At 52.4% G+C, this 55,414-nt stretch carries 43 protein-coding genes and 1 riboswitch (1 of these 44 only partly in view); of the genes, 22 read left to right on the top strand and 21 right to left on the bottom strand.

What is annotated here, in order from left to right:
• From PCH05_RS15915 to PCH05_RS15925, 3 genes are all read right to left on the bottom strand, one after another.
• Positions 1-800: the 5' end (the start) of a FecR domain-containing protein gene (locus PCH05_RS15915; protein ID WP_127603608.1), read on the bottom strand. Its footprint begins 1,372 nt before the window's first position; only the first 800 of its 2,172 coding nucleotides appear in the window; the start codon lies at positions 798-800; its stop codon lies off the left edge, out of view.
• 15 nt (positions 801-815) lie between these two features.
• A complete protein-coding gene (locus tag PCH05_RS15920; protein WP_127603610.1) occupies positions 816-2,333 on the bottom strand; it encodes a stalk domain-containing protein in 1,518 nt (505 codons plus the stop codon).
• Between the two features lie 246 nt (positions 2,334-2,579).
• Entirely contained in the window at positions 2,580-4,010 is a 1,431-nt protein-coding gene (locus PCH05_RS15925) for an NAD(P)/FAD-dependent oxidoreductase (protein ID WP_127603612.1), read from the bottom strand.
• A 66-nt stretch (positions 4,011-4,076) separates the two neighbouring features.
• Positions 4,077-4,176: riboswitch (purine riboswitch) on the bottom strand.
• 280 nt (positions 4,177-4,456) lie between these two features.
• On the opposite strand from PCH05_RS15925, the gene PCH05_RS15930 reads away from it, so the two are divergent.
• Positions 4,457-4,864, top strand: coding sequence for a VOC family protein (locus PCH05_RS15930; protein WP_127603614.1), 408 nt, complete (start codon positions 4,457-4,459; stop codon positions 4,862-4,864).
• Between the two features lie 74 nt (positions 4,865-4,938).
• On the opposite strand, the gene PCH05_RS15935 is transcribed toward PCH05_RS15930, so the two are convergent.
• From PCH05_RS15935 to PCH05_RS15965, 7 genes are all read right to left on the bottom strand, one after another.
• On the bottom strand, positions 4,939-8,043 hold the full coding sequence (locus tag PCH05_RS15935) for a GAP1-N2 domain-containing protein (RefSeq protein ID WP_246049633.1): 3,105 nt from the start codon (positions 8,041-8,043) through the stop codon (positions 4,939-4,941).
• On the bottom strand, positions 8,043-9,305 hold the full coding sequence (locus PCH05_RS15940) for a hypothetical protein (protein ID WP_127603617.1): 1,263 nt from the start codon (positions 9,303-9,305) through the stop codon (positions 8,043-8,045). Before PCH05_RS15940 ends, PCH05_RS15935 begins: the two co-directional genes overlap by 1 nt.
• A gap of 803 nt (positions 9,306-10,108) precedes the next feature.
• Positions 10,109-10,753, bottom strand: a complete 645-nt coding sequence (locus tag PCH05_RS15945) for a beta-mannanase (RefSeq protein WP_127603619.1) — start codon at positions 10,751-10,753, stop codon at positions 10,109-10,111.
• 19 nt (positions 10,754-10,772) lie between these two features.
• Positions 10,773-12,050 carry a vWA domain-containing protein gene (locus tag PCH05_RS15950; RefSeq protein ID WP_127603621.1) on the bottom strand — a complete coding sequence of 426 codons (1,278 nt, stop codon included), beginning with the start codon at positions 12,048-12,050 and terminating at the stop codon, positions 10,773-10,775.
• 41 nt (positions 12,051-12,091) lie between these two features.
• Entirely contained in the window at positions 12,092-14,533 is a 2,442-nt protein-coding gene (locus PCH05_RS15955) for a transcription initiation factor TFIID (RefSeq protein ID WP_127603623.1), read from the bottom strand.
• 1 nt (position 14,534) lies between these two features.
• On the bottom strand, positions 14,535-17,924 hold the full coding sequence (locus PCH05_RS15960) for a tubulin-like doman-containing protein (RefSeq protein ID WP_127603625.1): 3,390 nt from the start codon (positions 17,922-17,924) through the stop codon (positions 14,535-14,537).
• Positions 17,925-18,044: 120 nt separating this feature from the next.
• Positions 18,045-19,823, bottom strand: coding sequence for a vWA domain-containing protein (locus PCH05_RS15965; RefSeq protein WP_127603627.1), 1,779 nt, complete (start codon positions 19,821-19,823; stop codon positions 18,045-18,047).
• A gap of 307 nt (positions 19,824-20,130) precedes the next feature.
• Between PCH05_RS15965 and PCH05_RS27320 the strand changes: the two genes are divergently transcribed.
• From PCH05_RS27320 to PCH05_RS15975, 3 genes are read left to right on the top strand one after another with little or no spacing between them, the layout of a single operon-like run.
• Positions 20,131-20,283: a hypothetical protein gene (locus PCH05_RS27320; protein WP_164766672.1), complete on the top strand. Its 153-nt coding sequence runs from the start codon at positions 20,131-20,133 to the stop codon at positions 20,281-20,283.
• Positions 20,280-21,215, top strand: coding sequence for a hypothetical protein (locus tag PCH05_RS15970; protein ID WP_127603628.1), 936 nt, complete (start codon positions 20,280-20,282; stop codon positions 21,213-21,215). Before PCH05_RS27320 ends, PCH05_RS15970 begins: the two co-directional genes overlap by 4 nt.
• 36 nt (positions 21,216-21,251) lie before the next feature.
• Entirely contained in the window at positions 21,252-23,018 is a 1,767-nt protein-coding gene (locus PCH05_RS15975; protein ID WP_127603630.1) for a type 2 periplasmic-binding domain-containing protein, read from the top strand.
• Between the two features lie 219 nt (positions 23,019-23,237).
• Here PCH05_RS15975 and PCH05_RS15980 read toward each other — a convergent pair whose 3' ends face one another.
• Entirely contained in the window at positions 23,238-25,631 is a 2,394-nt protein-coding gene (locus tag PCH05_RS15980) for an Ig-like domain-containing protein (RefSeq protein WP_127603632.1), read from the bottom strand.
• 245 nt (positions 25,632-25,876) lie between these two features.
• Here PCH05_RS15980 and PCH05_RS15985 point away from each other — a divergent pair, with 245 nt between their 5' ends.
• Positions 25,877-26,932: a serine hydrolase domain-containing protein gene (locus tag PCH05_RS15985; protein ID WP_164766673.1), complete on the top strand. Its 1,056-nt coding sequence runs from the start codon at positions 25,877-25,879 to the stop codon at positions 26,930-26,932.
• 109 nt (positions 26,933-27,041) lie between these two features.
• A complete protein-coding gene (locus tag PCH05_RS15990) occupies positions 27,042-27,776 on the top strand; it encodes a polysaccharide deacetylase family protein (RefSeq protein WP_127603636.1) in 735 nt (244 codons plus the stop codon).
• Positions 27,777-27,950: 174 nt separating this feature from the next.
• On the opposite strand, the gene PCH05_RS15995 is transcribed toward PCH05_RS15990, so the two are convergent.
• The gene (locus PCH05_RS15995; RefSeq protein ID WP_127603638.1) at positions 27,951-28,664 is read right to left on the bottom strand and encodes a DsbA family oxidoreductase; all 714 of its coding nucleotides are present in this window, start codon (positions 28,662-28,664) and stop codon (positions 27,951-27,953) included.
• 196 nt (positions 28,665-28,860) lie between these two features.
• A complete protein-coding gene (locus PCH05_RS16000) occupies positions 28,861-30,270 on the bottom strand; it encodes an MATE family efflux transporter (protein WP_127603640.1) in 1,410 nt (469 codons plus the stop codon).
• 440 nt (positions 30,271-30,710) lie between these two features.
• On the opposite strand from PCH05_RS16000, the gene PCH05_RS16005 reads away from it, so the two are divergent.
• The 6 genes from PCH05_RS16005 to PCH05_RS16030 all read left to right on the top strand — a co-directional run bounded on the left by PCH05_RS16005 (position 30,711) and on the right by PCH05_RS16030 (position 37,540).
• Complete coding sequence (locus tag PCH05_RS16005; RefSeq protein WP_174806272.1) at positions 30,711-31,568, top strand: carbohydrate ABC transporter permease; 858 nt, start codon at positions 30,711-30,713, stop codon at positions 31,566-31,568.
• Positions 31,565-32,449, top strand: a complete 885-nt coding sequence (locus tag PCH05_RS16010) for a carbohydrate ABC transporter permease (RefSeq protein ID WP_127603644.1) — start codon at positions 31,565-31,567, stop codon at positions 32,447-32,449. Before PCH05_RS16005 ends, PCH05_RS16010 begins: the two co-directional genes overlap by 4 nt.
• A gap of 54 nt (positions 32,450-32,503) precedes the next feature.
• Positions 32,504-33,895 (top strand): ABC transporter substrate-binding protein, encoded by a 1,392-nt coding sequence (locus PCH05_RS16015; protein ID WP_127603646.1) that lies wholly within the window; start codon positions 32,504-32,506, stop codon positions 33,893-33,895.
• Between the two features lie 131 nt (positions 33,896-34,026).
• Positions 34,027-35,037 carry a LacI family DNA-binding transcriptional regulator gene (locus PCH05_RS16020; RefSeq protein ID WP_127603649.1) on the top strand — a complete coding sequence of 337 codons (1,011 nt, stop codon included), beginning with the start codon at positions 34,027-34,029 and terminating at the stop codon, positions 35,035-35,037.
• A 142-nt stretch (positions 35,038-35,179) separates the two neighbouring features.
• The gene (locus tag PCH05_RS16025) at positions 35,180-36,172 is read left to right on the top strand and encodes an N-acetylglucosamine kinase (protein ID WP_127603651.1); all 993 of its coding nucleotides are present in this window, start codon (positions 35,180-35,182) and stop codon (positions 36,170-36,172) included.
• A 42-nt stretch (positions 36,173-36,214) separates the two neighbouring features.
• On the top strand, positions 36,215-37,540 hold the full coding sequence (locus PCH05_RS16030; RefSeq protein WP_127603653.1) for a 6-phospho-beta-glucosidase: 1,326 nt from the start codon (positions 36,215-36,217) through the stop codon (positions 37,538-37,540).
• A 240-nt stretch (positions 37,541-37,780) separates the two neighbouring features.
• Here the strand turns inward: PCH05_RS16030 and PCH05_RS16035 are convergent, their stop codons facing one another.
• The 8 genes from PCH05_RS16035 to PCH05_RS16070 all read right to left on the bottom strand — a co-directional run bounded on the left by PCH05_RS16035 (position 37,781) and on the right by PCH05_RS16070 (position 46,550).
• Positions 37,781-38,983, bottom strand: a complete 1,203-nt coding sequence (locus PCH05_RS16035) for a multidrug effflux MFS transporter (protein ID WP_127603704.1) — start codon at positions 38,981-38,983, stop codon at positions 37,781-37,783.
• Between the two features lie 101 nt (positions 38,984-39,084).
• Entirely contained in the window at positions 39,085-39,555 is a 471-nt protein-coding gene (locus tag PCH05_RS16040) for a PNPOx family protein (protein ID WP_127603655.1), read from the bottom strand.
• A 162-nt stretch (positions 39,556-39,717) separates the two neighbouring features.
• A complete protein-coding gene (locus PCH05_RS16045; protein WP_127603657.1) occupies positions 39,718-40,131 on the bottom strand; it encodes a YugN family protein in 414 nt (137 codons plus the stop codon).
• A gap of 157 nt (positions 40,132-40,288) precedes the next feature.
• A complete protein-coding gene (locus PCH05_RS16050; RefSeq protein WP_246049620.1) occupies positions 40,289-43,702 on the bottom strand; it encodes a copper amine oxidase N-terminal domain-containing protein in 3,414 nt (1,137 codons plus the stop codon).
• A 156-nt stretch (positions 43,703-43,858) separates the two neighbouring features.
• On the bottom strand, positions 43,859-44,083 hold the full coding sequence (locus PCH05_RS16055) for a hypothetical protein (RefSeq protein ID WP_127603659.1): 225 nt from the start codon (positions 44,081-44,083) through the stop codon (positions 43,859-43,861).
• 199 nt (positions 44,084-44,282) lie between these two features.
• Positions 44,283-45,131 carry a glycosyltransferase family 2 protein gene (locus PCH05_RS16060; RefSeq protein ID WP_127603661.1) on the bottom strand — a complete coding sequence of 283 codons (849 nt, stop codon included), beginning with the start codon at positions 45,129-45,131 and terminating at the stop codon, positions 44,283-44,285.
• A gap of 40 nt (positions 45,132-45,171) precedes the next feature.
• Positions 45,172-45,870 carry a class I SAM-dependent methyltransferase gene (locus PCH05_RS16065; protein ID WP_127603663.1) on the bottom strand — a complete coding sequence of 233 codons (699 nt, stop codon included), beginning with the start codon at positions 45,868-45,870 and terminating at the stop codon, positions 45,172-45,174.
• A gap of 197 nt (positions 45,871-46,067) precedes the next feature.
• A complete protein-coding gene (locus tag PCH05_RS16070) occupies positions 46,068-46,550 on the bottom strand; it encodes an exosporium glycoprotein BclB-related protein (protein ID WP_281278773.1) in 483 nt (160 codons plus the stop codon).
• A 22-nt stretch (positions 46,551-46,572) separates the two neighbouring features.
• On the opposite strand from PCH05_RS16070, the gene PCH05_RS27720 reads away from it, so the two are divergent.
• The 10 genes from PCH05_RS27720 (at position 46,573) to PCH05_RS16115 (ending at position 55,318) form a co-directional block, all read left to right on the top strand.
• Complete coding sequence (locus PCH05_RS27720) at positions 46,573-47,490, top strand: hypothetical protein (protein ID WP_246049628.1); 918 nt, start codon at positions 46,573-46,575, stop codon at positions 47,488-47,490.
• A gap of 275 nt (positions 47,491-47,765) precedes the next feature.
• The gene (locus PCH05_RS16080) at positions 47,766-48,692 is read left to right on the top strand and encodes an ABC transporter ATP-binding protein (protein WP_127603667.1); all 927 of its coding nucleotides are present in this window, start codon (positions 47,766-47,768) and stop codon (positions 48,690-48,692) included.
• Positions 48,689-49,624 (top strand): ABC transporter permease, encoded by a 936-nt coding sequence (locus PCH05_RS16085; RefSeq protein ID WP_127603669.1) that lies wholly within the window; start codon positions 48,689-48,691, stop codon positions 49,622-49,624. Before PCH05_RS16080 ends, PCH05_RS16085 begins: the two co-directional genes overlap by 4 nt.
• 72 nt (positions 49,625-49,696) lie before the next feature.
• Positions 49,697-50,413, top strand: a complete 717-nt coding sequence (locus PCH05_RS16090) for a response regulator transcription factor (protein ID WP_127603671.1) — start codon at positions 49,697-49,699, stop codon at positions 50,411-50,413.
• The gene (locus PCH05_RS16095; RefSeq protein ID WP_127603673.1) at positions 50,410-51,504 is read left to right on the top strand and encodes a sensor histidine kinase; all 1,095 of its coding nucleotides are present in this window, start codon (positions 50,410-50,412) and stop codon (positions 51,502-51,504) included. The genes PCH05_RS16090 and PCH05_RS16095 overlap by 4 nt, the downstream gene beginning before the upstream one ends.
• A gap of 565 nt (positions 51,505-52,069) precedes the next feature.
• Entirely contained in the window at positions 52,070-52,495 is a 426-nt protein-coding gene (locus PCH05_RS16100; RefSeq protein WP_127603675.1) for an RNA polymerase sigma factor, read from the top strand.
• Between the two features lie 442 nt (positions 52,496-52,937).
• Positions 52,938-53,138, top strand: a complete 201-nt coding sequence (locus PCH05_RS16105; RefSeq protein ID WP_127603677.1) for a hypothetical protein — start codon at positions 52,938-52,940, stop codon at positions 53,136-53,138.
• Between the two features lie 142 nt (positions 53,139-53,280).
• Positions 53,281-53,475 carry a DUF6870 family protein gene (locus PCH05_RS16110; protein WP_246049630.1) on the top strand — a complete coding sequence of 65 codons (195 nt, stop codon included), beginning with the start codon at positions 53,281-53,283 and terminating at the stop codon, positions 53,473-53,475.
• Positions 53,466-53,555 (top strand): hypothetical protein, encoded by a 90-nt coding sequence (locus tag PCH05_RS28100; protein ID WP_326068419.1) that lies wholly within the window; start codon positions 53,466-53,468, stop codon positions 53,553-53,555. The genes PCH05_RS16110 and PCH05_RS28100 overlap by 10 nt, the downstream gene beginning before the upstream one ends.
• Positions 53,556-53,638: 83 nt before the next feature.
• Positions 53,639-55,318 (top strand): recombinase family protein, encoded by a 1,680-nt coding sequence (locus PCH05_RS16115; RefSeq protein WP_127603680.1) that lies wholly within the window; start codon positions 53,639-53,641, stop codon positions 55,316-55,318.
• Positions 55,319-55,414 lie beyond the last annotated feature (96 nt).

Here is a 55,414-nt window from a genome sequence, read left to right on the forward strand (position 1 = left end):
AAATCCTCCCGATCCTTCAAGTCCCCTGCAAAATCCGAGCCATTCCCTGTGCCCCCGGCCGTTTGACCGAGTAAATCCTGGATAAACCGGTCATTTTCCTCATCGATGTCAGCCTTGTTTTTGATTATGGCCGCAATAATGTCTGGCGATAAGGTCGATACGATTGAAGCAGGATCGGTGCTGGATACCTGCGGCTGCGGAAGGGAGCCCGGAGACAAAGTGATTTGCTGGCCGGGATACACAAAAGCGCTCCCGGATCCGCCCGCCTGATTCAGCTGCGGTGTCGCCTGAACAACTCCCCCGGCCACCAATACCGTCGACTGCCCCGTCAACGGGTTGATTTGCACGCTAAACTGCGTTCCTTTAATATCCAGCTTTTGATCCGGCGGACTCAGCTCAAACGCATCCTGGGATTTGCTCAGATCATGCACCTCCGCGTATGCCCCTCCCCGGAGCAGCTGCAGCTTCGTCGCCGAATGCCCCCCTTGTTCAGTCAGCACCAGAATGGCAAGCTCGCTGTTGGCCGCAAGCGTGATTTCATCCCCTTCATCGGGGATGGACAACGTAATGCCTCCGCTGCCGCTCATAATCCGGTCGCCGGCTCTCAGTTCCATGCCTTTGTAAGCACGGATTTGCCTGGCTCCTCCATGACTGATATATGCGGTGCCCTTCAATTCGCTGATGATCATCGAACGGCTGCCCGCATCCGAAGCGGAAGCAGCGCCTCCGTAAGCGGACAGTCCGAGCAAAAGCGCGGCTGCCGACCGGGTTATTTTGACGGTCAAACCATTTGTTTTCATTCTAATCCCCCTCCCTTACTTATCCCGAATCCACAGCATCCGCCGCTCGCTCAGCCATTCCACGTCCTTGCCAAGGCTTTCCGCCAACAAGCGAACCGGAACATACAGCTTATTCTCACGGGTAAAGGCGTCATCGGTCCGTTCCACGAAGACATGTCGGTCTCCCTGCTGCAGTTCGATCTTTTCTTTGGTTATCGAGGCAACCGCAAATCCCAAACCGGCGGCCGCATCACGGAGAGGAACCATCGTCTTCCCGTCTTTCATCTCAGGCTGGATAGATAACCAGCTGGATTCATACGCTGCGGCAATCTCGCCGGACGGACGGTCAGCAGGCGGCTGCGCCATGCTCCAGGTACGCGTTCCATTCCCGGTGATCCATCCGCCTGATCCGTCCGGGGAGACACTGATCCCTTCCGGATGATCAAGCTTTGCATTTTTCTCCGTGCCATCCGTTTTGCCGGATTCACCTTGCAGCGACCCGAGCAGCGTATGCACGACGCCGTCCTTGATGACCCGGATAACCCCGTTCAGCGAATCCGCCACATACAGCATCTGCTGGGACGGAACCCAGGCGATGCCTCGGGGAAAACGAAACTCGGCTTGCAGCGCGTTACCATCCGCGTAACCGCCTTCGGCATAAAGCGCTTTGGTGCCGTTCGCATCATCCGGATTGACCCTGCCTGCGACCGTCGAGACCGTGCCCGCTCCAAAATCAATGTACCGGATGGCCTGATTGCCCGTGTCGCTGACATACAAATTGCCCTTCTCATCCAGCGCAAGCCCGGAAGGTTCATTGAACAGCGCTTGGGCCAGCGCCCCGTCCCTGTAGCTTCCAGCCGGGGAAACAACGCCCGGATATACCTCGACGACACGACTCGAGCGTCCGTTCAGCGTGCTGACCTCTCCACTTACGGCAATTTTGCGGATCACATGATTCAGGGTATCCGCCACGTAAATCGTGCCGTCTTGGGCTGCAGCAACGCCTTCTGGCGCATTGAACCGTGCTTCCTTGCCTTTTCCATCTTGAAAGCCTTGAACCCCGTCACCGGCGATCGTCGTTACCTGCCCCTGCGTATCGATTTTGCGGATGGCATGATTGCCCGCATCGGCGACGTAGACATTGCCCTTCCCGTCCGCAGCCAATCCCGCCGGCTTGTTGAAATAAGCGTGATCTGCCGCCCCGTCCAATAGGGCTCCCTTTGGCCGGTCAGCCTCATCATAACCAAGTGGAAGCTCGAGACCGGCGAAAATCGACTTGTTCCCGTTTTTGATTTTCCAAATGACATGATGCACGGCATCTGTCAGCAGGATGCTTCCGTCCGCATTCAGCAGTGAGCGCTCCGTGACTCGCCACTCTTGTGGAATCAAAGCCAGTCCGCTGCCCGTTCCAGGGAGGGATGGCAGATCAGGAAGTGTTTTCACCTCTGCCCATGCGTGATCCTGGCGGCTCCCTTCACCAAAAGCGAACGCTGGTGCACTGAGCGCCATAAGCAATGAAAAAACGGCAGCCCCTATTTTTTGGTATTTTTGCAATCGACATTCCTCCGTTTCCTTATATTCCGATGTATTTAGTCCGATCTAGTTGCTATACAAATCATATATCGGATGCCGAACACTAGAAAGTAAATTATTTCTATATTTGTGCTGCAATGCATTGAAATTTCTACATTTTTTTATTTTTTCGCTCGAACTTCGACAACGGATAGCAAAAAGCCCGCTTGAATACAAGCGGGCCGGCACGAATAGATCATCCATCATTCGTTTCTGTCTATGGATAAATTACAGGGAGTCGACGATGCCGCGGGCAATCCAGACGCCTGCAGCTCCTGCCTGGGCAAGGCCGCGGGTAATGCCGGCACCGTCTCCGCCACAATAGAGTCCGCGGATTTCCGTCTCCAGCGTCTCCGACAGCTTCGGGCGCGCCGAGTAGAATTTCGCCTCCACGCCGTAGAACAGCGTATGCTCGGAAGCAATCCCCGGCGTCACCTGATCAAGCGCCTGCATCATTTCAACCAGGCTCTTCATCGTGTTATACGGAAGCACCAGTCCCAAATCTCCCGGCACGGCCTCCTTCAACGTCGGCTCCAGGAAGCCTTCGCGAATCCGCGCTTCCGTGGAACGTCTGCCGCGCAGAATATCCCCATACTTCTGCACGATTATGCCGCCGTTCGAGAGGTCGTTAGCTCTTTTGCAAATCTCGCGCGCATATTCATTCGGCTTGTCGAAAGGCTCCGTGAACTTATGAGAGACCAGCAGAGCAAAGTTCGTATTATTCGATCCGAGCGCCGGGTCTTTGAAGGAATGGCCATTGGCCGCCATCGCTCCGGTATGATTCTCCACCACGACATGTCCGGATGGATTGCTGCAAAAGGTTCTGACCCTCGTGCCCACCGACGTGTTGAAAATGAATTTCCCCTCGTACAGATGCTCGTTGATTTCCTTCATCACCACATCCGATGTTTCCACGCGGACGCCTACATCCACTTGGTTGTTGTACATCTTCAGGCGGCGCTTCTTGAGAATCGAGGTGAGCCATCCGGAGCCGTCCCGGCCTGGAGCGATCATAACCCGATCCGCTTCGTAGGTCTCTCCGTTTTTCAGAACGATGCCTTGCACCGTATGCGTGCTGCCATACTTGGTCGTAATGATGTCTTCAACTTCGGCCTTGAACGTCATATCGATGCGTGTTTTCAAATATTCATATATGGATTTCAGGATTTCGAGGTTCTGTTCCGTGCCCAAATGCCGCACCTGTGCCCGCAGCAGCTTGAGTCCGGCGGCATAACCGCGCTGCTCGATCCCGCGGATGACATCCGTCGTCGGGTCCGTGATGTTGGTCGTTGCGCCATGCTCCAAATTCAGCGCATCCACGTAGCGGATCAGATCCAGTACCTTGGAAGGCGACAAGTAATCCGTGAGCCAGCCCCCGAATTCGGTCGTAATGTTGAATTTCCCGTCACTGTAAGCGCCTGCGCCGCCAAAACCTGCCGTTATCGAGCATGCAGGCACGCAGCCGGCAAATTCCTTCCGGCCTCCGGCCGGCGGACACAGCTTGATTTTATCCTCCAAAATCGGACAGCTGCGGCGGTAAATATCATGGCCTTTGTCCACCAGCAGCACCTTCAGATGCGGCGCCTTCAGAGCAAATTCATAACAGGCGAAAATACCGGCCGGACCGGCTCCAACGACAATGACATCATATTTGTTCATCGTGAACCTCCTGAAAAAATGAGTAGTTTGCACAAAAAAAATCCCCGGCAAGTGAATAGGTACGTACGCTAAAAGCAGCCTATTCGTAGCCAGAGATTTACGGTCTCTTGTAGAAACCCTCAAACCATATCAATGAGGATATACGAACAATATCTAATATATGATCAACAACAGAGGTAAGTGTACCGAATAAACACGAATGTGTCAACACATTATATTAATATAATTCGTTTTTATATAAAAATATCCGTATAATAGTAAATTCAATATAAAAAAATAACACAAAATCCGAACATTAAGTTATTAAGCTATTACAAACATTTTTAATTCGCAGCTCCGAGCTGTATTTATTGGTATTGAAAAATATTCCAACCTTGATTACGATGTAAGCGTTACCTATTATGCTCAGCGCTTTCCTGCGCGGGAAATCCCAGGAGGTTATCCAAATGATCAAACGAATCGGACATCTGGCATTCGATGTGGCGGATATGGAGCAGTCCCTGAACTTTTACTGCGGCGTTCTCGGCTTTACCAAGGCATTTTCCATTGAAGATGATCAAGGCAATCCCTGGATAGAATACATTAAAGTGGCGGAGGGGCAGTTTATCGAGCTCTTTTACGGCGGTCAAAATAAACCGCAGCAGGCCTTGCGCCCGATCGGGTTTTCGCATCTGTGCCTTGAAGTCGATTCCATTGAAGCCATCGCCTCGCATCTGAAGCAAAGCGGCGTGACGCTCGACGTCGAGCCGAAGCAGGGCAAGGATCACAACTGGCAGTGCTGGGCCAAGGATCCGGATGGGAACCGGATCGAGTTTATGGAGCTCCACCCGGACTCGCCGCAGATGAAAGCCTAAAGTACGGCACCAAAAAAGAGTGCCCTCTCCAATGCCGGAGTCAGGGACACTCTTTTCGCTTGTTCAGACCATCATTAATTACCGCTTCCGGTGGTACCGCTCGTGTCGCCACCCTCCGTACCGGTTTGGTTACCCTCTACCGTTCCACCTTCGGGCGAGGTCTGCGATCCATCCGGCTTGCCGTCTGCCGGAGGCGCTGTCTTGCCTAGCTGGTCCTCAGGAATGATCGTATACGGCACGTTGTCCACGAGCACTTGACCGACTTTGGTCAGGTCGAGCTTCTTAATGAGCTTGAGCGTCACCGTACTGGTGTATGCTTCCGCCCCGTCAGCCTCCCCAGTTGTGCCGTCGGAACCGGTGCCTGCGGCTCCCGAAGCAGCGTCCTGCCCGGCCGCCGCTCCGTCAGATGATGATGTGCTGCCATCTCCTTGACCGGTTCCCGTCGTATCGCCGGTTGCATCCGCACCGCTGCCGTCTTGGCCTGCGGCCGTATCCGTTCCGGCGGATGTTCCACCCTGATCCTTAGCCGGGTCCGCGGCGCATTGATGGTCAAACTTCGGCGTCGGAACCTCCAGAATAATGTTACCGTCTTTGCCCATCACCGTCACTTCGCCAGCCTGGAAATCCCGGCAATCCGCCGGCTTTTTGAAATGGAACACCAGCTGGGTGACACGGGTCTTGTCGGCGTTCTTCAGCGTCTTGCTCGTCAGAACCGGCACTTCCTTCACCACCTCCGGCTCAACCGGCGGCGTGTCGGTTTCGGCCGGCTTCGTGGCCTCCACCGGCTGCTTTTGCGGCGCTTCCTTCTTGAACCCCCCGTTCGCATGGATGATAATCAGCATGCCTCCGATCACGACGATCGCCAGCATCAGCACCGCGCTGAGTCTAAAAACTCTCGGATTCCCCCGCAGGAGCTTAACCAGCGGCGAAGCCAGCTCGTTCCTCGCCTTGGCATACACCGGCTTCAGCACCGGAGGGGCCGTATCGAAGTATTGGCGGACGTTGTCTTTGTTGCGGAATGCCGACGGGTCGTTTTTCGTAAAATAGCTGATGATCGCCGTCGCATAGGCAGGCACAAGGCCGCGTGGACGCACGAAAGCCGGTTCGGATGCCGACCATTTGAAGAAATCGTAGACGACCTCCGCGCTTGGGGCGTGCCTGTGCAGAAAATCGATCAGGCCGTTATAGTCCACCGCTTCGGTATCGACATCGTAGTAAAAGGCCATCGTAATGCTCGGGAACCGCGAGAATTCCACTTCCTTCTTCAGCCAGCCGCGCGCCAGCTGCTGTACCTCGTCCCGCTCCGTAGGAGACAACCCTTTCAGTAGGGACACCTCCGGCTCCGGATTCGAGAACCATTGGTACGCCGCCAGCATCACCTCACCTTTGGAGCGCGTGCGGGAATCAAAGCGGGACACCCAGGAACGGAACTCCTTCGGGATGTTCAGGAACCCGATTTGCAGCAGCTGCTCTTTGCTGAGCTTGTCCAGCTGTATGTCCTTCAGCAAAAATAGATTCGCCGCGTACATCAGCCTGTCCACGAACACCGACCCGCCCTGTACCAGCGCAAAGCCGTGCTGCGGATCCTGATCCAGCTGGTCCAGCTGATCCAGCACCTGATTCACTGCTTTGACGGGATCGGACTCTTTGCGGAGCTTGTCCGTCAGCTGCAGCTCCGCCAGCTTGTTGAACGTGTCGCTCTCGAGAATAACCGGATGATTCACGGCCCAGCGATGCAGCAGCTCCACGACATCGCGCGCTTTCGGCGCTTTTTTCAGGCGATTGTCGATATAAGGCTCAAAGAGCAGCCGCGGCAGACCCGGACTTGCCAGCACCTTGCCAAAAAAGGCCCGGCTCAGCTCGGCATCGCTTTCGATCATCGCATACGCGCCGGACAGGAGATCATTGCGGTTCTTCGAGATGATGTTATTCAAACTCCGGATCAAATACTCCACGATCTTCCGTTCGCTATGCTTCCTGTCGATCCGGTAATAGTCCTTAATGCATTCCATGACCTCCGGCTCCGGGATCTCCCCCTGCTTCACCTGGTCGAATTCGAGATCAAAGCTCGCCAGGCACAAGTCGTTCAGGCTCATCTTCTCGGAAAGGGCTCCGGCAGGGGCCAAATAGTCGAGCATGGCCCGGAGCACGGTCAGCTTACCGCTCTCATACAGCTTGAAATTCCCCTCTTCCATCTGGAAAAGCACGGCAAGCTCATGGTAGCTGACGATAGCAATATGCCGGATCGGTTCCATATCTTTCAGCATCTGTGCCGCAAACTGGTAAAAACGCTCCGCCCGCTCCGGATTACCCAGGTTGTCCCACGCAAAATCAAGATACGGCTGGTCAGCCCAATCGAGATCGGCGTTAAATACCCGTCCTACCGACAGCTCGAACAGGAAGTCCTTCTCGATGCTGCGATCGTTCAGACGCAGGCCGCCCTTTTCGACGAACGTGATCTGGATGCCTTTTTTACTCTGCGGGTCTTTGGCGTACGTGAGGAATCCCAGCTGGCGGCGAATGCCGTACGGCAGACAGCCAAACAGCAGCGCCATCAGCTGTTTCGCCTTCTCGGACAGCTGCTCGATCTCCACGTCCAGCACGATATATACTTTTTTCTTGCCGGCGACGGACGCCATAGCCGCGAACAGCAGCTGCTTGAACGTCTGCTCGTCGATTTTCAGCTCCTGCAGCAGGGCTAACGCTTCATCGCGCGTCAAGCTTGCGCTGCGTCCCTTCGCCGGAATCGCCGCCAGCTCCGGCAGTTCCATCCCCTGCTCAATATCGTAACGTTCCGCAAAGGTGGCGTTCAGCCAGGTCAAATAGTCCGTCTCCGGCGCATCCTTGAATTCAGCCGGAATGACATAATGATGCGTAAAGAAGGCGCTGCGCAGGCCGGTAAAATCCGCAGGCTGAAACACGCTCCGGCCCACGATGGTTTCGCCGGTCTCCGTATGGACGACATGCAGGGCATCCGGGTACTCCTGCCCCTCTTTCTCGGCGCGGGCCATCAGCTCGGCCGGTGCATCGTACTGGCATAACGGATGCAGTACCTTTTTGATGTAGGAAGGATCCAGTCCCGGTGAGCGCGCGATCGTGTCGAAGCCTTCCGTTGAACGGAAAATGCCGCGGCGCTCGCGCGTATACATCTGCTGCTGGACCTTATTCGGGGTCAACATCACGCTTCGTCTCTCCCCTCAATATACTTCAGTTTGTACATCAGCCAGATGAACGGCTCATCCACGCGGATCGGGCTGACGACAGACTGCATTTTCTGGTTGACCGGATTGCTGCCGAGCGCGGATACCGCAAAGTAGGCCGTATTGGAAAAGTACACATCCATCGTGCCTTTGAACGGCCGGTCCACCTTTTCGACGAAGCGGCGGATTTCGCCGTCAATATTTTCAAACTCCGTCAAATTCAGCACCTTGCGGTGCACCATGTTGTTGAACACGTTGCTGTTGGATTTGATGTATTCGCCATCCTCATCCTTCAAGGAGTGAAGCATGTCGCTTTTGGTCAGCACGATGGCGGTCGGGATGTCGGTTTTCCCCTTATCCTCATAAGCGATAAAATCGCCGAACATCGTCAGCACCACATCGCGCGGCTCGTCGTACTGCGACACCCATTCGCCCGGCTCGTCGCCCATTTGAATGCGGATTTTGTCGCGGATCGAGCGGATTTGCAGCGGATCGACCATGAAGAGAATGCCCGCGGAGTTTTTGATATGCTGGCCGTGCAGGCCGAGATAATCCTCGTCGACCATGCCTTCGCCGGCTACATCGAAAAACACCAGCGTCAGCGGCGGCTTCGTCTCATCCTTGAACACGAACTGGAAAATAAACGGCTCCTGCATCCGTTCCTTCTGCGTGGAAGCCAGCAGGTCCCCGCGCTCAAACAGCGGCTCCTCGTACATCGTGCGGAATTTGCGGCTGATCTCCGCGTTCAGCGGCATGCAGGCCGCGTTGAAATGATCCGCCGTCGAATGCTGAAGCGTATGGATCAGCGATGTCATGTACACCGACTTGCCCACCTGGGACGCGCCGATAATGGAAATGATGTTGCTCGGCACCTTGCCGGACGTCACCGGCAGTTCGTTATGGCAGTTCGGACACAGCCGATGGCGCGTAACGACGCCGTAACGGTCATTCAGGCCGACCAGCACATGGTCCGAGTAAATATGATGCTCCTCGGGAATGTCGCCTGGACGCAGGATCGCTTCCATGTCATACACCGAGTCGAGCCCGAAGCGCTCGCGGTAGCGATTCAGCTGTTCATCCTCCTGAAGCGCGTAATCCTCATCATCCTCGCGGCTGTGTGCCGCGCGGAACACGACCTCGTCCGGCGCGAACTTACTGAAGCAGTACGGACACACAATATCGTAAAAAAGCGGCTTAGGCTCGGCGATCGTTTTCTTTTTGAACATATCGAAAATGCCCATCGGTTTCTTTCTTCCCCCTTAGAAGTGGGTTATGCATAGGCGGCGCTGCGGAGACGGATTCACTTTTCGTCCGCTGCGCTGCGGAGCGGAATCGTTCGTTCTTGCGTCCGCTGCGCTGCGGTGACGGATCGTTCTTCCGATCGCTGTTGTCTCCAGATTTCTTGAATAATCCCCTTAGGGGGAGAAATCCGGAGACAAAGGCGACCACTGCGTTTCTTCAGAACGATTCCGCCCCCTCCGCTTCGCTATGCATTTTGGTTGTGGTATCTTTGAAACGAGTCTCAGAACCGACTCGTTACGTTATGAAATAAATGATTGAACTCGCATGGATGAACTTCATGTAAGAATAGAACATTAAGTACGAATTAGGTTTGGACCACCCGCAACTTTTAAAACAAACTCTATCGTTCATCTTCATAACTATCTAATTATACTTACGAAAAGGACAAATCTCTCGCTAAACTCGAATTCTATCGAAGCGAAAGCAGTTAAATAGTAACGCTGATTCAATTTAGAATCAGCTATCTCTAAATACAAACCCCTTAGGAGTAGCGTGCTTCCTTTGAAATCGTGTTATTACCAATATGGGCTTCAGCGGAGGAGGCGGAATCATTCTGAAGAAGCGAAGTGTTCGCCTAAAAGCTTTCCAACGGAAAGCTACATAGGAAGCATAGGCTGCCCTTGGATTCCAACTTTGGTTTCGTTTAATGAAAAAAATCCAAGGGCAACAGCGATCGGAAGAATGATCCGCATCTGGAGCGACGCTCGAATTCCGAATAACGCGATTTCAACAGAAGCATCGCTCACTCCGGCACCAGCTCATACAGCTGACCGTACCTTTTCCCATCGGTGAAAAACAGGCGCACGTAATCGTTTTTGCCGACCTCGATCACCGGCAGCATGTTGCGCCCGGCCGCGAAGTCCGTCACGAAGGGGTACATCGTGCCGTCCTCTTTGCTCGCCGGATAACCGCCTTCCTTTTTTACGTAGCAAAGCGCCTCTTTCGGAATCGGAATCTCCGTTGTCACCTTGATCTGCACCGACTTGTACTTCTGAAATAAGCCGCTCTTCTGGCGGATGGAGAACCACACCTTGGCTTTGCCGGTGCTGAACTCCTTCCGGTTCTGCCCGTCATGCTGGCGGATCAGCGCGGGGCCATCCTCCGTATCCGTCGATGCGTATAGGGTGTAGATCACCCTGCCCACGCCGTCGATTCTGTCGTGATAGCCGTTTGCGGCCTTGTACTCATTGCGCGTATACAGCTTCAGCCGGCTCATATCGGGCCTTTGCGTATCCGACATCGGCTCTTCACCGGCCATGCTGCGCTCGATGTAGACCGCCGAAATATCCTCCGGCCAGCGCCAGCGGAGCGTGCAGCGGTCTCCATCCAGCTGATGGGTCACACCGCGAATGAGCATTGAGCTGATATCCGCATCGATAAACCTCATGTTTCATTCGCCTCCCATGTCAGAATCCTCTGCTGCTGTTATTTTTGGGCCGTCCCGCAAATCCGGTCTGCGAACCGGCCGAACCCGGGCGCTGCAATCCGCTCTCGAGCTTGCCGCTTTCCTTCACCGGAATGACCGCCGTGAACAGGGCCAGCACGCCGGCCAGCACCAGGCAGGACAGCAGCCGGATGACGCTATCGCTCACGCTTCCGCCGGATAATCCAAACTCCAGCAGCAGCCCCGCGAGCAACCCCGAGACCACGCCGCCTGCGCCGAAGCTGCGCGCCAGATAGCGGTTGTCGAAAATAAGTCCCAGCGCAAGGCCAATCGCCGCGCCGATCAACGTCAACGACACCACGCGGAGGATCAGATAGACCATGCTGTTCTGCTGCGGTCCGGTTCGCTCGGTCACGAGCGTGCGCTCCCCGACGTCGTTATAGATTTTCTGGAATACCACCGACAAATCCCCGGCGTTCTGCACATCGTAATATTGTCCGCCCGTTTCCCGGGCGATGGACTTCAGCAATGTGGAGCCGTCTGCCTGTACCAGGCTGAGTCCGATCGTATTCACCTGCACGTTCTTTTGCTTATACAGCGCAAGCGCCGAATTCAGATCCACATCACTGAACCCGTCAGACAGCAGCACAACCATCGTACCTCGGCCGGTATTGCCCTCGGCCTGGATATGCTTCATCGTGTCCGACAGCGCCAAGCTGATATCCGTGCCGCCGTCGGTTGCCTCCAGCCCGTCGATCTCGCTATTGACTTTATCCTTGGCCGCCTGGTTTTTCACCTGCATAAAAGGCTGCAGCAGATTCGTCCGGTCATTGAAAACCATCACGGCCACGCGGTTATCGCTGTCCATACGGTTGATCATATCCTTTGCGGCCGTATAGCGTCCATTATCCGGGTCGGTTTCCTGCATGCTGCCGGAGTTATCGATGACCAGCGCGATGTCTTTTACCGGCTTGGCTCCGCCGGCATTGATCTCATAGGCGAACTCGAGGCCGAGGCCGATAACGAACACCATAACCAGCGTCGCCGGCACAAGCAGCTTCCACGAGGTCCCCGCATAGCGCTGCCTCCAGGAGGGGCCGTTCAGACGCGGCGACACGATTTCGGCTACCAGGCAGCCCAGGCCGATGAACAGGGCCAGGAGGCCGAAATACAGGCCAATGACCACGATCCGGGGCCAGTCTCCTCCCCACTTGTCGAGTATGATCTCTCCGGCCGTATAGCCGATCGCGCCCCCGATCAAGCTAAAGAGCAGCAGGAGCAAATTCAATTTTCGCTGCATTTGACATGCTTCCTTTCCAAAATGGGATGGGAGCCGGCTTCTTACCTGAGCTCCGGCAGCCGCTCGACTTCCATGCCGTGAAATTCATAGCCGTTCCGGACGTACGTTTCATAGTAGACCCTTCCGTTGCGGTAATACATCAAGTCCTCCAAATGGAAACCGCCCATGATGTTCAGCTTCTCGACGCCGCTGCTGCGCTTCTCATGCGCGACGCCCAGCTTGTAGATCCGGGAGGTCTCGTCTGCCCCCAGCGCATACCGGATAAACTCGCTTTCCGCATCGCCGAAAAAATATTTTTCTTCGTAACGGTGCTCCTGCGTGTATTCCAGAAGGCGGACATTGATGACCGCGTTGTCCTCCAGCGTCCGGTACAGCTTCTTGAACAGTTCCTCCTTCGAGAGGATCTGCCTGTTGTTGTAATCCGTCGTAACATTGGCCCGGTTCAGCAGCTCTTCTTCAAAGGTTTGATTAAAGGCGGCCGATTCCAGCAGTTCCTTCCGGCACACCTCGATCAGCCGGGCCAGGATCCGCCCCTGCCCCTCGTCCAGCAGCTCCGTTATGCCGCCCATGTACCGTTCTTCAAAAAAGACATCCGCTCCGCGCCGGGCCTCCAGATCACGCATCAGCTCTTCCGTCACTACCCCGTAATATTCCATGATGTTCTGGCCGATGTAATCGTCGGCGGTGCGGATGCTCGCGCGGGCGGCATCAAGCAGGGTCTCCTGCAGCCGCTTGAGCTCCTGCGCTTTATGCTTGTATTCTTCGTGAATCCGCGCCAGCTCTGCTTCGTAACGGCGGTATAGCTTGAGTTCCGTTTCGAGCTGGAGGAGCCCAAGCTTGCGCTGGTACACAGTTTCGAAAAAGAAACGGATAAAGCTGCGCACATTATGCTTCTCCATCAGCGGACGCTTGGGAAAAGGCTGATCCTCGACACGCGATTCATAATAATCGACAAGCTGCGCCTTTTCCGACTCCAGATGGCCGGCAATGTCCCGGATGCGGCTCTGCAGCGCCATAAGCACGCTGCCTGCCGCATTCTCATCCGTCCACTCCGCGATGCCGAAGACGCCGATGCCCGTCAAGTCGCGCAGTCGGCGGCGGATGTGAGCCTGAAGCTCTTCTCCGGCCTGCAGGCGTCCCAGGCGGTGCAGCGCTTCCTGCACGTAGTTGCTTTCGAAATACGCCTCACAGCCCCCGCCGAACAAGGCCTCTTCCGCTTCGCGCAGCGTCATGCGCTTCAGCGAAGCATAGCTGACGGGATGCGTCATCATGCCGGTCATTTCTGCAATTTTACGGTTGTCCGGCACGAGTCCGGCCGCCTTTTCCGATACCGAAGCGGGATCTAGGCCGAAGAACGAGAGCTTCTCCTTCAAGCTATAGTCCGGCAGATGGTTCATCCGCTTAAGCAGTCCGCCGTAAAAATGGTACAGCACTGCGAGCGCGATCGACTCGTTCGGCCGCTTCACTCGCGAAAAGCCCGCCGAGACGAGCCCTTGCCGTCCCGATTCGGTCATGATGTTGTTTTTGAAGGAGGTATTGTTGTAGCCTCCGGTGTTCATGTCGTAGTGGCTTTCCCTCTGCTTGCGGTTCTTCAGCAAGCTCAGATGGCAAATGATCTCATAGTTGCCCTGCATGCCTCCGGACGCGGAAATGCCGCGTTCGTTTTTATCGGACAACACGTACACGAGATCAAACAGCGGGGCAGACTGATGGGTCACGGGAATGGACAGACCGTCCTCCGTGACATGCAGCTCTGCGGAAAAGCTGTAATCCTGGCTCTGCATCAGCTCCAGCTCCCGCAGGAAGGCAACCCCCGCCGAGCTGCCATATCCGAAAGCCTCCATCTGGTCCCGCTCGCTGATCAGCACATACAGATCCATCTGAACCGACTTGAAGGATTGGCTGAAGATCGACTGTGCCAACAGCGAAATCTCCGGTATGAACACATTAAGCGGGTCGTCGACCCGCGTAATGACTGAGAGATGAATACGGTCGAATGACGAATACAGCCGTCCGTAGTCCGCTATGTTGTAGCTAAGCTGGCGCAGTGCCCGGTTAAGCCCGTACAGCTGCTCTTCATTACGATAAAAGGATTGATACAGCTCCTTGCGCATCGTCTTGGCATCGCCTCCGGCAGATGCCGAACCCATCGCAAACCGGCTGAGGCGCAGCTCGGCTTCCGGCGGCTCCTGCCCGGCAAACGTACCCGCTTGCGCTTGCCGCTGCGCATGTCCGGATGCTGTGGATGCCCCGGAGCTTCCGTCAGCCGCTCCGGTTCCGACATGGAAATACATGACGCCGGCGCTGTTATCCCACTTTTTATGGTTGATTTTCATCACGGGCTCGATCGCACCCGCCGACTTGTCGCCGATGAAAAGGAATACGGCCGGATAGTGGATGCTGCTCTGATCGTCCCCTTTGCCCGACTGCCGATCCTGATCGGCGGCATAATCCGCGGCAAACCGTTCCAATAATCGCTCCATGTTATTTCAACCTTCTGCGAATGTCGTTTAATTTCGATGAAACCTGCTTATAGAACTGATGCCGTTCTTCCCCGTCAGCCAGCTCCACCTTCTCGTATTCCAGCCGGTCGCGCGCATCGAGGAACGTCTCGGCCAACTCTTCCAGCTTGGCAAGCAGCAGCGATATGTCCTCGGAAGCCGTCAGCTCATTATCGCGACGGGAGGCTTTGCGAAGCAGCGTGCTCCGGCTTTTCTCATCCAGCGCGCGGAAATGCTTGTAAACCTCGTATTCCACGTAATTGACGCTCTTCATGAGATTGGCGAACGCCTCCCACGACTCCTCCTCCGGATCGCGGTCATACACGTACAGCGCACCCTTTTTCGTAATGGTGCCGGTATACATCGCTTCGATGAAATGATCCAGCCACTTCTCCTCGTCCTGGTTCTGGCTGATGATCTGCTCCAACTCCCGCAGCTTGGCCGCGATCGCTTCGTATTTTGCCAGCTCGGCGCGCACGCGTGCGGTTTGCTCCGGCGAACGGATCAGATTTTCTTTGGCCAGATCCTCGTTGATGCTGCCGAAAATATCCTTCGTGCTTTCCTGCTCCAGACCGCCTTCCAGCAGACGCTTCAGCTCGGTGGCGGCGCGTTTCACTTCGCCCAGGTTCGGTTTGGCCGCGCTAAGCTGCATATCATAGGCACGCAGGACATCATTCAGGTCGAACGGCTTCGTATGAATGACCGCGTAGCGGTTGCTCGTGTTATGGTCGTTGTCCTTTTGCACAATGACCTTATAGCGAATCGCTTGATCGAACTCGGCACGTACACGGGCATTATAGCTTTGCACCCGCGGGTTGACGTAGGTTTCGCCCCAGGATTTCTCCGGAATCGGCGACGGCAGATACGTCCAGTTGGCGCGGTCGGTTTGCACCAGGTGACGCCCGATGCCTTCCTTGTCCAGAATCGTGCGCTCATAGCTCTCTTCAAACACCTTCAGCGGCGTGTAAACGAAGAGCGGCACCCCGTTTTTCGTGTTAAGCCAGAAAATCCGGTTCTTCACTTCGCTTTCCTTCACGGTAAAATGCGATTTGCCGACGGAGTTGTTCTGGTAGTTGCGAATCCCCTTCAGGATGCTTGGTGCCTGCACCGGCACGGATACGAAGCCCCAGGATGGGAAGTACAAATTGCCGGCGCTGTTGCTTAAGTGGAATACCGGCACGGCTTCTTCGTCCAGCTTGCTCGCGATATTTCGCTCCACGAATTTCTCGATGGATTCCTCCTGGCCGAATTTCATGATCAGGAAGTCCTCCATCGATTTCGTGATCAGGTCGCCGAATTTCTCGGTCAGGAAGTCGGAAATGGAGCTGACGATGTCGATCTCCTGCTCCTTGACCCATTGGTTGGAATGCTGCAGCAGCTCTTGAGCAAAGTCGCGGATCAGATCGTCCACGTCTTTTTGCTCCATCATTTTGTTGATGACCTTGGAGATATCCGGCACGCTGACAATATTCCAGTAGTAGGTTTTGTTGCCCTTGTGGTCCTGCTGCTCTTCGCCGCTCAGGAGGATGTCCCCGTTTTTGGCAAAAATCGCGTTCAAAGCGTTCAAAATCTCGGTATATACATTATAAATACGATTGTTTTCCTGATTCAAAAGATCATAGAGATCCTCGTAAAACTCGATCATCTGCTCCGTGCGCTCCACGTCCGCCATCAGCCAGTATTCGTTGATCTTGGCTTCGATGTAGACGTTTTTCTTCTTATCCTTCGATACGAAAGCGCTCTTCGCGTCGCCGAGACGCTCGTTCGCCTGCTCCCTTGCCGCTTCGATATCGCGTGGAATACGCGTCAGGTTCTCGCGAAGCGCTTCGATGTAGGACAGCAGCATTTTCAGGAGGCAGAAGCCCTTTTCCGTATACAGCAGGCGCGATACGTAGAATGGCCCCTGCTCCGGATGCAGGAAGATGCGGCGCACCTGGTCGCTGAACTGCTCGACAATTTCGCCCGGCAGCTGTTTCTTCGCCTTGATGTATTCCTCGCGGGCACGGGCCAGGAAGTTCTGCTCCAGCTCTGTATCCATGTTGATGACCTGATTTTTCACCACGTTGGTGTAGCTCAGGCGCTCGCTGTTCTGGTAGCCCGGCAGCGGCTCCGGTACGCGCGATTCGAACGTCTTCATCATCGTGTCGAGATCGATGCCCAGCTTGCGGGCGAATTTCTCCACGTCCTCCTGGCTTGGCGCCTTCTCGAACATCGTTTCCATTTTGCCGAACAGACGGTATGCCAGATAAGTCGTCATTTCTTCAATCGGCAGCACCGCGGAGGAAGCCCCGATAATGTTGTAGTCATAGTTGGCCGGATACGCCTTGTTCATCTGCGCGATATTCGTCCGGATGTTGCTGATATAGTCGTGGATGGCAAATTCCTCGCCCGACTGCTTTTCCTCGCTGGCCATGAAGTTCGTAATGTTCTCGGCAGTGACATTCATGCAGTAGTCATACGCATTCTCCAGCAGCTTGCCCTCGGTATTCGTCGCCGAAATGAGATGGCACAGGTTAAACGGCGGCAGCGGTGAATTCACCGTCAAAATGTTGCCGTACTGCTGCTTGAAGCGCTCGCTTCGGGCGTCGACATTCATCCAGTAATCAAGCTCTTTCAGCGCGGCGTAGCCGTTTTTCTTAATGTATTCGCGGGTATGCTCGCTCAGACTCTTGTTGGACAGATTCACGTCCGGTGTGAACAGGTAGCCAAGCGTGTTGACGCGGTCGATCCCCGCCGAGCCGTGATCGCGTTCGATAATGCCGCGCACGATGTAGGCGATGTCCAGGAAGCAGCCGCTGCCTGTTCCGCCGGAGAGGCCGGTGAGCAGGAATACCATCAGTTTTTTGTTGGTGCCGACGGACAAGGTTTTGATCTTCTTGTCGATGGCCTGCACCACTTGATTGATTTTCGTGAACAGCAGCAGGCGTCCCGCCTGGCGTACGCCGGCGGCGCCGTTCATGCCGTCGGTAATGCTGAGCTCCGGCGACAGCCAATCTGTAATGTAAGGCTCCAGAATGCTGCGATTCTGCAGCAGGCCGCCGATTTCGGCGTTCGAGAGCAGCACGAATTCATTGATGGAGTCGAGCCCCACGCCCTTATAGCGCTTGTTTCTGTCCTGCTCGTTCGTTTCGAACGCCAGAAATTCCACGTTGGCCGGTTTCTCCATTTTCTTCTTGGAAAGAGGATCCTCGGGCAGCTTAAAGCGACGGTTGATCTGGTATTTCAAGCGCAGCAGCGCATCGATCCCCGTTCCTCCAAGGCCTATGATCAGAATCGGATTGTCGATCGTGTCGACCCGGATTTTCTCGCTGACAATCCCTCCGCCTAGCGATACATCGAGCTGCTGTATATGTTCTCTTACTACCGGTTTCATCGTTTCCCCTCCTGAGTGTAACCCTAGGTTTTATATGTGCGTGATCACAGCGACGGCCCGCGAACTGCGGTTCCAATCGCTGTGAATATTTAATCCGATTAAAAGATTAATGCATCGGTCTTACACCAAATATTCGATCAAAATCGTCTTATCCACCTGCGGCAGCGAGACGCTGAGACGGTCGCCGCTTTTGAGCTCTGCGCCGCGGGATGCATCCACCGCGCGGCCCGATTTTTCGATCATGCAGGCCGAGCCGTTTTTCAGCATCAGCCGGTCGTTTTTGCCCGGCATGAAGATCACCTTATCGGTCTCCTTCAGCTCCGGTGCCAGCTGCAGCAGCTGATGCAGGTTGAACTTGCCCTTGAAGGCCGTCAGCTTCTTGTATTGCGGATATGTTTTTTCCCCGGTATTCTCGTCGCAGACCTCCACCACCATTTGGCCGACGAAGCCTTTATTCGCTTTCCGGACCGCCCCCAGAAGAAAGTAAGCTGCCGCGGCCACTGCCGCCAGGGCAATCACACCAATCACTACGGCCCATACTGGAAAAGGTTTCTTTTCGTCCTTGGTCGGTGCTGGCGTTTGGGCGCTTCCGGCCCCGGAAGCTTTGGCACTGATGGTCACCGGCTTCGTTTCCCGGTAGAAGCTCTTTTCTTCGGCCCGTGCCTTCAACTCATATTCATGTTTCTCTTCTACAGTATACGAGCCTTCAAAATGGTCGCCTTTATTGGCAAGCTTCACTTCCTTGGTGTCGCCGGAATCCAGATCCTTGACGATCAGTTTGGCGCTCATGTTATTGTAAAGCCCGCTGCTCTGCAGCTTCTGGCCATTGCTGACGAGATAGGCATTGATGTCGACGGTATCGCCTTTTTTGACGGTCGTTGACTTGAGCGGAGCCATGTCCAGCTCGAGATCATAGTTGAAGATCAGATTGATGTCGATTTTATCCTTGGGAACGCCCTTAACCTGCAGCTTCCAATCACCCTGCTCCGGCTTCAGCAGCTTGATCAGGGAATACGTTTTGGACTTGGAGAGCAGCACGCCCGAGGACGGGATTTTCTGGCTTTGTCCCGACGGATCGATCAGCTTTACGTCCACCGGCTTGCTGGACATCAGCGAAATGTTGGCTTCGAGCACATTGGCGTTCGGCACGTTGACGGTGACTTCCTGGTAGCTTCCATTCGCCGTAATCGCGCTCACCGGCACGATTTTCAGCTTTTGATGACTGGCGAATATTTCGCTCAGGATTTGCGGCAGATCGTCGGCCGAGCTGGTCGAGAAGGATTTGCCCCCGGTCTTATCCGACAATTCGGCGAGCGCCGCCTTATTCAGCTTGCCGTCGTAATTCAAGCCGATCGTGTAGATCGGAATGCCCTCAGCCTTGGCTTCCTGCACCGACTGGCTGAGCTCCTGATCTGACTGCGCCTTGGTTCTGCCGGACTTCGGATCCAGCGCGTTGTTGCCGTCCGCAAGCACGACGATCATTGGCTCATGGCCCTTCTCAGCCCCCTGCTTCAGGACTTTCACCGCTTCCTTCACCCCTACGGATATATCCGTATAGGCGCCGCGGTCGATCTGGTCGATAAATTGCTTCAAATTGGCTTTGTCCGCATCGGACTGGATCTCCAGCAGCGCCTTCTCCCGCTGGATTTTATCGGTGTAAGAGACGATGCCGACCTTGTCTCCCTGCGTCGACAGCATATCGATGAACATTTTCATCGCTTCGCCGCTAATTTGATTCGGATCGCTGGCCTTCATGGAGTTGCTTGCGTCCATGACCAGCACGGCATCGATATGGGAGGACTGCTGCGCAGCCGCAGCCGAGACTCCCCGCCCGCCTACCGGTAAAACCAGCAGGACAATGAGCAGAAGACAGAGTGCTATTTTATTTTTATGAAGCATAAGCTTTCGAAACTCCTTCTCTATTGAATTGTACTGATTTTTTTCATAAGCTTTCATTATACTCTAGGCAAAAAGTCTTAAGAAAATCTTAAGAAACGATAAATTCCTGCTAATAATCAGACATCACTTTTTCCCAGCGTCAGGAGGGGCGGCGCAGAGCCGACTAAAAACTCCCAATACTTTTATATTATGATATAATTAAAGCCGGCAAAGTTCAATGATTGCAGCCGTGTTGCGCCTCGTAGGAAATAAGGCCTACTTCCTGCTTTCATTCATTTTCAAGCCCCCTAGAAAGGAACCGCGGATTATGATTGCATACGGATGCCTCGGCATTTTGTTTCTATTTATTATCATCAAAATCGCCGTCTATTTTAACCGGCAGAAGCATGCTCCGACCCACGAGGATCTCGACGAGACCCTTCTGGCCATTGCCAACCGACGGAGGGACGATGCCTCATGACGAAGAAGAAGCCGGTTCGCCTGCGCCCCTATTATAAGACAAGATATGCCTATGAAAAGTTAAGAGTTTGCAAACATTGCCGCTCTTTCACCGTGCTGTGGGAAGATAAATGCGCGAACTGCGGCAAGCAGGCGCTCATACCCGTCATGGATCAGGCCCGAATCAACGCCAAGCGCTCCATGCAGAACGAGCGGCTCATCGCGCTTTTGGTCATGCTCGCCGCCGTTCTGTTCAGCCAGACCTTCGTGCAGATCGTGCTTTGTTTCCTGGGCGGAATGGCGTTGACGCTTTTTCTCTGGTGGTTTCAGCGGAAAATGCTTGAGACCGAAACGAGACGGCAGCTGGATAAGCTGCTGCGCGGCAGCGAGCGCCGCATTGTAGAGGGCATTTACTTGAATCTCGGCACCGCATCCGCCGCCATCAAAGAGGATGAACAGCTCGGTTATGAGATTTTGCGGGAAATCGCCAGCATCGTTCATAACGACCGCATCCGCCTGCAGCGCATCATGCTGCTTCAGGGCTTCGTGCTCCGCAAGGACATGGAGCTGGAACTTGAGCCGCTGATGCTGGAGGACTTTGAACCGGCCCTGGCCGAATACATCGGCGAGCTGGCCAAGGTCAAACGCGAGCTGATCAAAAGCCAGGCCATCCGGTACGTGATGATCTATGAGCGTGAAATTCTCCGTATGAAGGATGGCGCCGGCATCATGGCTGGCGTTGCGGGTGCCGCGGTTCGGATGAAGAAATACGTGGACATGTATCCCGAATTTATCCTCCGCTACGTGCGCCAGCTGCCGAAGGAGCGCTATTTGCGGCTGTACCAGCTGGTGCGGCGCAATCCCGACCAATCCTGGAACGGACTGCGCGATGAAGTCTCGGCCATATATAACGAGAAATACCGCTGGGATCCGGAATTCCAGAACTGGGAATAGGCTGTGTCCAAATTTTATTAAAGAGGCCATAAATATATGACGATAAAACGTACGCTAACCCTGCGTAATCTTCTGATTTTGTTCTGTATCGCCATGCTGGTCCTGATCGTCCTGAAGGGAATCGACATCAACCGCAAAATGGCCTGGGTCGACGAAGCCGGCCGCTACTATGATCAAAACGATCTCCTCCGCGCGGAAGAAGGCTACCAAAAGGCGGCGGGCAACAAGTCCATTCATTACAAAGAGGCCCTAATCGCGGAGCGCCTGCGCGAGCTTGAGCCGATTACCTTGATGAAGCAAACCTTGACCCAGCTGGACCGGCGCGCGGAGCGCACGGGCTCCGGACAGGATTTTACCGGCTTTCTCCAGGTGTATAACGAGCTGCTGAGCGCCAAAAGCAAGTTTATGGGCACGAACGACCGCTTCGCTCCCTACTATGCCAAAATCTCGGCGAATCTCGGTATATCGGATCATATGACGAGCTACTTCCAGCAGTTTAAAGCGTTGTTCTACAACCAGCTGGAGGAGCGGTTAGCCAAGGGACAAACGGATGAAGCGGTGCCGAAATGGAATCTGCTGGCGATTCCGGACGATTTCTACGGCGGAACAACCGAGAAAACCAAACAGCTGAATGCCAAATTCAAGGACTTCGATGAGAAGCTGCTCGCCAAGCTGGCCGGAGACGGCAAATTCCAAGACCTCCTGAATCTGTCGCAGTCTTTTATCAGCCAATATGAAGGACGTAAAATGAAAGCGCCGTGGGTCAAGAGCAAAACGGATGAGCTCGCGCGGATCATCCTGGAAAAGGATGTGGACGGGGACCAGCCAGCCAATTATGCCGTGCATGCCAAAGCCTATGAATCCTATGCCAAAAGCACGGGGATCAAGTCCGGACTGCTGAGCGAGATCGACCGTCAAATTCGTAAATGGCTGACCTCGGCCCAGCGCAAAATCAAAAATAACGATTATGAAGGTGCGATCGCCATCTATGAGGCGCTCTCCTCATTCCAGGACACCTCGGAAGAATTGAAGAAGGCCAAGCTCGCCTGGACGGTCCATGATCCGCTGCGGCTGCTGCAGCAGACCGACGGGACGAAGAATTACAGCCACGTCAGCGGCGGAGGCAACCGGTTCGGCGGCAGCGCCTATGCCATCGGCTCGGATGACGACAATGCGGTTTATTTTGCGATAATGAACGAGGACGAGTCGGTGCAACTGGTCAGCACACATGATTTTCCTTCGGGCGTAAGCATCCGGCAGATTTCGATCGAGAAATCGCTCAGCACGAAGACTGTGCCGGTGATTCTCGTCGAGGGAGAATCCGCATCCAGACAAGCGCTTTATGCAGCCTTTGAGGTGCATGACGGCAGCATGACCCCGCTGTTCCTCTTTGATGCTGACGGCTATGAGGTGCAGGCGGACAAATCGCTGCTTGTGACCCGTCCGGACGGCGTTCAAGGCGATGGCGGCACTTCCCAGCAAGCAATCTACATGCGCCAGGGAGACAGCTATCAATTCATGGGCTACCAAAAGGATTACACCGATATCAGCGTCAATGATCTGCTTGGCCATTCCAACGAGAAGGTCCGGTTCACCTGCTACGTCGTATACGGAGGCGAAGGCGATGCTTTGGCACAGATGGGTGACTCCTATGTGAAGCTGCACGGGAACTATACCTTCTCCGATGGTATGAATGTGACCGTAACCGGCCTGTTCAGCCAGTTTGAGGACGTGTATCCCGGCGGGGATCAGCTCGGCGAAATGGTTACCGTTCCGGTGTTCGATGTAGAGAATATGGAGTAAAAGAAAAAGCAGGCGCCCATCCGGGCAGTCTGCTTTTTTTCGTACCTTTTTTCGAAATGCAAGATATATCCGGCGTGATGATGCATTTTGTGATAGCACCCGCGCTTCATCCTTGTGCTTCACCCGATCCTACCAATGATGAATATACCAAACAATAAAGAAGGGCAGCCCGAGAATACGTCTCGGACCGCCCGTTTGATGCAGCAGCATAAGCTGTCATTATTTGACTGTCACGATCACCTTCGTCGACTTGCCGCCAAACGTTACCGTAATCGTCGCTTTGCCTTTTCCCGTCGCCTTCACGACGCCGTCTTTGACGGTAGCGGTCAGGATCCGGGAAGACTTCCACAGCGCCGGCTTGGTCACATCCGAATCACTTCCGTCATTGTATGTCGCAATGGCTGTGATGGGCACCGATTGGCCAACGCTCATGTTCAAGCTGACTTCATTGGTCTGAAGATATTTCAGGATATCGACTTCCACCGGAATGCGCACGGATTTGCTGCCGTACTTGGCGGTAATCGTCGTTTTGCCGCTGGCCACAGCGGTAATCTTGCCTTTGTTTACGGATGCGACTTTATAATTGGAGGTGCTCCAATCGGCTTTGTCGCTGACATCCTTCGTCGAACCGTCACTGAAGGTCACGGTGACTTTGACATCGGCCGTTTTTTCTTTCGCTTTGCCTGCAGTTTTCAGGGAGACGAAGTCCACATCGGCATCGATCTTCGAGATGACATCCACTTCGACGGCTACGGTAACCTTCTTGCCGCCGTACTCCGCCGTAATGTTGGCCTTCCCGCTCTTCATGCCCGTTACAACGCCTTCGCCATCCACGCTGGCTACCGAAGGGTTGCTGGACTTCCAGGTTGCTCTCTTATTCAGTCCATCCGCTGCTTCAGGATCGTTCACCGCGGACAAATCGATCGTTTTCTTGTCGCCGGTCGACATGATGATCAGGCTTTGCGGCGAAGTCAGATCGCTGACCAGGCCGACCTCAACCGTCATCGTGTACGATTTGCCGTCGTATTTACCCGTAATCGTAGCGGTGCCGGAGCTAATACCCGTTACAACGCCCTTTTCATCGATTTTGGCGATGTCTTCCTTATTGGAGCTCCATTCAACCTTATCGGTCACCTGCTCCGATGCCTTATCTGCGCCGTAATCCAGGATAATGCTGGCCGCATAGGTTCCGCCTACTTTGAGGGAGACCTTTTTCGAGGAAACATCCACCTTCAGCGGCATGTCCACGGCCACATGGGTCGTTACGGTAACGCCGCCGTAAGTGGCGCTGATATCGGCTTCGCCCTTTTTATAGGCTGTCAGCATGCCGCTGCTGGATACATATACGACGTCTTCCTTGCTGGATTTCCAATCCGCCTTTTTTTCCACGTCATCGGATTCGCCGTTAGCATAGGTTGCCTTCAGTTTAATCTGGTAGGTTTTCAGATCCTGCAAACTCAGAGCCACTTTGTCCACCATATCGAGGTGACGCGGCACATCCACGTCCACATTGATCGTGACGCTCTTGTCGCCGTATTTTGCCGTAATCACGGCAGAACCCGGCACGTTCGCGGTAATCATGCCTTGCTTTACGAAAGCAACCTTCTCGTTGCTGGATGTCCATACGGCATCCTTCGTAATGTCTACCGGATCTTTATCCGGATAAACGGCCTCCACCTTGATCGGTGCATCGAGTGATGTGTTCGCATGGAGGAAAACATCCTGCTTGCTTGCCTGCAAGCGAATGGTTTTATCTACATCCACCTGAATCGTAGCCGTCTTGGTGCCGTATTTGGCGGTGATCGTGGCCGATCCCGGCCCGTAGGCCGTAATCTCCCCTTTGATCACGTCAGCGACATCAGGATTGCTTGTTGTCCATTCTGCCTTCGCGGCAACATCTTCTTTGACATCCCCGTCCGGATAGGTTGCCTTCAGCGTAATTTGTACGGTTTTCTTCTCGCTGGCCAGCATGGACACCTGTGTCACATTGGGATCCAGACGTTTAACCAGCTCAACGCTGACCGGAATGGAAACCGTTTGCTTGCCGTAAGTCGCCGTAATCGTTGCCGTACCGGAACTGATTGGTTTGACCGTACCGTTCACGACCGAGACGATGCTGTTGTCATCGACCGTCCAGTCTGCTTTGCTCGAAACATCCGTATCCGTCGTGTTGTCCGCGTACGTTGCGGTCAAGTGAATGGTCGGATTATCATTCAATTTCAGATTGAGCTTTTTCTGAGGATCCGAAATGGTCAGCGCTTTTACTTTTTTGGTCACGTTCACTTGAACGGACTCGGTTTCGCTGCCATAAACGACAGAGATGGTAGAATTCCCTTCGCCTACCGCGGTAATAGTACCGTTATACACGGTGGCTACCGCGCTGTTCATACTGCTCCAGCTTGCTTTTATCGTCAAATTTTCAGTTGAGTTGTCCTTATAAACGCCCGTCGCCGTCACAGATGCCGTATCGCCAATCTCCAAGTTAACCTTGGATTTTGAGAGAACCAGCTTGGACAAATCCGCTGCCGTAGCAGCCCAAGTGATTCCGGAGTATGCCATGCACAGGACCATAACCAGTGACACGACAAGCATCTTTTGAAGCTTCTTCTGCAATGTAAATTCCCTCCAATTCCTGTTTTTGATAAACACATCATACCTCACATATCGGTCGGGCGGGGATAGAATGTTAGCTTTTTCGTGCTTTTTTGTGCGTATTTCGGTTTTTTTCGGGAAAATGACGTTTTTTGTCGATTGCTTCAAGCTTCCGTGAACGGGGTAATTTATTGGTTGGTAAGTTCCGCATGAGAACAACTATCCTTCCGATTGCACGTCTATTATATATATGGAGGTGCCTACCCATGATCACAACCGACCATCCGATAACGGGCAAAGCCGAAGCGCTGGTTCAGGAGCATTTCAGCAAACCATTCCCGCACAGCGTTACGATCGGCATTCTGGAAAACGGAAACCAGTTTTACTTGGGCCAAGGTCAGCCGCAGGGCTTCGATTATTCATCAGCCATTTATGAAGCGGCTTCGATTACCAAGGTGTTTACGACGACGCTGCTATGCCTGCTGGAGCAGCAGGGCAAGCTGAAGCGTTCAGACACCATTGGTCAATACATACCGGAAGTCGCCGGGAACCGCAAAATCAGCGCGATCACCCTGGAACAGCTCGGATCGCATACGTCCGGTCTGCCCCGCCTGCCCGCTGGACTCAAATTTGTAATGACAAACAAGCTTAATCCCTATGAGCATTATAATGAAGAACAGCTCCTGAAGGACCTCCCCAAATGCCGGCCTTCGGCGCCGGGACGGTATGAATATTCCAATCTGGGCGTGGGCTTGCTCGGATATATTCTTGCCCGGTGCACCGGACGCACCCTGGAGGAGCTCGTGAAGGAAGAAATTTGCGGTCCGCTCTTCATGGAAGACACCACGTTTGTGCTGAGCTCCGCCCAGCAGCAAAGACTGCTTCCCGTATACACCGCCAACGGCAAAGAGGTTCCTCACTGGGACCTGGGCGCGCTGGCAGCAGCAGGAGGCCTGCGCACGACGGCCAGAGACCTGCTCCAATTTGCCAAGGCAAATACGGGCATGGGCGCAGCTTCCGTTGTTGCTGCCATGAAAGCGGCCCAGCAGCCGAGACTCCGGATCCGCCGCAATGACGAGGTGGGCCTCGGCTGGATGATCCGCACGGGCGTGTACCACGACCGCATGCATTGGCATAACGGCGGCACGTACGGCTCAAGCAGCTTCATCGGCTTCCACAGGGAGAAAAATATGGCGGTCATCGTTCTCTCGAACAACGGCAGCTTCGCATTGAAGCCCTTCTCCCTGCTCCGCGCCCAGAAAAGGCATGTCGACGAGATCGGCCTCGAGCTGCTGCGCATCATGACCAAAACGATGGATTAATGAGCAAATTTTCATCTTTCTGTTACCGAAACGAGGTTTTTCCGCATTCCTTTTGCATGTATCTTTAACGTTAGGGGACGCATTCTCTGAAGTTAAGGAGGGACATGATATGCGAAAATGGATTGCAGCCGGAATCGCCGCGATGCTGCTGTTAGGCGTCGCCGGTGCCGTTTGCGCGAACATGCGGCGGCCCGAGCTCTTTGACTCGCCTGCAAGACAAGCTGTTCATCAAGCGGATGCAAAAACATCCGAGCTTACTTCCCGGGAGACCGCTCAAGCTCCCTCCGGCTTTACTGTAGAAAACAAGGCCGTGCGCCGCGTGCATCTGACCGCCGATTATCCTCAAATCAAGGGACTGCCCGACCAGGCGGCCGAGGAACGCATCAATCAGGATCTGGAAGGCATCATCCGTATATTCAGCGAACGCATGTCCACCAACGACAAGCTGACCTTGGGCTATGAGATCACGAGCCGCTCCGGGGACTTCTATTCCTTTGTGTTCCGCGGCAATCTGACGCAAGGTACCCACAGTGATGCCAAGGGCGAAACGCGGCCTGTGCTGAAAGCTCTCAATTATGACGCCCAAACGAACGTAAGCATCACGGCTGTCAATCTTTTGAAGGATGACCCGGCGTCGATGTCCGCTTTCAGCAAGCTGTTCAAGGTTTATGCCGGCAAAGACGCGAGAGCGTTCGCAAAGGATATGGGCGTTTATTTTACCGATACGGATATCGTCTTTTATGATCTGCAGCAGGATGCCGCTCCGGAGTACACGCAGGTACACATTCCTCTCAAGGAAGCCAAGCCCTTTTTTAACGATCCGATTCAGCCCATAGATCAATAGTCATCCAAAGAACATCATAACGCAGGACCTTGCGCCGACATCCGTTCAGGAACTTTGCGGGGACCCCGTTATTTAATACAATTTATCATGAAAAAAAGAGACTGTCCCCCAGGTTCATGCAAACCTTGAGGGTCAGTCTCTTTTTCACGTACAACGATATGGCAAGCCGATCGCTCAGGCTTTATCCGTCGGCAGCGCACAGGAGCCATCCTGGCAAGCAAGATCATCCGAGCCGCCGACCATCGTCAGCGGGTGGTCTTCCTTCCAGATGTTCTGCAGCGCGTCCACGAATACGTCCTCCGGCTGCGCGCCGGAAATGCCGTACTTCTGGTTCACCACGAAGAAGGGCACGCCGGAAATGCCGAGCTTCGACGCTTGGCTCTCATCCTCGCGGACATCCGCCTTGTACGCATCGCTCTCCAGCATGTCAGCTGCGGCCTTGGCATCAAGCCCGATTTCGCCGGCCAGACGCGCGAGGCTTTGACGGTCCCCAAGATGCTCGGAATCGGTGAAATAAGCTTTGAACAGACGCTCGGTCATGTCGTAACGTTGCCCGAACTCGCCGGCCCAATGCGTCAAACGATGGGCATCGAACGTATTCGTCGGCTTCATCGTATCAAAATGGTAGGTCAGCCCTACCGTTTTCGCCTGCTCGGTCATGTTGGCGTTCATCGCTTTGGCCTGTTCCAGGCTCATGCCGTACTTGGAAGCCAATATGGCGTGCATGCTTTGGTCATTGTCGCGCGGCGCATCCGGCGCCAGCTCGAAGCTGCGGAACACCACTTCCACCTCGCTTTTATGCTCGAAGCGCTCCAAAGCCGCCTCGAACCGGCGTTTTCCGATGTAACAGAACGGGCAGGCAAAATCGGACCATACTTCAATTTTCATGTAAAAACCTCCTAGGATTGATCATTTATGATGTGCTAACTGATACTTTTTTATGCACAGAATGAATTAAAAAGAAAGGCAGGAACCCCCGCCTACTAACTGTAACTTCTTTATATACATTATATAGGAGTGCGCGCCGTTCCGCAACTTGAAAAGCCCGCTCCCGGTACATTTTCCAGGAGAATATCCGATTGCTCTACCCCACGGTCGGCGCGGCTGCAGGAACCGGTTCGGGATCGGCCGGCTGCACCAGCGCATGCCGCTCCCAAGCCCGGCTCTTCCAGCGGAAAAACATGATAACCGCACGCGTCCACTCATCCGCCGCAATAGCTAGCCATACGCCGGCCAAGCCGAGATGAAGCTTGAATATGAGAAAATACCCTAACGGCAGCGACATGCATACCATTGAAATCAGTCCCATGTAGACCGGAAAACGCGCATCGCCCGAGGCGCGGAGCGAGTTGATGATGACGATGTTGACCGTCCGGCCGGTTTCCAGAATGATGCTGAGCAGGATGACCTGCGCCCCCATGCGGACAATGGCCATATTATCGGTAAACAGGCTCATCAGCGGCACGCGGAATGCGATAATGATCAGATCGATGACGACCGTAGCGGCCAGGGCCCATTTTACGCTCTGGAATACGCGGGTATAGGCGTCCTGATTGCGGCGCGAGCCGACGTAATGGCCGACGATGATGGCCGTTCCCATCCCGATCGCCATGCTGAACAAATAAATGTACATCGAAATATTGCTTGCATACTGACGCGTAGCCATCGCCTCCGCCCCCAGATACGTCACGTACAGCGTGAAGGTCAGCTGACAGATCTGGTAGACGATATTTTCAAAGGCCGACGGAATGCCGATGCTCAGGATTTTACGGACATAGTCCCTGGACAGGCGGATGTAGTACTTCCATTCCACCCTGACATCCATGACGCGGTACATCAGCCAGAAGAAAACGAGCAAACAAATCAGACGGCTGAACACCGTCGAGATCGCTGCGCCCTCCACGCCCATGGCGGGAAAGCCCCAATGACCGAAAATCAGCAAATAGTTGCCGCCCACATGCAGTATATTCATAAAAAGAGAAACCACCATCGTTTCCTTGGTAAACCCGTGCGTACGGATCGTGGCAGCCAGCGCATTAATCAGAGCCTGCAGGAAAATCCCGCCCCCGACAATTTGCATGTAAGACTGCGCGTAACCGAAAATCTCCCCGTGCACATTCAGCAGCCGCAGCATATGTCCGCCCAGCCCGAGGAAAACAACGCTCAGGATCAGGCCGACAGCCAAATTCAGCGTCAAGGCGTTGCCTGTCACCTGCGCTGCTTCGAGCTTCTTTCTGGAGCCCAAATACTGGGCAACAACGATGGCAGCACCGCTGCCAATGACTTCAAGCAAAAGGATGGCGATCGAAATAATCTGGTTGGCGGCACCCACGCCGGAAACGGCGTTATCTGACACCGAGCTGATCATGAACGTATCTACGCTGCCCATCAGCATAAACAGAAACAGCTCCAAAAAGATGGGCCACGTCAAATGCACCAGACTGAGACGACCGGATTCTGACCGTTCGGACGAATCGTTACCATGTGCGGTCATGAGTCAGAAATCACCTTTCTTTCCTATAAAGTTAACTTAAAACAAAGGTATGTTAGCACACTTTACCGGAAAATACAGTCCTTTCGTGAAAATTCCTCCGAGAAATTTTCATTTAATTTTCAGGCTTGGCAAAGTCGCTTCAGCCCTTTCTGCATAAGCCTTCGGCATGCCATCCGGTAAGTAAGTTGATCGGAGCCGCAAAGGCAGCGCTTTCATTTTCATAAAAAAAAGAGTTGATAATTGAGAAATCATCCCCTATGATAATGTCATCAGGCCGGATTTAAAAATTAAAGCACTTTAACTTTATGCAATATTACATCTTATGAAACCTTTTAAATATAGGTTATTACTCTCCAAAAGTTAAAGCGTTATAATTTTAAAACAATAGAAAGGTTGGTGTTTCCGTGACCCATCGCGAAAGCCGGCGGCAGACATTCTATATGTATCTCTTTATCTCCCCATGGATCCTCGGCTTCCTGGTGTTTGCCTTGTATCCGATTCTGTCATCGCTGTATTACAGCTTCACGGATTATGACATTATCCATCCGCCCAAGTTTGTCGGACTCGCGAATTACACCGAAATGTTCCACAATGACCTGTTTTGGAAATCCGTTGTCGTAACCGTGAGGTATACGTTTATCAGCGTGCCGATCCAGCTCTTGCTGGCGCTCGGATTCGCGCTGCTGCTCAATCAGAAAATACCGTTTCGGGGCTTCTTCCGGACCGCCATGTATTTTCCGAGCATGGTATCCGGCGTCGCGATGTCGCTCCTGTGGTACTGGATTTTCAATCCGTCGATCGGTCTGTTCAACTACGTGCTGTCCTGGTTCGGCATTAAAGGCCCCGCCTGGCTCATGAGTCCGGACTATGCGCTGTACGCTTTGATGATCATGTCCTTCTGGGCGGCAGGCTCCGGCATGATTCTGTTCCTTGCAGGCCTGCAGGGCGTACCTTCCAGCCTTGTTGAAGCTGCCAAGCTCGACGGCGCGGGACGTTTCCGGATCTTCCTGAACGTGACGCTTCCCATGATCTCGCCGGTACTGCTGTTTCAGCTCATCATGGGGGTGATCGATTCCTTCCAGGTATTTACGCAAGCCTATGTCATGACCCAGGGGGGTCCGAACTACTCGACCTGGTTCTACGTTTACAACCTGTACACGAGCGCCTTCAAGGAATACCGGGCGGGCTACTCCTCCGCTCTCGCATGGGTGCTGCTGATCGTCGTCATGCTGTTTACGGCACTCATCATGAAATTCTCGAACCGTTATGTTCACTATGAAGGAGGCGGACGCAAATGAGTACGATCCCGGCTGCCGGCCCCACCGCATCGCCTTCGGTAACGAAGCGCCGCCGCAAAGTCGATGGCGTCAGCATCGCAAGCTTCGCTGCCCTTATCGTCACCACCTTTCTGATGCTCCTGCCGCTCTTCTTCATGGTTTCCACGTCGCTGAAATCGAAAAAAGAGCTGCTGAGGTTTCCTCCGACCTTCCTGCCGGATTCCTGGCAGTGGAGCAATTACAAGGAGATTTTCGAAACGCTGAACTTCGGGCAAATGTACATGAACAGCCTCATCATCGGTATCCTTACCGTTGTCGGGACCCTGCTTTCGTCGGCGCTCGCAGCCTACGGGTTCGCCAGATACCGCGGCAAGGGCAGCAACTTTTGGTTCATGCTGATGCTCAGCACCATGATGCTGCCGTATCCGGCGATCATGATTCCGCAGTTCATTCTCTTCTCCAAGCTGAACTGGCTGGATACGTTCCTGCCGCTGATCGTACCTGCGTTCTTCGGCTCGGCGTACAACATCTTTTTGCTGCGCCAGTTCTTCTCGACGCTGCCGGATGAGCTGTTTGACGCCGGACGCATCGACGGGTGCAGCGAGTTCCGGATGTGGCGGCAAATCGCGCTGCCCCTGTCCGGTCCGGCGCTGGCTACGGTTGCTATTTTCGCCTTCATCTACAGCTGGAATGACCTGTTGACACCTGTGCTCTACTTAAGCTCATCGGATAAGTTCACGCTTCCGGTCGGCATGTCTTCCTTCACTTCGTCGCGGTTCCGCATTCCGCCGTGGCATCTGCTCATGGTGGCCTCGGTGCTCGCCATGCTGCCGATCGTCGCTCTGTTTGCGGTAGCCCAAAAGCGTTTTGTCGAGGGAATCGTACTTACAGGCATCAAGTAAAAGCTCCGCCGCAGCGGCGGCAAATACACTTGAACATATGGGGGACTGTAGATCATGAAAAGGAAAAGGATCAAAAAGACTTTCGCGCTTTTGCTGGCAACCAGCATGCTCGTCGTATTGGCATTGTCCGGGTGCAGCGGCGGCAAATCCGTTGGAGACGTAGCCCCTTCGGGCGAGGGGGACAGCGGAAAATCCGGCTCATCCGGCGAGAAGGTAACCATTACGCACTACACGATCGATTCCGAAGACCGTACCTTTATCGAAAAGCTGATTCCGGATTTCGAAGCCAAGCATCCGAACATCAAGGTCAAAGTGGAAAAAGCGCCCTACGAGCAGTTTGACAGCAAGCTGCAGACGCTCATCGCTGGCGGCAAATCGCCGGATGTAACCAGTCACTATGGCTACGGGGGTTTCGCGGAGTATTACAACAAGGATATGCTGCTCGACCTGAGCGACATTATTAAGGAAGACGGATTCAAAGCCTCCGACTACAGCATCCCGGATGACCTGATGAAAATCTACACCGTCAAAGATCATGTATACGGCATTCCGGTCAACATGTACGTCACCCTGATGCTGTATAACAAAGACATGTTCGATGCCGCCAAGGTCCCTTATCCGCCGAGCGATTACGAGGACAAGAGCTGGACGTTCGACAAAATGGTGGAAGACGCGAAGAAAATGACGCATGTATCCGACGATATCGCCAAAACGCAATACGGCGTGGACTTCACCTGGTCCGAACGCGACATGCGCCCGCTGTACTTTGGCGTTGAGCCTTACTCCCAGGATACCTGGTCCAACGGCGGCGTCCCTTCCGAGACGCATTTCGATTCCCCGGACGTGATCGCGGCTTACAATAAGCTGTTCAACCTGATTCTGAAGGATAAGGTCTCTCCGACGACGGAATGGAGCAAGAGCGTGGCCGGACAAAACGGTGACGCGTTCGTTACCGGCAAGCTGGGCATGACCGTCAGCGGCTCCTGGAGCCTTGCGGGCTCCAACGACTTTCCGTTCAAGGTCGGCGTAGCGGCGGTTCCTGCCGGCGGCAACGACAAGGTCCGCAGCGTGCTGTTCGTTGATCCGCTGCTTATTCTGAAAGGCTCGAAGCATCCGAAGGAAGCTTTTGAATGGATCAAATACCTGGTCAGCGACGAGGTTCAGGAGAAATCGATTGATCTGAGCGGAGGCAACCCTCCTGTCAATACGAAGGCCGCGGAAACTTACTACAAGCATTTTGACGGCATCGATCCGGCAGACGTGAAAAAGGTATACGAAGGCGCCGTGAAATACGGCTTTGAATCGTATAATCACTTAATCACGAACTATTCGCAAATCAACGACATGTTCATAAACGAGATGCAGCCGATCGATACGGGACATAAAACCGTTGAAGAGGTCATGCCGACCATTCAGAAAAAGGTCATGGAAATCATCAAACGTTAATACAGCTCTTGTACCGTCCCGAAAGGGGCGGTGCATCTGTTAAATAAGCTTCGCGGCTGGCCTCCGTACATGTATACTAGGGTTAAATGAATGTAAACGTACGGAAAATCTGCCGCAAGGAGAATAAACAAATGAAGGTTAGCATATTTGATGTAGCAAAAAAATCAGGATTATCCGTGGTGACGGTTTCCCGGGTGCTCAACGGCGCCGAATCGGTCCGCGAGAAAAATAGACAAAAGGTGCTTGACGCCATCAAAGAGCTCGATTACCGCCCAAACGCTGCCGCCCGCAGCCTGGCCCGCGGCAAGACGGGCATCGTCGGTATAATCGTGACGACCCTCCAGGATTCATTCTTCGACGCTGTCGTCAAGGAGCTGAACGAGGTGCTTGCGCTTCATGGCTATTTCCTCGCCGTTTCGGTCTCTACCGGCATCGGCTCCGATGAGGCTCATTATCTGATTCAGGAGGACCGTGTGGACGGTCTCATTCTGCTCTCGCCGATGGAAGAGGACAATTACATCGTGGAACTCAAGAAACGCAGCATCCCTTACGTCCTGATCGACAACCAGAAACCCGAAAATGACGCATTTTCCGTCACCATCGACAACTACAAGGGCGGATATGCAGCGACTAAACATCTTCTCGATCTCGGCCATACCAAAATCGCGCACTTGAGCGGTCATAATATGTTCCGCAGTACGCGTGAACGCCGCAGCGGCTTTCTGCAGGCTTTGGAAGACAAAAACCTGGCCCCGTTCGAGATGATTACCGGCGAGTTCGAAATCGACTTCGGCTATGATACCTGCTGCAGATGGCTGCGCGAAGGCAAGCTACCGTCCGCCGTATTCGCGGGTGACGACAACATCGCGCTCGGGGTTGTGAATGCCCTGATGGAAGAAGGCATCCGCGTTCCGGAGCAGGTCGCTATCGTCGGCTATGACGATCAGCATATCTCGTCGAAGCTCCATCCCTATCTGACGACGGTCCGTCAGCCTGCTGACCGGATCGGTCTGGCCGCGGCTGATATGCTGCTCAAACGCATGGACGGTACAATGAAGCGCGGAGGCAATGTGCGGATCGACCCCGAGCTGATCGTGAGAGAATCTACTGTACATTCTCCGGAAGATACATCCGGATCATAAGAAAGACGTCTATCGACGTACTCTCAAAGGAGAAAGACCGCAGCCGAGATGTTGTTTTCTTGCGATATCAGGATGGTCTTGCTTCGAATTTTATATTTTCTGATATCTTAGAATATATCCTTATATATAGGAGTGACGACCATTGTCTTACTACTTGGGTATCGATGGGGGAGGAACAAAAACATACGCCCTGCTCACCGATGAACGCGGTAACGTGCTCGGCAAAGGCCTTGGCGGCAACGGCAATCATCAGATTGACCGCGGCCTCGCCGCGCAAAGCATCCGCGAAGCAGCGGAAGGCGCCCTGGCGGAAGCCGGTCTGCGGATTCATGAATTGTCGCATACCTACTTCGGCCTGGCCGGCGCCGATCGGGAAGCAGATTACCGCATCCTGCATCCGTTGGTGCAGGAGCTCGGTTTTACCCGGAACTATTCCATCAATTGCGATACGATGATCGGCCTGCGCGCGGGTACCGGAAATCCTTACGGCGTGGCGCTCATTTGCGGCACAGGCACCAATTCCGCGGGAAGAAACCCGGCAGGCGAGCATGTGCAGGTTGGCGGGTTTGATTATATGTACGGCGATTTCGGCGGCGGCGGCTCCCTCAATATCGAGGTGTTCCGCTCCGTCATCCGTGCCTGGGACGGCCGCGAGCAGCCTACGGTGCTGACGCCGCTCCTGCTGAGCTTCCTGGGATATGACAGCGTCAGCGATATGTTCGACGATTTCCAGGATCATGGCAAGCATGTGCCTGTTCATGCGGCGAAGCTGCTGTTTAATGCCGCGGCGGAGCAGGACGCCGTCGCGCTGGACATCCTGACCCGCCAAGGCGTGGAGCTTGGAAAAGCAGCCGTCGCCGTGATCCGAAAACTCGGCATGGAGCAGGATGCATTCGACGTCGTGCTGGCAGGAAGTCTGCTAACACGGGGTGATCGCGGCTGGATTCGCGGCCCTATTGAACAGGCCGTGGCAGCCGTTGCTCCGCACGCATCCGTGGTGACGCTCGCTACCGAGCCCGTGGTCGGTGCCGTGTGGTCGGCCATGGAGGCGGACGGAACATCCGTCAGCCCGGAGGCATACGACAACATGCGGACCTTCCGTGATTTTGAGCATATCAAGCAAACGACAACATAATTTCCTATAAAAATAATGTTACAAGACTGGAGTGTGCAGAACATGGCAAACGAACAAGGACTTAAAATAGCCGTCATCGGCGGCGGATCCTCTTATACGCCCGAGCTTGTGGAAGGATTCATCCTCCACTACAACGAGCTTCCGGTACGCGAGCTGTGGCTGGTGGACATTGAACCGGGACAGCGCAAGCTGAATATTGTCGGGAATTTGGCCAAACGCATGGTCGAGAAATCCGGCCTGCCGATCGAGGTTCATCTGACGCTGGACCGCCGCGAGGCTATCAAAGGCGCGGACTTCGTCAGCACGCAGATGCGCGTGGGCATGCTGGACGCCCGCGGCCGCGATGAATCCATTCCGCTGAAATACGGCGTGATCGGCCAGGAAACCACCGGTCCCGGGGGCATGATGAAGGCGCTCCGGACGATTCCCGTGCTGCTGGATATTTGCCGTGATATCGAAGAGCTGGCGCCGAACGCCTGGCTGCTGAATTTCACGAACCCTGCGGGCATGGTCACGGAAGCCATCCTGAAATACTCCAACGTGAAAAGCATCGGCCTGTGCAACGCTCCGATCGGCCTGATCAAGCAAACCTCGGCCAAATACGGCGTTGCAGCAGACCGCATTTATGCCGAATTCGTCGGTTTGAACCATCTGCACTGGATCACCCGCATCGACGTGAACGGCGAAGATAAGCTGGATGAGATGCTGGCCGATACCGCCGGATACAGCGCGAAAAACGTGCCCGCGCGGGAATGGAATCCGGAGTTCCTGCAATCGCTGCATGCGCTGCCATCTTATTACCTGAAATATTTCTACATGACCGATGCCATGCTCGAGGAGCAGCTCGAATCCTTCCAAAAAGGCGGCAACCGCGCGGAAGTCGTCAAACGCGTCGAGGAGGAGCTGTTCGAGCTGTACAGCGATCCGGAGCTGAAGGATAAGCCCAAGCAGCTGGAACAGCGCGGCGGTGCCTTCTATTCCGAAGCAGCCGTCAATCTGATGCGCTCCCTCCACAACGGCACGAACGACATTCAGACGCTGAACGTCGCCAACAACGGCATTATCGATTTTCTGCCGGATGATGCCAGCATTGAGGTCAACTGCGTGGTCACCAAAACCGGCCCGCTTCCGCTGCCATTAACCAAGGTCCCGCCGATGGCCACCGGATTGATCCATGCCGTGAAAACCTACGAGCGACTGGCGATTGACGCTGCCGTAACCGGCGACCGCGGGCTGGCCATTCAAGCCCTGGCTCATCACCCGCTCGTGCCATCGGTTGAAGTGGCCATTACAATGCTCGATGAAATGCTGGAGGCAAACAAGGAATATTTGCCGCAGTTCTTTAAAGAAACAACAGCGAACGCCTAATCGGACGTTATGATACGTTTATAAGAAAAACGTCTATCGACGTAATTTCTCAGAAGACAGACCGCCATCAGCGGATGTATTTCTTGCAATATCACGAAGCCATAGCTCTGTAGTTCATACTTTCTGATATAAGAAAAAGCAGCCCTGCCCGGGATTTACCGGTGCAGGGCTGCTTGTATTTATTTCATGCAAGCCTGAATTTTATGTGCTGCAGCTTATTACGCAGACCCATTTGCTTCACTAGCTTTTATGATAGATGCCCGAAGCCTCTGAAGACAGCATCCTGCCGCGTGATTTGCGTACCAGCAGCAGATAGCACAGTACGGAGCATACATCCGCGCCCGCGATCACGATTCCCATCGGAATTGCGGACGTACTGCCGCCGATCCCGACCAGCGGGCTGACAATTCCGCCGAAAATGTAAGATAACAGCCCAAGCAAAGCCGAGGCGCTGCCTGCCGCATGCCCGTAATCCTGAAGCGCGAGCGAGGAGCTCGCCGTACCTACGATGCCGACGCAGGAGACCACGATGAATAGCGGCGGAAGCACGGCCGCCATAGGCGCCTTAACAGCCAGCAGAAGCAGGAGCGACATGCCGCCGATGGTGGCCAGGGTGATCCCTGTCACAAGCAGCCTCTTTTCGCTCACCCTTCCAGCCAAGCGGCCGGTAATCTGTCCGGCAATGATGATGCCGACGCCGTTCATGGCGAATATGAGGCTGAATATTTGCGGACTCACGCCGTATATTTTTTGCAGCACGAACGGTGATCCTGAAATGTAAGCAAACATGGCCGCCGTGATAAATCCGGAACTGAGCGCAAGCCCCATGAATTTGCGGTCGCTCAGCAGCACCCCGAACGTTTTGATCGTATTCAAAGTGCCACCGCTGGAGCGTTTTCCGGGTGCCAGCGTTTCAGGAAGTCCAAAAAACACGGATAACAGCATGATGATGCCAATCGCCGCCAGCACGATAAACACGCCCCGCCAGGAAGTCACCTGCAGCAGCTGACCACCTACGATCGGCGAAAGAATCGGCGCCGCGCCGTTCACGAGCATTAGCATCGAAAAGAATTTGGTGAGCTCCGAGCCGGAGTACATATCCCGCACGATTGCGCGTGAAATCACGATTCCTGCCGAACCGGCAATCCCCTGAACAAAACGTAAAGCGATCAGCATCTCGATCGATGTGCTGAAGGCGCATAATAAAGACGAAATACCGTAAACCACCATACCGATCAAGAGCGGAATGCGCCGTCCGCGCACATCACTGAAAGGACCAGCCAGCAGTTGGCCCACCGAAAGACCGATAAGGCATGAAGTTAAGCTAAGCTGCGTGAGCGATGTGGTGGTATGCATCGTATCCGCCAGGCTCGGCAGCGCGGGCAAGTACATATCCAGCGAAAATGGCCCGAAGGCCGAGAGCGCCCCCAGTACGATAATCATCCACAGCCGGCTCGTGCTTGGGCGCACGGGCCGTTCCTCCACGCTGTGTACATGGTGTGTTTGTTTATTTATCACGGTTGTTTTGGTTCCCCCTTATGACATTACAGCAAAAGTTCGGCCAGCGTCTCCTGCCACCTGCGGAGGACGGATTCCCCATCCTTCAGCTCAATCTGAATTCCTGTGGTGATTTCGGCATAGGGTGCCGTGTCTGACCGGACCGCCGCAATTTCAGCTTCAAAGCGCTCACGCGGATGCTTGGCCGCAGGGAGCACCGGCAGACAGGTAAGCTGCAGCTTGATGTAATGCACCTGTCCGGCTAGAACAAGAACCAGCGTAGCCTTTTCCGTACGGATCACATTGCGCGCGGTTGTCGTTCCAGGCCATAACGCAAGTCTGACCCGTTTGGAATCCAGGGCCACAATTTCCCCCACGCTGATCATCGCGGTATGCGGCCATTCCTCTTCCGTAACGGTCATCAGCATCATCGCTTCGTGCTGCTTGGTCTCGAGTTCTCTTCCGTTCAGCAGATCGTATAAATCCGCCGAAAGCTCCGGGTTTTGTGTCTGGGCCATCGCAGGAATCCCTCCGCCTCTTGTTATGTTCATTCTATTGTAGCTTATTTGGTCCCGGAAAAAGAACCCTAAAAATTTACATGGGCTCTTAAATCCTGGAACGGGGCAGCAGAAAGCCCGGCGGGAAATCCCGGCCGGGCTGCTTGATTGCTCTCCAATAAATTAATGCAAGTATCCCCGCTCCACTTCGTTCAGTACTTTCCGGGCATGCTCTACCCAGAAATCCTCCAGCGGAGCGTCCGGGTCGACCGGAGGCTGAAACTGGTCGAATACCGCACCCAGCAAATGCGGAGAGGCATGCTTATCCGTGCCTTTATTGTATACATATTTAAACACAAACGGACGTCCCAGCTTTACGGTCGCGTGGCATCCCCCGCACTCCCCGTCCAGATAGCCTTTGGTCACATGAAATGGAATCCGCAGCCACACCATCCGGTCCTGATCCAGGCGTTTGTCCAGATAGCCGTGCTTGTAGTCCCAATTGCCTGCCAGCATGAAATCATGCGTGCACAAGTAGCCGTCGATATCCACGAAACGTTCTTCGATATTTTCAAGTCTGGATTCCAAATTGATCATTAGCTTCGCCCACCTTGCTGTTTTAGTTTAAGGATGGACGTGATTGGTTCGCTTTATACGAAAGGAAGCGCAAGGAAACCGAAAAAAAAGCACCGGACCGTCAAGGTCCGATGCTCGTTTAAGCGGCCATGAAACAGCCGTTTGGTTGTACAACGCCTTATTTATCGGCAGGTGCTGCTGGTGTTGCTGGAGCTGCAGGCTCTTTGGATGCGGCCTGAGCTTTGATTTCTACCGATGCGGACAAGGATTTGCTTTTACCGGAATCGGTCCATACATAGACATAATAGGCTTTCGTTGCGACGATCTTTTCACCGTTTGCGTCCTTATCGCCTTCATTGAAGGTCACCGGTATATCGGTATCATCCACACTTGCCATTCTTAAGGTTTTCATTTTTTTCACCACGGCATCGTAAGAGATCTTTGCCGGGGACAGCAGCACAAGGTAGGACTTTCCTTCTGCTTTCGTAAACGTCACTTCGATGGCTCCGTCCTTGTTCCAGGCTGCTTTGACATCCGTAGGCGCACCATTGCTATTGTCCTTCAAGGTTACCTTAACGGGACCGGCCAGGCTGCTGGAACCCGATTTGGCGACGGACATGACGTAGATGCTGTATTCATAGTTTTCCGCCAGCGCCGTTCCGGCAGAATCCACGGCGTTCGGAATCACTTGGCTATAGTCTGCGCCTACCGGCACTTCCGTATAATTCTGGTTTTTATCGTAGTTTTTCAAGAAGTCGTTCTGATTTCCTTTAACCACGAAAATTCTGTACTGCTGAATATTGCTCTCATCCTTCGCCTTGCTAAAAGAAACCTGCAAGTCTCTGCCATCATGCTTGTCATCGACATCGGTTGCAGTTAAACCACTGACTTGAGGCGCAATAATAATGGTCGTGAGCGTGACATCGGCTGACGCATCGGACAGGGCATACGTATCATGCTTGCTGACGGAGAGGACAAACACTCTGTATGAGGTATCGTTGACAATAAGCTTGCCGTCTGTGTCCTTGGCAGTCGGAGGCAGCGTTAAGGCATAGCTGTTGCTTCCGTTTCTACCCACAAGGGTGTAGTTCGCGCCTGGCACATCGATTGCTTTATTCAGATTAAAGCTGCCGGCTTGCTTCGAATTGACCACAAGAACCCGGTAATGGTCGATATCCGAATCATCGGCCGTACCGTTAAACGTAACCTGCAGATCGCTTCCGTTATTGTTGTCAGCGACATCCTTCGCCGTTACGTTCTTGGCTGCGCCGATCGCATAGCTCTGCGTCAAGGTAATCTGCGCCGATGGTGAAGACAGCGCATTATAACCGCTTGCGCCGACCGAGAGGACGAACACCCGGTATTTAACGTTATTTCGAATCAGATCACCATTGGTATCCTTGGTTCCTGCGGCGAGCGTTTTCGTGAAAGTAGTCTTGCTGCCCGCATCCGTTATGCGGGTATATCGGCTGCTCGATACCGCATTCGCCGCGTTCAGGTCGAAATACGGGTAATCAGACTCCTTCACAACCATAATCCGGTATTCGTTGATGTTATAATCTTCTTTCGCGCGGGTAAACGTGACCTGCAGATCGCTTCCGTCATTGTTGTCAGCGATATCGCTGGCCGTTACACCGGTCGCTGGATACACGCTCGTGTTGGCAACCAGCGTAATGGCCGGCGAATAAGAGGACAGCGCATTGGAGCTGTAAGCTCCAACCGCCAGCACGAACACCCGGTAGCTGACACCGTTGCGAATCAATTGACCATCCACGTCTCTGGCGCCCGAAGACAGAGTTTGCGAAATATTGTATCCCGTCTTGTTCACAGACGTATAGTTAGAGCTCGATACGCTGTTCGCCTGATACAAATCAAAGTAATAAGCGTCAGAAGCCTTGACCACCATAATCCGGTAGCCGTACAGATTGCTTTCGTCCGCGGCACGCGTGAACGACACGCGCAAATCGCGGCCGTCACCATAGTCGGAAATATCCGAGACATTCACGTTCGTCGGTGCATACACGTCTGTATTTCCATACAGAATGATCGTGGAGGACGCCGATGAAAGCGAATAGCTTCCCGAATAGCTTCCCGTTCCAACGGCCATGACGAATACGCGGTAGGCCACGCCCGGACTGATCAGCGATCCGTCCACATCCCGGGCGCCGGAAGATAAGCTCTGGTTAATGTTGTACCCGGTTTTGCTGACCGTCGTGTAATAAGCGCTGGACACGCTGCTGGCCGAGGACAAGTTAAAGCTTCCGGCCTTGCTGTCCTTGACGACGAAAATGCGGTAAGACCCGATGCGCGACTCATCCGAAGACTTGTTGAAGCGTACCATCAAATCGCGGCCGTCGCCATAATTGCTGATGTCCTCCACTTTGGTGATCACCGGCGCGGCAATCGCACTGGCTGTCAGCGTAAACGCTGACGATGCAGACGACAGCTGGGATGTGACATTGCTGCCGTTCGCCACGGACAAGACATAGACCGTATAGGAAACTCCATTTTTGATATATTCGCCGGACGTATCTCTCGTCGTTGAATTTAATGTTGAAGTGATCGTTGTACTGCTTGTTTTGCTGACGGTCGTGTAATTGGAGCTTGCCACCGCATTCGCGGCGTTCAGGCTGAAGCTGCCTGTATCCTTCGTTTTCACGACCATGATGCGGTAATTCAAAATGTTGCTTGTATTTTGCGGCTGATTGAAGCTGACCGAAATATCCCGGCCATCGCCGTAATCGTTCACGTCGCTGGCTTTTACGGCGGTTACGGCGCTTACCGGCACAGCCGTCGTCAACGTGACGGATGGTGAAACGCCGGACAAGGCGCTTGATCCTCTTTTGCCGACCGTGAGCACGAATACGCTATAAGCCTGATTCGCCTTCAACACGTCGCCATTCACGTCCTTGGATACGGAAGACAGGGTAACAACCGGATCATATCCGGACGGAAGCACCGATGTGTAATAACCGGTTGCAAGCGCCTGGGATAACGAAAAGCCGTAAGCATTGGAAGACTTGACGACTAATACGCGGTATTCGCTGATATCCGATTCCCGCTGCACTTTCGGAAAGCTGACCTGCAGATCACGTCCGTCGCCGTTTCTGCCCACGGACTGGGCGGACACGTAAGAAACGGAACCCACCGTCGTATCCGTGGTCACAATACTCACCGTCTGCGTGCCCTGGTTCCAGTTCACCTCAGCGCCAAGGGTCTCGCTCACGAAACGCACGGGAACCATGGTCGTTCCTTTCAGGTTTTGAGCCGGTACATCGAGCGCGATCCGTTGATCGTTGACGGTTGCATACGGCGCACCGATTTTGAGTGCGAGCGTGATGTCATCGCGGATAGCGGTGACCGTGCTCGTCTTTTGATTCCATGATACCTTCGCGTCAAACGCCTCGAAAATGGCTCTCATCGGCAGCATCGTCCTGCCATTAACCATGGTGGGCGCCTGCAGCGGATTCAATTTAACTCCATCCACATACACGCTGATTTTGGGGGCGGCAGCTCCCTGCACCTGTGCCGGCTGCAAAGACAACGATATTACCATCAGCACCGCCACAAGCATAACCCAAAGCTTTTTCACGGTTCTCCTCCTCTATATTACTGAATTGAGTGGCTATATCTATTTGACGAGCGAAACCGGAGAAATGTTTTCCATTTTTTTAAAAAATATATCGGTTCTAAACCAGCCTTTCTAAAACAAAAAAAGCCCTGCCCGCAAGGCAGCGCTTTTTGCTTGTTAGGATTTGTTTTTTTGCAGCTTCATCAGCTCTTTAAAGGCAAGAATAATGGACCAGATCACAAGAATGAGGCCGATGAATTGCAGCAGATAAATGAGATAGGTTTCAAGCTTGGTAACGGATCCGAAAAAGGACTTAAAGAGGGACAATGGCTCCTCTGATGACAGCTGCATGAGCATAAATCCGATAATAAAGCTGATTAAAGTCGTAACTTTTTTCTCCAATGAATGTTGCCTCCCTGTCTTGTTCAGCACGTGATATGTTCCAATATACCTTACATGGTATATATTGTCTATTGTCTCGTGGATATGAAAAATATGCTAAGTAACGTCATCCTCCGACGCGAAACGCGAAAAAAACCCGGCGAATCCGCTCACCATCGCGAGGGATTTTGCCGGGTTTTACGGATGCTGTTACGAGTGTTTATTTTCCGATGGAAACAGGATGTCTCTGGAGCGGAATAAAATGCCTATCCGGAATGAAAAAAGGTTCGCGGTTCACAATATCAGACGGGTTATACCCTCTTAAATCCATTTCACAAGCCGACAGGCCTGTGCTCCATTTGGCCCTGAATTTCTCGGCGTTGGCGAGAGAAGACCGTTTGTAGTCGATCCGGTTGGACGCAAAAGTACCCTGGCCTTCATGATGGATAAAAACATCCTGCGCTACCCACAGACGTTTGCCGCTGATCCGGGTACGGATCGAGAAATCATCGTCTTCATAGTTACCCGGGAAAAAACGCTCGTCAAAGCCGCCGATTCGCTCCAGCAGACTGCGGTGAAACAGCATGCAAAATCCGATGAGCTTATGCGCGTAAAACCCGGTGCCCGCCAGTTCCTGCTGCCGTTTCTGCGCAAAGGCGTCCAAATGATCCGGAAGAGGCCACTCACTCGGAGGGATTCTCTGAATCGGAGCAACATGATTCGAAACCGGGCCTACCATGCCGATATCCGGATCCCGGTGCAGCGCGGCAAACAGGCCGGTAAGCCAATTTGGCGTAACCAGCGTATCGTTGTTCAGCAGCAGGATATAATCGCCTGCCGCTTCCATCATACCCTGATTGGTCCCTGCGGCGAATCCCTTGTTATCTTCGTTGGCGATGAGTTTCACACCCGCCATGGACTCCCAAAATTCCACGGTGCCATCGGTCGACCCATTATCCACCACAATCCATTCCAGGGGCTCGGCCGTGTGGCGCCGGATACTCTCCACGCACCGCCGCGTCATGTCGAGACCATTACGGGTGAGCATCACCAGAGAGGTTAACGGCATATGTACATCTCCTTTGGAGCCGGGTGGGGCCATCGGCCGCCTACATCCCCGACGTGCTTAGAATATAAGGCAGCATCCGAAGCGCCGGAGCGTCAGCCGGCATAAGGATGCCAAGTCCGTTGCAAGCATGCAGCTCATGCCAAGTCAAATCGAAAGCGGTCTCCCGCAAAAAATCCTCGACGGCGGTCAAAACGCCGTTGCGATCCCCATGCTCCAGCACCGCGTTGCTGACCGAGCCGTTGAAGCCGCCCAAGGGAAGAAGCCCGGCATTTCCCGGCAGCATTCCTTGTTTGGCATTCGGCTTTCGATATTCCTGCGGAATGCTCTCCGGATAATAGTACATATCCCGCCTGCCGTACGGCCAATCGACGTCATGCAGCAGCACGATTGGAAAAACTCCGGTTTCCCGGGCCATCCGCTCCACCTGCTTCAGCTCATGATAGACCGTATACCAATTATGATCTCCATCCACCAATATCATGTCATAGGCATCCAGCTTCGGCATCGCCTCGAGGCTTAGCTCCCGCAGCATTTGAAAGTTTTCGCCGTAATAATCCTGCAGCAGCTCCGTGTCGAACTGCGACGCCGGATCGATGACGGTACACCGGGCTCCTGTCTGCTGGCAATAATCCAGAAGCTTGAAGGTGTTCAAGCCTGTCAGAGAGCCGATCTCGACGATGCTTTGCGGCTGCGCGGCAATGATAATCGGTTTAATGACCTTTTCCCAAAAGCGGTGCATACTCACTCTCCTGACCTTAATGAACTTAGGTTTCCAAAATATATGACTTAAACAGGCGTTTGATGCGATTCTCCTGCGAATCCTTCAAATACGATGCGAAGTTCTCAAACGAAAAAACACACCCCTCCGGAGAAAGTCTGTTCATGGATGGAGGGGTGCCGTAAGAATAAGGCCGTTATTCGTTTACGTTGTAATCATCAGCTGAAGCCCAAGCCTGCGCTTGCGTAACCCGCAACCGTGTTGACCAGCGTAAGGCCGGTTGCGGTAGCCTCAAAAACAAGCAGCAGCCGTGTTCCGGCCGTTACAGGAATGCTCAGCCCCGACGTGGTACCGAAAGAAATGGTACCCAAGGTGAGAACCCCTGTTAACGCAGGCGCCAGTGTCACCGTCGCACCCGTTACAGGCGTGAACGTATTGTCCGGCGTCGTGGAGCTGAAGAGCTGCGCCGTCAATGTAATCGTCGATCCGACAAGGCTGAGGGCGGCTGTGGTACTGAAGTAAGCGGTCAGGGAGGTAATCGTGCCACTCGTTGGCACAGAGAACGAGAAGTTAAGCAGCGTTCCGGCCGCACCAGTCAAATCGATCGTGTTCCCTGCCAGCAAGGCTGTCGTGCCCGAGCTGCCAAAGCCGACGAGGCCCACGGTTCCAACCAGACCACCGGCAATCGTCGTCAGTGCCACCGGAAGACCGGAGGCAAACGGAATGACCGCGCCGGAACCTGTCGCTCCTGTTGCTCCTGTTGCTCCTGTGGCACCTGTTGCTCCTGTGGCACCCGTTGCTCCCGTGGCACCCGTGGCACCCGTTGCTCCCGTGGCACCCGTTGCGTGTCTTGCCGAGAAACCACCTGATATGGATGCTTTTTTACAATCTATGTCGTCCGCTGGCTATGAGGTCAAGCATGGCCGCGGAGATACGATTAGCTTTCGTGCAGAGGGACAGCAGCGTTTTACACGGCTTAGGGCTTCTACGCTTGGCAAAGGCTACGGTCAAGAGGATATACGGGAAATTATAGAGAGTAAATCTACTCAAATGAAAGGAAGAAAAGTTAATTTAATTGTGGATATTGAATCTCGCATGAGAGCCGGGAAAGGCCCGGCCTTTGAACGCTGGGCCAAAATATTTAATCTCAAGCAGATGGCAGCAGCCCTACAATACTTGCAGGAAAACGAATTGACGGAATATGAGCATCTTGCGCAAAAGAGTGGTGAGCTAACGGAGCGTTTCCATGCCTTGTCTGACCAAATAAAAAATACGGAAGCAGCCGTGCGGGTTAATATCGAACTACAAGCAGCCATGGTTCATTATGCTAAAACAAGACCTATTTTTGAAGGATATAAGTCCGTCAAATACAGCCGGAAATATCTTGCAGAGCATGGGGCCGAACTTGCCACTTATCGGGCGGCGCAAGATACTTTTCGACGCTTATTGTCAGGGAAGAAGTTGCCTAAAATGAATGCGCTCAAAGCAGAATGTCGGGAGCTTATTGCAACGAAAAAGGACGCTTATAAGGAATATCGAATGGTCCGAAAGAATATGCAAGAAGTTGTGACTGCTAAGGCTAATATTGACCAACTCTTAGGGTTGACCGACGCGCAGAAAAATAAGGAAATGGAGCGTTAGCGACATGACGCAACTTGAGGTGCGAAGCACCTGGCTTCGGGCCACTTTGGCCCGAAGTTGCAGGGTTTGGGGAAGGCACTCCCCAACAAGCAAAGAGGCAAGTGTCAATACACTTGCCCTGCTTGCCGATTAACGCTTACCCCCACTACTACTCGCTCTTTTGCAAAGTTTGTGGCATGTTTGTTTCCCGTTTACCTTCCGTTTACTTTCACTTTTTACAATTTATTTGAAATCGCTGGAAATGTATTTTAAGCCCATGGAAAGGAAATGAATTTATGAATCAGACACCGGTAGTACAGTTTCAACACGCAATGAAAAGAATCGGAAAAAGAACGATTGTTAACGACCTGTCATTCGATATTCAAGCCGGAGAGGTATTTGGTTTCTTAGGCCCCAATGGAGCAGGAAAAACAACGACCATTCGCATGATGGTAGGACTTATCAAGATCAGTCAGGGCGATATTCTCATTAAAGGACACAGTATCAGCAAAGATTTCAACAAGGCGATTCGGAATGTAGGAGCTATTGTTGAGAATCCGGATTTGTACAAATATTTGACAGGGTATCAAAATTTAAAACATTATGCTCGAATGGTTCCCGGCGTCACCAAGGCCCGTATTGAAGAAATTGTAGGAATCGTTGGGCTAAGGGACAGGATTCACGACAAAGTGAAAACCTATTCCCTTGGTATGAGGCAACGACTAGGGATTGCTCAAGCCCTTCTACACCGCCCATCCCTTCTTATTCTGGATGAGCCGACCAACGGTCTTGATCCCGCAGGGATTCACGAATTGCGCAACTACTTGAAAAGACTTGCTCATGAAGAAAGCGTTGCTGTTTTCGTTTCAAGCCACTTGCTTTCCGAAATGGAATTGATGTGTGACCGAGTGGGTGTTCTGCAAAATGGAAAGCTGGTCCGTATTCAAAGCATACAAGACTTCGTCCATGACGGTGGAAGTTCTCTCGTATGTGTCACTGTTGAATCTTCTCAAGTGGAACAAGCAAAAAGGCTGATAGCAACTTTAAAAAAGGAAATCCTGCCGATAAGACAGCCGGGGCAGTTATTGATTCCGTTGAACAAAGATGAAATACCAACCGTCAATAAGCTCCTCATGCAAGCGGGCATTCAAATATACAGCATTCAAGTGCAAGAGCAGACCTTAGAAGATAAATTTTTGGAGTTAACGGAGGAGAGAAAATGATCGGATTGGTTGCCAATGAAAGCATGAAAATATACAGCCGAAAATTGACATGGATTCTTCTATTATTGCTGTTTGCCATCACGATAGGTTCCTCTATCTTAGGTACAATCAACAACACGAACGCAACAGATTGGCGGGCTGAAACCACACAACTTGTCCATCAGTATGAAGATCGCTTGAAAATCACGGAGCTATCTCCAACGTTGCGTACCGATGCTGAAAACAAGTTGAAGATCGCGAAATATCGCTTAGAAAACGACTTCCCTGCACCCTCTAATAATCCGTGGTCGGCTTTGCTCACTTTTTCCGGCTTAATCGAAATGGTTATCGTGTTTGCAATCGTCATCGCTGCGGATATAGTAGCCGGGGAATATACAGCCGGAACGATGAAACTTTTACTGATCCGCCCGCATAACCGCGCTAAAATTTTGTTTTCTAAATATATCGCTGTGTCTCTGTTTGCAATCGTTATGCTGGCGCTTTTGGCTGTATGCGGTTATGCCACGAACGCTTTGTTTTATGGATTGGGCGACATACACACGACAGATTTATTTTTGAACCAGCAGGGACAAGTTGTACAGCTAAATGTTTTGATGCAGGGCATAAAAATGTACGGTTTAAGCCTTTTCCCGATCATGAGTTACGTCACCCTCGCTTTTGCAATATCGACGGTTTTGCGGAACAGTGCTTTGGCGATCGGAATCTCGCTGTTTATTATGATCGTAGGTAATTCCATGATTGAGGCGACTGCAAAAATGGAATGGTTGAAATACCTTCCTTTTGCTAACAGCGACATGAGCCTGTACATTTTCCATCTTCCGGCCAGACCCGAAATGACGCTGAACTTTTCCATCACAGTATTACTTGTATATATCGTTGCCCTGATACTTCTAAGCTGGAACGTATTCAAAAAACGCGACGTATCGATATAGTGGTCATGTTATAAAATTCGTTGGATAATAGAAAAATAGAGATGACCCTGCCAAAGAAAGGAGGAAGGAAGGTTGCGCTCACAAAAAATACTCATCATTGATGACGAACCTGGCATTGTCAAGATGCTGGAGACTATCCTACGTAAAGAAGGTTATGCTGCCATCAGTTGCGCCTTTACGGGGCAGGAAGCCATGGAAAAAATAAGCCATCATTCATACGACCTGATTGTATTGGATGTCATGTTACCCGATACGGATGGATTCCAACTGTGTCAAAAAATCCGGCGGCATACCGCCGTCCCTATCCTGTTTCTTACTGCCCGTTCAAGTGATTTGGATAAATTGACCGGACTCGGGATTGGAGGGGATGACTATATTACGAAACCCTTTAATCCCTTGGAAGTTGCCGCGCGTATTCATGTACAGTTCCGAAGGTTGGAACAATATCAAGCTACAGAGCAGACAACTGAGCTTTATCGTTTCGGTTCTATCGTCATCGATAAAAAGGCCGCTCAATTATGGGTGGATGGAAAAGAAGTTTCTTGTCCGGCTAAAGAATTTGAGCTTCTTCTGTTCTTGGCTGACCACCCTAATCAGATATTTACCGCAGGGCAATTGTACGAGCGAGTATGGGGCTATGACAGCATCGGAGACGAAAAGACGGTTGCCATTCATATTATGCGTCTGCGCAAAAAAATCGAGCAAGACGTAAAACAACCCACTCTAATCGTTACGCTAAGAGGGATTGGCTACAAGTTTGTCCCTTCCAATCAGGGTGATTTGATATGAAGGTAAATTTTTCAAATGGTAAGTTGGTCGTTCGTTTTACATTGAATTTTATAGTACATCAGATCCTGCTGTTCTTGACCGTCTCGTTGCCGGCGGCTTTCTATATTGTCGTGCTAAAGCAACCGGAAAAACTCTTTTTCGTTAACCTGACTACCTGGATCATTATAACGGCTTACTTTCTGTATTGTTTGTTTTATGGTTATTATGTTGCGCGGCCGATGGCTGATATTTTAATAAAAATAAAAAAGTTATCATGTGGGGAGTATTTAATTCTTGACAGGAAAAGGCGCTTTTTCTCCCTCTCAAGTCGTCTTTACAGGGAGGTCTACGCCAATCTTGAGTCTCTCTCCTTGACCTTACAGCAAAATGAACGTAAACGGCAAGAGTTCGAACAGTTGAGACAGGATTGGGCCTCGGGCGTCACCCATGATTTGAAGACTCCTTTGTCTTATATTTCTGGTTATACGGACATGCTTTTATCGGATGAACATGAATGGAGCAATGACGAGAAAAAAGAGTTTTTGCAATTGATTCGGGATAAGTCCACCTATATGGAAGAACTTATCAATGACCTTGGAATTGCTTTTCAGATGGACCAGTCTACTGGTTTTAAGTTTTCCTCACAAAGAATCGAGTTGGTGGAGTTAATTCGCAGAACGGTTGCAGAAGCAGCGAATATGCCTCTGGATAAGGCAAATCACTTTGAAATATTGGGTGGGGAAGAACCCCTTTATGTAATGGGGGATGCGAGGTTGCTAAAAAGAGCCTTTTCAAACTTATTAGTAAATGCAGTTGTTCATAATCCAGCGGGTACATCCATTATTGTGCATATACAAGATAACTCACATGTCCAATTACAGGTCACAGACAATGGAAAAGGAATGGATGAACAAAGCATCGCCGGTCTGTTTGACAGGTACTATCGGGGGACTTCAACGGATACTCCTACAGCCAGCACCGGATTAGGGATGGCGATTGTGAAGCAGATCATCACCGCACATCAAGGAACCATCGATGTCAAAAGTAAAGTAGGTCATGGCACTTCGGTTACTGTTCAATTGCCTCACAGTCAAAATTCAGGAAAAAACTAAACGTTGTGACCAACCTATTTTAAGGGGGTTCTAATATCTTTGAGAGCTTTTATCCAAAAACAAAAGCCGTTATTTCGGTAAAAACCTAACATGTTGAATCGTGGAATGGCGGCTTGCAAGAGTCAAGTCGTCACTTTCTCAAATAAGGAATAGAGAGGGTATATTTTTTATGCCCTTTTTGGACCTTCCAGTGGCGGCATGCGATTGGAGGGTTCTTTATGTTCCACAATCTACTTCATTCCATTAAATGTGAAAGGCCGTCACCCGATCGTGACGATCCGATATAGTAGAAGTTTTCCTACTACATGATTTCAAAAAAGAACCGGAATTTACGGTCGCTAAGTGCGGCCATTTTTTATTCGACACCTTTCGAGGATTTTTCCTAGAAGGTGTTTTTTTATACCCTTTTACGACTATTTGTGAGCTTTATCAACAAGTTTTATCGGACATGCCTTGTTGCTACATCGGGCCTACTTGGCCCGATGTGTTACTTCGTCCCCGTTGTCGCTCCCCTCCACTTCCGTTCGATTTTTTCTCCCAAAAAAATCGAACGGAGGAACCTCATATGGCAAAGATCAATCTGCGAGATTACTACCCGTTTTGCAATCATGACATTTTTCTTGATATTCCTGATGAAGTTGCAACAGTCCTGCTGGAAGCTGAACGTCAGGAAGAAGCCTATCGGCGGCGCATGTACCGTCACAAGGCGCACTATTCTCTTGACCGTAACGATGGAATCGAGCATGATATTTGCTTCGCCTCCCTGTCCCCTTTCGAGGTTTATGAACACAAAATAACAGCCCAACAGTTGAATGTTGCTATCAGCGCTTTGCCGGACAAGCAAAGCAAACGAATTTACGCCCATTACGTACTTGGCATTAGCAAATCCGAGATCGCGCGGGCTGAGGGAGTTTCGGAAAAAAACATCCGCAAGTCGATCAGCCAAGGACTTCGGAACTTGGAAATTCTTTTGAAAAACTTTTATGAATGAGGGTCGGTTTTGCCCTGAAAATGTCACGGTTATTGGAAGGAAATTTTTCTTCCACTAATGATCTTTGACAACTGCATACCGATGACCCGGATACGTTTTATGTATGGAGAAGCCAAGCCGCAAGGGAGCGCCATAACTTTTCAGCGATTTATCGCTTGAAAACGAGCGAGAATACCATCTACGGCAAGTAGACTGTGGTAGGTCTGCCGGGCGACGATCCCATACATGAGATAATGATACTTACGGTTTGAACGCTTCACAGCATTGACCGTCGCGCCATCAGCATGGGGCGGGGTGAAATTCCCATGAGGGCGGTTGCCGCCGCCTGTCCGGGTTATCTTTTATCTGAACTACAGGAGGACGTGCCGGGCTTTTCCGTCCAATAACAGCCCAATACTTCCCGGCACGGTACCTCCCCTATTTTGACATGAGGAGAATCGAAATGGAGAAAAATACGATTTTCGCAGGAATGCTTCCTGATCAATGGAGCAATAATGCCTGCCGCGGGTATGTTATTTGGGCGATGGAAAACTGCGGTTTCGACTCTGATGATATTCAGCGCGTGGTGATGGAATTACATGACATTTTTGATTTCAAATCCACGCAGGAAGCAGACGAGCATTACCGAAACAGTCCTTATTAACTTCGGGCCAATTTGTCCCAAAGTATGCGGGCAGTTGAACAGCCATCCCTTCTACTGACAATGGGGTGGCTGCTTCTGTTTCCTCACAGGACAAACGGGGAAATGCATATATTGCATCATGCACATCAAGGAGGGCATGATCATGATTACTACCGCATTGATTGATTATTTTATGAGCGTAGATATGGAAACCGTAGATACGGAAAAACTGGCCGATATCAGTACGCTTGAATTTGATAATTCTCTCCCGATAGAAAAACGGCCTGCTTATGTTTTGGAAAAACTGAAAAATCCGTTGTGTTTCCGTTGTGTTTCCGTTGTGGCGAAGTGGGTGTAAAGCTTGAATTTGACGATGCTGCACCGCCGATTCAAGAGGTACTCACGAACTTTATGATACGCAAGAAAAGTGGCTTATAATGCGGCTTTGTGCCCTCGACAACATGGTTCGCATTACGCCCAAATGGTATAATAGAGGTGTAATGTGATAGGAAGGAGGACACATGGCCAGAGTAGCCAATAGGCAGAATATTGTAAAAGCAGCTTCAAAAAAGCGGATATGGTATGTAGGCTTTTATATCCGTCTTTCACGCGAAGACAAGCGTGGTAAAGATGAATCCGAAAGCATTACCAACCAAAGACTGATTTTGACAGACTTCCTTGAACAGCAAGATGATGAAGACGAATATACTTTTGTTGGCGAGTATGTCGATGACGGCGTGAGTGGCACGACAGACGAGGAACGCGAAGACTTTCAACGGCTGTTAACCGATATACGAAAGGGAAAAATCAACTGCGTGATCGTGAAGAACCTTGCCCGGAGCTTCCGCAACAATGGCGATCAGAGTTACTATCTTGGCGATTGGTTCCCCCGAAACAACGTCCGATTTATTTCTCTTTACCAACAGCCTGTTGATACGTATAAAGATCCGCAGAACGCGCAAAACATCGCGGTACCGGTTCAGGGCGTTCTGAATGAGGAACACGCAAGAGGAACTTCGGAAAGCGTCAGGAGAACCTTTGACAAGAAGCGTGAAAAGGGCCTGCATATTGGTTCGTTTGCCGCCTACGGCTATCAGAAAGACCCGGAGGACAAAAACGCTCTCGTACTCGATGAGGAAGCCGCCGAAAACGTTAAAAGCATTTATGCTTGGTTCTTAGAGGGCATGAGCAAAAATGCGATTGTTCGCAAGTTGAACGAAAGCGGCATTTTGTGCCCGTCAGCGTATAAGAAAAGCAAGGGCATGAAATACAAAAATCCCAATAGCGAGGGTAGCAATCCTTTATGGTGTGCCATGACAGTAACTAACATGCTGAAAAACCGCATTTATGTTGGTGACATGGTGCAAGGGCGTTATCGCATTAAGAGTTATAAAATTCATGTACAGGAAACGGTCCCCGAAGAGGAATGGTTCATTGTTGAAAATACGCATGAGCCAATCATTAGTCGTGAAGATTTTGCCAAAGTGCAGGAGCTTTTGAAAAAGGATACCCGCACTGCACCAAAGCAAAAAACGTTGTATTTGTTCAGTGGTTTCCTACGCTGTGCGGATTGCAGCAAGGCCATGACACGAAGCCAAGTGAAAGGAAACGTGTATTACTACTGCCGCACTTACAAAGACCAGTCCAAAGCAGCTTGTACGAAGCATACGATGAAGCACAACCATTTGGAACAAGCGGTTTTGTATGCCATCAAGCAACAGGTCTACATTGCGGTTTCTCTTTCCGAAATGGTTTCACGGATTAACAAGGCTCCGCTCCAAAAAAGCCAGTCGATTCGTCTGAATGAATTGATGGCCGCAAAGGAAAAAGAACTGTCCAAGATTTCACGTTATAAGCAAAGTATTTATCAGGACTGGAAAGACGGCGAAATTTCTCATAAGGACTATCGCCAGATGAAAGAGGACTATGAGCGGCAAATCGAAGCCATTAACGAGGTTATAGACAATTTAAAAAAAGAAAAAGCAGAGCTTGAAAATGGCATAGATGTAGAAAACCCATTCTTAGCCATATTCCGCAAACACGAAAACATCAACAAACTGACAAGAGATATATTAATTGAACTCGTTGATTCCATCAAGGTATACGAAAATGGCAATATCAGCGTGAAGCTGAAATTTGCCAATGAGTACCGTAGAGTTGCGGAATACATTGAAGTCAATACCTCAGAAGACGCGGTTTAGAGAACCGCATTTTTAACGGCAGTTTGTTTTCCTAATATAAATGTTCCGGTGGCTCCCGTCGCTCCCGTAGCGCCGGCTGCCGCCAAAAGCGTATAG

The organism is Paenibacillus chibensis, assembly GCF_004001045.1.
Lineage (GTDB): Bacteria > Bacillota > Bacilli > Paenibacillales > Paenibacillaceae > Paenibacillus_AQ > Paenibacillus_AQ chibensis.

Bases quoted from the DNA above. Each gene is read 5' to 3' on its own strand.
- PCH05_RS15950 (WP_127603621.1), bottom strand. From the start codon at position 12,050: ATGCAGCGAAAATTGAATTTGCTCCTGCTGCTCTTTAGCTTGATCGGG.
- PCH05_RS15965 (WP_127603627.1), bottom strand. From the start codon at position 19,823: ATGCTTCATAAAAATAAAATAGCACTCTGTCTTCTGCTCATTGTCCTG.
- PCH05_RS16015 (WP_127603646.1), top strand. From the start codon at position 32,504: ATGAAAAGGAAAAGGATCAAAAAGACTTTCGCGCTTTTGCTGGCAACC.
- PCH05_RS16040 (WP_127603655.1), bottom strand. From the start codon at position 39,555: ATGGCCCAGACACAAAACCCGGAGCTTTCGGCGGATTTATACGATCTG.
- PCH05_RS15975 (WP_127603630.1), top strand. From the start codon at position 21,252: ATGACGATAAAACGTACGCTAACCCTGCGTAATCTTCTGATTTTGTTC.
- PCH05_RS16005 (WP_174806272.1), top strand. From the start codon at position 30,711: ATGTATCTCTTTATCTCCCCATGGATCCTCGGCTTCCTGGTGTTTGCC.
- PCH05_RS15970 (WP_127603628.1), top strand. From the start codon at position 20,280: ATGACGAAGAAGAAGCCGGTTCGCCTGCGCCCCTATTATAAGACAAGA.
- PCH05_RS15940 (WP_127603617.1), bottom strand. From the start codon at position 9,305: ATGGGCATTTTCGATATGTTCAAAAAGAAAACGATCGCCGAGCCTAAG.
- PCH05_RS16080 (WP_127603667.1), top strand. From the start codon at position 47,766: ATGAATCAGACACCGGTAGTACAGTTTCAACACGCAATGAAAAGAATC.
- PCH05_RS16085 (WP_127603669.1), top strand. From the start codon at position 48,689: ATGATCGGATTGGTTGCCAATGAAAGCATGAAAATATACAGCCGAAAA.
- PCH05_RS15955 (WP_127603623.1), bottom strand. From the start codon at position 14,533: ATGGAGCGATTATTGGAACGGTTTGCCGCGGATTATGCCGCCGATCAG.
- PCH05_RS16095 (WP_127603673.1), top strand. From the start codon at position 50,410: ATGAAGGTAAATTTTTCAAATGGTAAGTTGGTCGTTCGTTTTACATTG.
- PCH05_RS16105 (WP_127603677.1), top strand. From the start codon at position 52,938: ATGGAGAAAAATACGATTTTCGCAGGAATGCTTCCTGATCAATGGAGC.
- PCH05_RS15960 (WP_127603625.1), bottom strand. From the start codon at position 17,924: ATGAAACCGGTAGTAAGAGAACATATACAGCAGCTCGATGTATCGCTA.
- PCH05_RS16115 (WP_127603680.1), top strand. From the start codon at position 53,639: ATGGCCAGAGTAGCCAATAGGCAGAATATTGTAAAAGCAGCTTCAAAA.
- PCH05_RS15935 (WP_246049633.1), bottom strand. From the start codon at position 8,043: ATGTTGACCCCGAATAAGGTCCAGCAGCAGATGTATACGCGCGAGCGC.
- PCH05_RS15925 (WP_127603612.1), bottom strand. From the start codon at position 4,010: ATGAACAAATATGATGTCATTGTCGTTGGAGCCGGTCCGGCCGGTATT.
- PCH05_RS16020 (WP_127603649.1), top strand. From the start codon at position 34,027: ATGAAGGTTAGCATATTTGATGTAGCAAAAAAATCAGGATTATCCGTG.
- PCH05_RS16030 (WP_127603653.1), top strand. From the start codon at position 36,215: ATGGCAAACGAACAAGGACTTAAAATAGCCGTCATCGGCGGCGGATCC.
- PCH05_RS16035 (WP_127603704.1), bottom strand. From the start codon at position 38,983: ATGATTATCGTACTGGGGGCGCTCTCGGCCTTCGGGCCATTTTCGCTG.
- PCH05_RS15995 (WP_127603638.1), bottom strand. From the start codon at position 28,664: ATGAAAATTGAAGTATGGTCCGATTTTGCCTGCCCGTTCTGTTACATC.
- PCH05_RS16000 (WP_127603640.1), bottom strand. From the start codon at position 30,270: ATGACCGCACATGGTAACGATTCGTCCGAACGGTCAGAATCCGGTCGT.
- PCH05_RS16065 (WP_127603663.1), bottom strand. From the start codon at position 45,870: ATGCACCGCTTTTGGGAAAAGGTCATTAAACCGATTATCATTGCCGCG.
- PCH05_RS27720 (WP_246049628.1), top strand. From the start codon at position 46,573: ATGACCGCGCCGGAACCTGTCGCTCCTGTTGCTCCTGTTGCTCCTGTG.
- PCH05_RS27320 (WP_164766672.1), top strand. From the start codon at position 20,131: ATGATTGCATACGGATGCCTCGGCATTTTGTTTCTATTTATTATCATC.
- PCH05_RS16010 (WP_127603644.1), top strand. From the start codon at position 31,565: ATGAGTACGATCCCGGCTGCCGGCCCCACCGCATCGCCTTCGGTAACG.
- PCH05_RS16045 (WP_127603657.1), bottom strand. From the start codon at position 40,131: ATGATCAATTTGGAATCCAGACTTGAAAATATCGAAGAACGTTTCGTG.
- PCH05_RS16110 (WP_246049630.1), top strand. From the start codon at position 53,281: ATGATTACTACCGCATTGATTGATTATTTTATGAGCGTAGATATGGAA.
- PCH05_RS15930 (WP_127603614.1), top strand. From the start codon at position 4,457: ATGATCAAACGAATCGGACATCTGGCATTCGATGTGGCGGATATGGAG.
- PCH05_RS16100 (WP_127603675.1), top strand. From the start codon at position 52,070: ATGGCAAAGATCAATCTGCGAGATTACTACCCGTTTTGCAATCATGAC.
- PCH05_RS15985 (WP_164766673.1), top strand. From the start codon at position 25,877: ATGATCACAACCGACCATCCGATAACGGGCAAAGCCGAAGCGCTGGTT.
- PCH05_RS16060 (WP_127603661.1), bottom strand. From the start codon at position 45,131: ATGCCGTTAACCTCTCTGGTGATGCTCACCCGTAATGGTCTCGACATG.
- PCH05_RS15990 (WP_127603636.1), top strand. From the start codon at position 27,042: ATGCGAAAATGGATTGCAGCCGGAATCGCCGCGATGCTGCTGTTAGGC.
- PCH05_RS15945 (WP_127603619.1), bottom strand. From the start codon at position 10,753: ATGAGGTTTATCGATGCGGATATCAGCTCAATGCTCATTCGCGGTGTG.